The 57,671-nt window shown below is 35.1% G+C and carries 51 protein-coding genes and 2 tRNA genes (2 of these 53 cut by a window edge); 20 read left to right on the top strand and 33 right to left on the bottom strand.

What is annotated here, in order from left to right:
• Window positions 1-446, top strand: the 3' end of a protein-coding gene (rpoD, locus tag ABWU32_RS01885) for an RNA polymerase sigma factor RpoD (RefSeq protein WP_265027919.1). The gene continues 1,507 nt to the left of window position 1, outside the view; 446 of the gene's 1,953 nt are visible here — the last part of the coding sequence; its start codon lies beyond the left edge, outside the window; it ends in the stop codon at window positions 444-446.
• A 140-nt stretch (window positions 447-586) separates the two neighbouring features.
• The gene (locus tag ABWU32_RS01880) at window positions 587-1,567 is read left to right on the top strand and encodes an SGNH/GDSL hydrolase family protein (protein WP_010082050.1); all 981 of its coding nucleotides are present in this window, start codon (window positions 587-589) and stop codon (window positions 1,565-1,567) included.
• Between the two features lie 175 nt (window positions 1,568-1,742).
• On the opposite strand, the gene ABWU32_RS01875 is transcribed toward ABWU32_RS01880, so the two are convergent.
• The 5 genes from ABWU32_RS01875 to ABWU32_RS01855 form a co-directional block, all read right to left on the bottom strand.
• On the bottom strand, window positions 1,743-2,126 hold the full coding sequence (locus tag ABWU32_RS01875) for a hypothetical protein (RefSeq protein ID WP_227738574.1): 384 nt from the start codon (window positions 2,124-2,126) through the stop codon (window positions 1,743-1,745).
• Window positions 2,077-2,337 carry an IS110 family transposase gene (locus ABWU32_RS01870; RefSeq protein ID WP_010082049.1) on the bottom strand — a complete coding sequence of 87 codons (261 nt, stop codon included), beginning with the start codon at window positions 2,335-2,337 and terminating at the stop codon, window positions 2,077-2,079. Before ABWU32_RS01870 ends, ABWU32_RS01875 begins: the two co-directional genes overlap by 50 nt.
• Window positions 2,338-2,713: 376 nt before the next feature.
• Window positions 2,714-6,169: a carbamoyl-phosphate synthase large subunit gene (carB, locus tag ABWU32_RS01865; RefSeq protein ID WP_265027918.1), complete on the bottom strand. Its 3,456-nt coding sequence runs from the start codon at window positions 6,167-6,169 to the stop codon at window positions 2,714-2,716.
• Between the two features lie 444 nt (window positions 6,170-6,613).
• A complete protein-coding gene (locus ABWU32_RS01860; RefSeq protein ID WP_353278719.1) occupies window positions 6,614-7,369 on the bottom strand; it encodes an SDR family oxidoreductase in 756 nt (251 codons plus the stop codon).
• Entirely contained in the window at window positions 7,356-8,171 is an 816-nt protein-coding gene (locus ABWU32_RS01855; protein WP_015589493.1) for a YihY/virulence factor BrkB family protein, read from the bottom strand. Before ABWU32_RS01855 ends, ABWU32_RS01860 begins: the two co-directional genes overlap by 14 nt.
• 135 nt (window positions 8,172-8,306) lie before the next feature.
• Here ABWU32_RS01855 and ABWU32_RS01850 point away from each other — a divergent pair, with 135 nt between their 5' ends.
• From ABWU32_RS01850 to ABWU32_RS01840, 3 genes are all read left to right on the top strand, one after another.
• The gene (locus tag ABWU32_RS01850) at window positions 8,307-8,627 is read left to right on the top strand and encodes a TrbC/VirB2 family protein (RefSeq protein WP_015589492.1); all 321 of its coding nucleotides are present in this window, start codon (window positions 8,307-8,309) and stop codon (window positions 8,625-8,627) included.
• Window positions 8,628-8,647: 20 nt separating this feature from the next.
• The gene (locus tag ABWU32_RS01845; protein WP_015589491.1) at window positions 8,648-9,004 is read left to right on the top strand and encodes a TrbC/VirB2 family protein; all 357 of its coding nucleotides are present in this window, start codon (window positions 8,648-8,650) and stop codon (window positions 9,002-9,004) included.
• A 207-nt stretch (window positions 9,005-9,211) separates the two neighbouring features.
• On the top strand, window positions 9,212-9,532 hold the full coding sequence (locus ABWU32_RS01840) for a TrbC/VirB2 family protein (protein WP_012673416.1): 321 nt from the start codon (window positions 9,212-9,214) through the stop codon (window positions 9,530-9,532).
• A gap of 809 nt (window positions 9,533-10,341) precedes the next feature.
• On the opposite strand, the gene recF is transcribed toward ABWU32_RS01840, so the two are convergent.
• The 3 genes from recF to ABWU32_RS01825 form a co-directional block, all read right to left on the bottom strand.
• On the bottom strand, window positions 10,342-11,421 hold the full coding sequence (gene recF, locus ABWU32_RS01835) for a DNA replication/repair protein RecF (RefSeq protein ID WP_015589490.1): 1,080 nt from the start codon (window positions 11,419-11,421) through the stop codon (window positions 10,342-10,344).
• A gap of 16 nt (window positions 11,422-11,437) precedes the next feature.
• Window positions 11,438-11,905: a thioredoxin-dependent thiol peroxidase gene (bcp, locus tag ABWU32_RS01830; protein ID WP_015589489.1), complete on the bottom strand. Its 468-nt coding sequence runs from the start codon at window positions 11,903-11,905 to the stop codon at window positions 11,438-11,440.
• 184 nt (window positions 11,906-12,089) lie between these two features.
• Window positions 12,090-13,517 carry a sensor histidine kinase gene (locus tag ABWU32_RS01825; protein WP_015589488.1) on the bottom strand — a complete coding sequence of 476 codons (1,428 nt, stop codon included), beginning with the start codon at window positions 13,515-13,517 and terminating at the stop codon, window positions 12,090-12,092.
• A 66-nt stretch (window positions 13,518-13,583) separates the two neighbouring features.
• Between ABWU32_RS01825 and ABWU32_RS01820 the strand changes: the two genes are divergently transcribed.
• The 4 genes from ABWU32_RS01820 to ABWU32_RS01805 all read left to right on the top strand — a co-directional run bounded on the left by ABWU32_RS01820 (window position 13,584) and on the right by ABWU32_RS01805 (window position 16,617).
• Window positions 13,584-14,759 (top strand): aspartate aminotransferase family protein, encoded by a 1,176-nt coding sequence (locus ABWU32_RS01820; protein WP_015589487.1) that lies wholly within the window; start codon window positions 13,584-13,586, stop codon window positions 14,757-14,759.
• Between the two features lie 15 nt (window positions 14,760-14,774).
• Window positions 14,775-15,281, top strand: coding sequence for a ribosome maturation factor RimM (rimM, locus tag ABWU32_RS01815; protein WP_015589486.1), 507 nt, complete (start codon window positions 14,775-14,777; stop codon window positions 15,279-15,281).
• A gap of 62 nt (window positions 15,282-15,343) precedes the next feature.
• Window positions 15,344-15,910 (top strand): elongation factor P, encoded by a 567-nt coding sequence (gene efp, locus ABWU32_RS01810; protein WP_012673415.1) that lies wholly within the window; start codon window positions 15,344-15,346, stop codon window positions 15,908-15,910.
• An 8-nt stretch (window positions 15,911-15,918) separates the two neighbouring features.
• Entirely contained in the window at window positions 15,919-16,617 is a 699-nt protein-coding gene (locus ABWU32_RS01805) for an inositol monophosphatase family protein (RefSeq protein WP_015589485.1), read from the top strand.
• Here the strand turns inward: ABWU32_RS01805 and hemA are convergent.
• The 4 genes from hemA to ispH form a co-directional block, all read right to left on the bottom strand.
• A complete protein-coding gene (gene hemA, locus ABWU32_RS01800) occupies window positions 16,609-17,811 on the bottom strand; it encodes a 5-aminolevulinate synthase (RefSeq protein ID WP_174516755.1) in 1,203 nt (400 codons plus the stop codon). The two genes, ABWU32_RS01805 and hemA, sit on opposite strands and share 9 nt — an antisense overlap.
• 64 nt (window positions 17,812-17,875) lie before the next feature.
• A complete protein-coding gene (locus ABWU32_RS01795; RefSeq protein WP_353278717.1) occupies window positions 17,876-21,478 on the bottom strand; it encodes a hypothetical protein in 3,603 nt (1,200 codons plus the stop codon).
• Between the two features lie 38 nt (window positions 21,479-21,516).
• Entirely contained in the window at window positions 21,517-23,412 is a 1,896-nt protein-coding gene (gene htpG / locus ABWU32_RS01790; RefSeq protein ID WP_141456863.1) for a molecular chaperone HtpG, read from the bottom strand.
• Window positions 23,413-24,933: 1,521 nt separating this feature from the next.
• On the bottom strand, window positions 24,934-25,863 hold the full coding sequence (gene ispH / locus ABWU32_RS01780) for a 4-hydroxy-3-methylbut-2-enyl diphosphate reductase (RefSeq protein WP_015589482.1): 930 nt from the start codon (window positions 25,861-25,863) through the stop codon (window positions 24,934-24,936).
• Between the two features lie 20 nt (window positions 25,864-25,883).
• Between ispH and ABWU32_RS01775 the strand changes: the two genes are divergently transcribed.
• Window positions 25,884-27,719 (top strand): peptidoglycan D,D-transpeptidase FtsI family protein, encoded by a 1,836-nt coding sequence (locus ABWU32_RS01775; protein WP_141456705.1) that lies wholly within the window; start codon window positions 25,884-25,886, stop codon window positions 27,717-27,719.
• Window positions 27,720-27,721: 2 nt separating this feature from the next.
• On the opposite strand, the gene ABWU32_RS01770 is transcribed toward ABWU32_RS01775, so the two are convergent.
• Both ABWU32_RS01770 and elbB read right to left on the bottom strand, forming a co-directional pair.
• The gene (locus ABWU32_RS01770) at window positions 27,722-28,030 is read right to left on the bottom strand and encodes a hypothetical protein (RefSeq protein ID WP_039963709.1); all 309 of its coding nucleotides are present in this window, start codon (window positions 28,028-28,030) and stop codon (window positions 27,722-27,724) included.
• A 175-nt stretch (window positions 28,031-28,205) separates the two neighbouring features.
• Window positions 28,206-28,913 (bottom strand): isoprenoid biosynthesis glyoxalase ElbB, encoded by a 708-nt coding sequence (gene elbB / locus ABWU32_RS01765; RefSeq protein WP_022626165.1) that lies wholly within the window; start codon window positions 28,911-28,913, stop codon window positions 28,206-28,208.
• A gap of 136 nt (window positions 28,914-29,049) precedes the next feature.
• Between elbB and ABWU32_RS01760 the strand changes: the two genes are divergently transcribed.
• The gene (locus tag ABWU32_RS01760) at window positions 29,050-30,084 is read left to right on the top strand and encodes a hypothetical protein (protein WP_015589478.1); all 1,035 of its coding nucleotides are present in this window, start codon (window positions 29,050-29,052) and stop codon (window positions 30,082-30,084) included.
• 44 nt (window positions 30,085-30,128) lie between these two features.
• Here the strand turns inward: ABWU32_RS01760 and ABWU32_RS01755 are convergent, their stop codons facing one another.
• From ABWU32_RS01755 to ABWU32_RS01715, 9 genes are all read right to left on the bottom strand, one after another.
• Window positions 30,129-30,680 carry a 5-formyltetrahydrofolate cyclo-ligase gene (locus ABWU32_RS01755; protein WP_015589477.1) on the bottom strand — a complete coding sequence of 184 codons (552 nt, stop codon included), beginning with the start codon at window positions 30,678-30,680 and terminating at the stop codon, window positions 30,129-30,131.
• The gene (locus tag ABWU32_RS01750; protein WP_015589476.1) at window positions 30,664-31,284 is read right to left on the bottom strand and encodes a hypothetical protein; all 621 of its coding nucleotides are present in this window, start codon (window positions 31,282-31,284) and stop codon (window positions 30,664-30,666) included. Before ABWU32_RS01750 ends, ABWU32_RS01755 begins: the two co-directional genes overlap by 17 nt.
• A 103-nt stretch (window positions 31,285-31,387) precedes the next feature.
• Complete coding sequence (locus tag ABWU32_RS01745) at window positions 31,388-32,533, bottom strand: SurA N-terminal domain-containing protein (RefSeq protein WP_141456704.1); 1,146 nt, start codon at window positions 32,531-32,533, stop codon at window positions 31,388-31,390.
• A 176-nt stretch (window positions 32,534-32,709) separates the two neighbouring features.
• Window positions 32,710-32,800, bottom strand: a tRNA-Ser gene (locus tag ABWU32_RS01740).
• A gap of 389 nt (window positions 32,801-33,189) precedes the next feature.
• Window positions 33,190-33,705: an inorganic diphosphatase gene (gene ppa / locus ABWU32_RS01735; RefSeq protein ID WP_012673395.1), complete on the bottom strand. Its 516-nt coding sequence runs from the start codon at window positions 33,703-33,705 to the stop codon at window positions 33,190-33,192.
• A gap of 62 nt (window positions 33,706-33,767) precedes the next feature.
• On the bottom strand, window positions 33,768-34,991 hold the full coding sequence (locus tag ABWU32_RS01730; protein WP_015589474.1) for a hypothetical protein: 1,224 nt from the start codon (window positions 34,989-34,991) through the stop codon (window positions 33,768-33,770).
• An 883-nt stretch (window positions 34,992-35,874) separates the two neighbouring features.
• Window positions 35,875-36,978, bottom strand: coding sequence for a tRNA 2-thiouridine(34) synthase MnmA (gene mnmA, locus ABWU32_RS01725; protein ID WP_015589473.1), 1,104 nt, complete (start codon window positions 36,976-36,978; stop codon window positions 35,875-35,877).
• Between the two features lie 202 nt (window positions 36,979-37,180).
• On the bottom strand, window positions 37,181-38,257 hold the full coding sequence (locus ABWU32_RS01720; RefSeq protein ID WP_141456703.1) for a rod shape-determining protein: 1,077 nt from the start codon (window positions 38,255-38,257) through the stop codon (window positions 37,181-37,183).
• Between the two features lie 23 nt (window positions 38,258-38,280).
• Complete coding sequence (locus ABWU32_RS01715) at window positions 38,281-39,702, bottom strand: carboxypeptidase (RefSeq protein WP_265027915.1); 1,422 nt, start codon at window positions 39,700-39,702, stop codon at window positions 38,281-38,283.
• 275 nt (window positions 39,703-39,977) lie between these two features.
• Between ABWU32_RS01715 and ABWU32_RS01710 the strand changes: the two genes are divergently transcribed.
• The 4 genes from ABWU32_RS01710 to ABWU32_RS01695 all read left to right on the top strand — a co-directional run bounded on the left by ABWU32_RS01710 (window position 39,978) and on the right by ABWU32_RS01695 (window position 44,604).
• Window positions 39,978-40,457, top strand: coding sequence for an OmpA family protein (locus tag ABWU32_RS01710; protein ID WP_010081889.1), 480 nt, complete (start codon window positions 39,978-39,980; stop codon window positions 40,455-40,457).
• 177 nt (window positions 40,458-40,634) lie between these two features.
• The gene (gene tilS / locus ABWU32_RS01705) at window positions 40,635-41,930 is read left to right on the top strand and encodes a tRNA lysidine(34) synthetase TilS (RefSeq protein ID WP_015589470.1); all 1,296 of its coding nucleotides are present in this window, start codon (window positions 40,635-40,637) and stop codon (window positions 41,928-41,930) included.
• A 12-nt stretch (window positions 41,931-41,942) separates the two neighbouring features.
• Window positions 41,943-43,781: an ATP-dependent zinc metalloprotease FtsH gene (gene ftsH / locus ABWU32_RS01700; protein ID WP_012673393.1), complete on the top strand. Its 1,839-nt coding sequence runs from the start codon at window positions 41,943-41,945 to the stop codon at window positions 43,779-43,781.
• Window positions 43,782-43,935: 154 nt separating this feature from the next.
• Entirely contained in the window at window positions 43,936-44,604 is a 669-nt protein-coding gene (locus ABWU32_RS01695; protein WP_007548786.1) for a hypothetical protein, read from the top strand.
• Here ABWU32_RS01695 and tmk read toward each other — a convergent pair.
• Complete coding sequence (tmk, locus tag ABWU32_RS01690) at window positions 44,597-45,187, bottom strand: dTMP kinase (protein ID WP_015589469.1); 591 nt, start codon at window positions 45,185-45,187, stop codon at window positions 44,597-44,599. The genes ABWU32_RS01695 and tmk overlap by 8 nt on opposite strands.
• A gap of 108 nt (window positions 45,188-45,295) precedes the next feature.
• Between tmk and ABWU32_RS01685 the strand changes: the two genes are divergently transcribed.
• Together ABWU32_RS01685 and ABWU32_RS01680 are read left to right on the top strand one after the other, a co-directional pair.
• Window positions 45,296-45,868: a thioredoxin family protein gene (locus ABWU32_RS01685; protein WP_015589468.1), complete on the top strand. Its 573-nt coding sequence runs from the start codon at window positions 45,296-45,298 to the stop codon at window positions 45,866-45,868.
• Between the two features lie 5 nt (window positions 45,869-45,873).
• Window positions 45,874-47,592 carry a monovalent cation:proton antiporter-2 (CPA2) family protein gene (locus ABWU32_RS01680; RefSeq protein ID WP_141456699.1) on the top strand — a complete coding sequence of 573 codons (1,719 nt, stop codon included), beginning with the start codon at window positions 45,874-45,876 and terminating at the stop codon, window positions 47,590-47,592.
• Between the two features lie 30 nt (window positions 47,593-47,622).
• On the opposite strand, the gene ABWU32_RS01675 is transcribed toward ABWU32_RS01680, so the two are convergent.
• The 4 genes from ABWU32_RS01675 to ABWU32_RS01660 are packed head-to-tail and all read right to left on the bottom strand — an operon-like array spanning window position 47,623 to window position 49,901.
• Window positions 47,623-48,240, bottom strand: a complete 618-nt coding sequence (locus ABWU32_RS01675; RefSeq protein ID WP_015589466.1) for an SURF1 family protein — start codon at window positions 48,238-48,240, stop codon at window positions 47,623-47,625.
• Window position 48,241: 1 nt separating this feature from the next.
• The gene (gene bfr / locus ABWU32_RS01670; protein WP_007549093.1) at window positions 48,242-48,718 is read right to left on the bottom strand and encodes a bacterioferritin; all 477 of its coding nucleotides are present in this window, start codon (window positions 48,716-48,718) and stop codon (window positions 48,242-48,244) included.
• Between the two features lie 59 nt (window positions 48,719-48,777).
• On the bottom strand, window positions 48,778-49,263 hold the full coding sequence (locus tag ABWU32_RS01665; RefSeq protein WP_015589465.1) for an RDD family protein: 486 nt from the start codon (window positions 49,261-49,263) through the stop codon (window positions 48,778-48,780).
• Complete coding sequence (locus ABWU32_RS01660; RefSeq protein WP_015589464.1) at window positions 49,263-49,901, bottom strand: HAD family hydrolase; 639 nt, start codon at window positions 49,899-49,901, stop codon at window positions 49,263-49,265. Before ABWU32_RS01660 ends, ABWU32_RS01665 begins: the two co-directional genes overlap by 1 nt.
• A 151-nt stretch (window positions 49,902-50,052) precedes the next feature.
• Here ABWU32_RS01660 and ABWU32_RS01655 point away from each other — a divergent pair, with 151 nt between their 5' ends.
• The 3 genes from ABWU32_RS01655 to ABWU32_RS01645 all read left to right on the top strand — a co-directional run bounded on the left by ABWU32_RS01655 (window position 50,053) and on the right by ABWU32_RS01645 (window position 52,926).
• On the top strand, window positions 50,053-50,886 hold the full coding sequence (locus ABWU32_RS01655; RefSeq protein WP_015589463.1) for a hypothetical protein: 834 nt from the start codon (window positions 50,053-50,055) through the stop codon (window positions 50,884-50,886).
• A gap of 857 nt (window positions 50,887-51,743) precedes the next feature.
• Complete coding sequence (locus tag ABWU32_RS01650; RefSeq protein ID WP_015589462.1) at window positions 51,744-52,274, top strand: phospholipase D family protein; 531 nt, start codon at window positions 51,744-51,746, stop codon at window positions 52,272-52,274.
• A 109-nt stretch (window positions 52,275-52,383) separates the two neighbouring features.
• Window positions 52,384-52,926, top strand: coding sequence for a hypothetical protein (locus ABWU32_RS01645; RefSeq protein ID WP_006279913.1), 543 nt, complete (start codon window positions 52,384-52,386; stop codon window positions 52,924-52,926).
• Between the two features lie 338 nt (window positions 52,927-53,264).
• Here the strand turns inward: ABWU32_RS01645 and rnc are convergent, their stop codons facing one another.
• The 5 genes from rnc to ABWU32_RS01615 all read right to left on the bottom strand — a co-directional run.
• Window positions 53,265-53,963, bottom strand: a complete 699-nt coding sequence (rnc, locus tag ABWU32_RS01635; RefSeq protein WP_006279914.1) for a ribonuclease III — start codon at window positions 53,961-53,963, stop codon at window positions 53,265-53,267.
• 187 nt (window positions 53,964-54,150) lie between these two features.
• Window positions 54,151-55,227, bottom strand: a complete 1,077-nt coding sequence (locus ABWU32_RS01630; protein WP_015589461.1) for a quinone-dependent dihydroorotate dehydrogenase — start codon at window positions 55,225-55,227, stop codon at window positions 54,151-54,153.
• Between the two features lie 130 nt (window positions 55,228-55,357).
• Window positions 55,358-55,429: transfer RNA gene (locus ABWU32_RS01625), tRNA-Cys, on the bottom strand.
• A 5-nt stretch (window positions 55,430-55,434) separates the two neighbouring features.
• On the bottom strand, window positions 55,435-56,331 hold the full coding sequence (locus ABWU32_RS01620; protein ID WP_041573616.1) for a class I fructose-bisphosphate aldolase: 897 nt from the start codon (window positions 56,329-56,331) through the stop codon (window positions 55,435-55,437).
• Window positions 56,332-56,395: 64 nt separating this feature from the next.
• Window positions 56,396-57,671: the 3' portion of an AAA family ATPase gene (locus ABWU32_RS01615; RefSeq protein ID WP_265027914.1), read on the bottom strand. 1,031 nt of this gene lie beyond the right edge of the window; the window shows 1,276 of its 2,307 coding nt (coding positions 1,032-2,307); its start codon lies beyond the right edge, outside the window; its stop codon occupies window positions 56,396-56,398.

The following is a 57,671-nucleotide window of genomic DNA, read 5'->3' as shown; positions in this document are numbered from 1 at the left end:
GAGCATTAAGAAAGATGACTCATGAGATGGGAAGAGAGCCGACGTTAGAGGAATTGAGTGTAGAACTGACAATGCCACTGGAAAGAATACGCAAAGTTATGAAAATAGCAAGGGATCCAGTAAGTCTTGAAGCTCCAACAGGAAAAGATGATAGTAGTACCTTTGGTGATTGTATAGAAGACAAGCGAGTCTCCAGGCCAGAGGATGCTGCAATACTTGCTGACTTGCGTGGCATTACAACCAATGTTCTTGCAACTTTAACACCAAAGGAAGAAAGAATTTTAAGAATGCGTTTTGGCCTTGGTAAAGATGGGAAGGAACATACCTTAGAAGAAGTAGGAAAAATTTTTAATGTAACACGTGAGAGAATTAGGCAAATAGAGGCAAAAGCACTGCGCAAGTTGAAACATCCAAGCCGTGCTAGAAAACTTAGAGGGTTCTTTTAAGTATACGTGTCAAGTTAAGAAGAAGCTGATTTTGCCCGGAAAAAGTGGAGAGCAAGTTAGGCCAAAGTTGTATAATTTCACCGCTATTTTTCTTTTTCTATGAATCTAATGAAACAACATGCTAATCTACGGTAAATATTATGACAAACAAAAATGACAATTCTAATTCAAAGTATAGAAATTTTTATGTTCTGGGTGATAGCTTATCCGATAATGGCGCAATCATTGGAATTTTAAATAATTTATCCTTTGCAAAAAGCGTAAAATTTGATGATCCTTTTTATCAAGGAAGATCTTTTAGCAATGGCCCTACTGCTGTTGAATATATAGCAAAATATTTAGATTTAGATGAATTTAAACCTGGGTGGAGTTATTCATTTTTTGGGAGATGCCACGAACAGCAAGGTCAGAATTACGCAGTTTCATATGCAACAGCATCTGAAATTTTTGACCCTATTTTTTCTTATTTCTTCAATAAATTTCGTTTAGCTAACCAGCTAGATGCGGTAATTAAACATCATCCAGATATAGGTAAAGAAGATTTATTTTGCATCATAATCGGCGGAAATGATGTTATGGTTGCCACTGCTTATGACGATACTAAAGCGGAAGAAGTGTTGGAACAAGCAGTGAGTGAAATATGTAATGCACTTAAGGTTCTAAATGAACATGGTGTTAAGCATGTAGTTGTTGCAAATGCACCTGAAGTTGGCTCAATACCAGCTTTTAATAGAGATGAAGAAGCAAGGGAACTAGCTACAAAGCTCACGGAGAGTTTCAATGCAAAACTGGCTAAAGGCTTAGATTATATGAAGAAAAGTACAAATCTTGAAATAAAAGCATTTGATCTTAACTCTAAAATGAGAAGTATGTTTAGCGAATACAAGAGCAAAGGTTTAAATTGTCAAGATGCATGCACATCGAACATTGCAGACCAAGTTGGGAGATTTAAAGAAAATATAAAAATACTCTTAAAGTTGATATTTAAAGGGGAACTTGACGTTCACTATAACCCTGGGTGTAGCAAAGAAACACTAAAGGATTATTTCTTTTTTGATTATTTCCATCCAACTGCGGAACTTCATCATGAAGTTGGTAATGAAGTGTATGAGTTGATTTGACACAGTTTTTTTGAACATATCCTTTTAAATAGTAACCAGACTGCATTCTGTGATTTTTAGCAAAACACGATCTTTCATTTGAGCTTTCTTCAATTTAAAATAAATACAGAAAATTGCTGCCTATAGCTAAACTGACTTAGATTTACCGACAATTTGAAAAACCGTCATCCCGCTACTATATAGTTATTGATATATATTTTCTTTTAAGCTCTTGGTTTTGATCGATAAATGTAATCATTTCATCTTCTAAAGTTTTAATTTGATTACGTAAAATTGCAAGAAGTTCCTCTATTTGTTTGATTATAGATGTATCAGTTACCTGTTGGATTTGGGTTTTTTGTATTTTTGCTATTTCTACAAGTTGGTTTCTACGAGATAATTTTTGTTTCAAGCAATCAATATTACCATTACTAACTGTTAAAGGAGTAACACGCATATCTGTATTATTAATATAACGTGAGATGATACTGCAGTCTATTTTATCAGTTTTTGTAGTAATACCAAGGCTTTTAGCATAGTCTCTCCCACCTTGGTTGAATGACGTACACTTCAAAACCATTGCTTAGTAAAGTATAGGCACATAATTTTTCGTATCCACCAGTTGCCTCAAGACCAATTTTGGTTACATTATGCAAACGTAAAAAGTCCAGCATTTCATCAATGGATTGTACATTGTTTTCAAATATTTTATAATGCTCAAGTGGGTGAATGTGGAGATCTAATTTACTTTTGCTAACATCAATGCCAGCAATAATGTTTGATGAATTCATAATTCCTCCGTAATAATAACATATACTGCATTTTCCAGCCTTATATACGAGCCTAAAAGCTCAATCAGTTGTTCGGAACTTTCAGTATAATAAACCAGAGAAGAGAACCTTGCTGAACAACGATTCTTATAATCAAGGGGCGTGACGGTTCCTCTTCTCTGTGTGTCTTTAATATCACTACTTTGATATTTATAAAGACTTGTTCTTAACATATAAGGGAAGTGTCCTCTAGGTAAGATTGTGGAGTATTCGTTGTAGCATTTGGCTGTTCAATTACGCTAGTTGATTCTTTAGGTATACTATTTCCTTCAAAATTTCCATCTTTTTATTATGTTCTCTTTAGCATTTTGAGAGTGAATTATTCTAGTTTTAATATTTAACCGTTTTGTATCTGCTGTAATGATTTCACTTCCAATTTGCTATTCTTTACATATTGAATTGCAAGCACTAACGCTTTACTCCCAGAAGCTGTGGTACTGTAAGCTATATTTTGCAAAATAGCAGTTCTCCTGATATCTTTGCTATCTGAAACTGATTTCACACCTTTTGAGGTATTGATCACTAGATTTATTTTTCCATCTTTGAGCATATCAACTATGTGGGGTCTGCCTTCTCTTACTTTATTTACAGCTTGTGCAGCAATGCCGTTATTGTTCAGATACGAAGCTGTGCCTTTGGTGGCATATATTTCAAAACTCAGTTCTTTCAACATTCGTACAACAGGCAATATATACTCTTTATCATCATCTTTTACTGAAACCAGAGCTGCTCCTTCTGTTGGTAACTTGTATCCTGCAGCCATGTGCACTTTTGCAAGTGCAGCTTCGAAAGATGAGTCGATTCCCATCACTTCTCCTGTTGATTTCATTTCAGGACCAAGTAAAGTATCCACTCCTGCAAAGCGGGTAAATGGAAAAACAGCAGCTTTAACTGCAAAATGATTGAAAGGCTTGTTTTCCTGATTCAATTTTTTACCCAAAATAACCTGAGTGGCAAGCTTTGCAATAGGAATATTGATTACCTTGGAAATAAAAGGAACTGTGCGACTAGCCCTTAAATTCACTTCAAGTATGTATACATCACTAGACCTCTTGCATAACTCGATTTCTGAAGGCAATTTTGTCGTCAAAGCTTGTCTGCGCTCCTCAAATACATTCGAGTATTCTGTGGTGCTCATCTGCACTTTTCCTAAAGATTTCTCATCACAAACAGGTTCTGCAAGAGGTCTATTCTCTTGAACAGCAAACTGAATGTTTATCAGACCTTTCACTTTTAATGCTAATGCTATTCTTTCAGTTTGTAGCTTAATCTCTTTTATTACTTCGTCACTCAATGTATTTGTCGGTATTGAGCATGTTGAATCGCCAGAGTGGATACCAGCTTCTTCAATGTGCTCCATGACCGCTGCAATGAAAACTTTTTCCCCATCACATACAGCATCAACGTCAACCTCAACTGCATTGACTAAAAATTTATCAAGAAGCAGCGATCCGTGTTCAAAAATTTTGGTTTGATTCAAGACATACTCTTTGAAGCTCTGAGTATCGTGTCTAATCGACATAGACTGACCGCCGAGGACATATGATGGCCTGACTACTAGTGGAAACCCCACCTTTTCTGCGTTGGTTAACGCTTCTTCTACTGAATGGCAGATAGAATTTTCAGGTTGTTTTAAATTAAGTTGCAAAGCAAGATTTTTAAATCTCATGCGATCTTCTGCAAGGTCAATAGAATCAAACGAAGTTCCCAGAATTTTGAAACCTCTCTCGTTAAGCACTTTGGCTAACTTTAAAGGTGTTTGACCGCCTATTTGAACTATTACACCAACCAGTGTGCCATTTTCTTGCTCTTTACTTAGTATTTCAAGCACATCCTCTGCAATGAGTGGTGCAAAATATAAACGATCAGCGGTATCGTAGTCAGTTGAGACAGTTTCGGGATTACAGTTGATCATTATTGTTTCATACCCCATTTCTTTGGCGGCAGAAGCTGCATGTACGCATGCATAATCAAACTCAATACCTTGACCAATGCGATTTGGACCACTTCCTAAAATGACAACCTTTTCTCGGTCAGAAATATTCGCCTCACATTCCGTTTTATTTTCAACATCACCCTCATAGCAGCCATACATATAAGCAGTGCTCGATTCAAATTCAGCTGCACAGGTGTCTACGCGTTTATAAACTTGTTTAATGCCAAATTTTTTTCTTATTTCTTCGATTTGTTTTACTCGATCTCCAGCGTGTAACGCTGGCTGGATCCCAGTGTCACGCACTGGGATGACATTAGAGGGTACTGGAATGACAGAGGTAGGTCTATTACTTAACTTTGCTAATCTTGCATCTGAAAATCCCATTTTTTTCATCTCTAACATTTCATATGCAGTCTCAGGAAGGCCGTTTTCCTTGATTTTTTGTTCAGCCAAGATGATTTGCTGTATATTTTGCAGAAACCATAAGTCATATCCTGTAATCGAATTTATTTCTTCTATGCTAATTCCGTGGCGCATTGCGTCAGCAGCAATCAGTAATCTGTTTGGTAGCAATTTTGCTAATTGAGATTTTATGTGATCAATATCAATGTTCTCAGGAAATACTTCATCAAGTCCTGTAAAATCAGTTTCAAGTGAACGGAAAGCTTTCTGTAGTGACTCATTAAAAGTGCGGCCTATAGACATCACTTCTCCCACTGATTTCATGGAGGTTGATAATTCACAATTCTTCCCCTTAAATTTCTCAAACTCAAATCGAGGAATTTTAGTGACGATATAATCAATCACTGGTTCGAATGCTGCTGGTATTATTGGAGCGCAGTCGTTACGTATTTCATCGAGCGAATAGCCGATAGCAAGTTTGGTTACAACTTTTGCAATAGGATAGCCTGTTGCTTTCGAAGCAAGTGCAGAAGAGCGAGAAACCCTTGGATTCATTTCAATTACAACGAGGCTTCCATCTTCTTTAGGATTTACTGCAAACTGAACATTTGCACCGCCGGCACTAACATCAATTTCTCTCAGCACTGCTATAGATGCATTTCTCATTTGTTGATATTCAGCATCACGCAGAGTCAAAGCAGGAGCAACCGTAATACTATCTCCGGTGTGCACTCCCATCGGATCAACATTTTCTATCGAACAGACTATTATGCAGTTATCTTTACAATCGCGGATAACTTCCATTTCATACTCTTTCCAGCCGATAATTGATTCATCTATCTGAACTTCATTTATTGGCGAAATTTTGAGAGCACTTTCTGCGATATTGAAAAACTCCTCTTTATTATATGCTATGCCACTACCTGCACCACCAAGAGTGAATGATGAACGAATGATTGCTGGTAATCCAACGTAATCCAAAGCCTTTTTTATTTGTTCTTGATTTTTTATAATGATACTTTTGGGGTATTTCAGTCCTATTTTATCCATGGATTGGCGGAATAACTCTCTATCCTCTGCTTTTTTTATTGCTTCTCTATTTACCCCTATTAATTCTACGTTGTATTTGTCTAACACTCCATCATCTGCAAGTTTTATTGCACAATTGAGCGCTGTTTGCCCGCCCATTGTTGGCAATATTGCGTCTGGCCTCTCCTTAATTATAATTTTCTCTATGATTTCAGGCAGTACCGGCTCAATATACGTCGCATCAGAAAACTCAGGATCTGTCATTATAGTTGCGGGGTTGGAGTTAACCAAAATGACTTTATAACCTTCGCTTTTTAATACTTTACAGCTTTGCGTTCCGGAATAATCAAACTCGCATGCCTGACCTATAACTATTGGGCCTGCTCCTATTACTAATATAGATTCTATATCTGTGCGTTTCGGCATAATTACAATAACGGTCTCTATTCAAGTAATGTTACCAATCTTTCCTGTATATGTGAATTTTTATTAAACCTATTAGCTAATTACTTTTAGGCTTGACGCATAACTGTACGAACATTGCAATTTGCGTGGCAGATTCCAGTGCTTGACACACAGCTGTACAAACATTCATTTTTGAAGGTAAATTGCACAGCAAATGATGTCATTCAAGTAGCTGACACTGGTTCCTTTATGACGGCAGTGCCCAGAGGTGTCATCCCAGTCTGGGATCCAGAAAACTTAACTTTAAATAAGTGGCTGCATAATAAAGACTAGATTCCAGTGTCAAGCACTGGAATGACACCATAGAGGCACTGGGATGACATCCTTCCTAGTGGAGATTACTCTCAAATCACAATGTTCATACAGTTGTGGGCTTAACGGTATCTTTGCAGATACTATGGTAATTTATTTGGGAGATTTGCTAAGCGGTAAGATTTTTCCTGATATGCCGCAGTCTTCAGAAGCTAATTCCACAAATTTATCTGTTAGTTTATCAGGTGACACCAATTCAGATCCAGGAAATGCCTGCTCACTACCCACAGGTCCTTCCGTGTATACAGCATTTACACATAATTTTGTATGTTTTGTCTCAGATGCATATATCTGCACCATTATTTCTAGTGCAACTTTACTTGCAGCATACGGCATCCAATATGGATAAGAGGAAGGAGAAAGTGTCACTTCTGAGGTCATGAATATCGCTCTTCCAGCATTAGACTTTTTTAGCATTGGATCTAAGTTTTTTAGTAAGTACCAATTGGCAGTAAAATTTGTATTCATTACGTTCTGTAGCTCTTCAATCTCACAGTCATGAATGGGGTTCAGTTTGCCTAAAATTCCAGCACACACAACTAATATATCAAGTGCTCCAGATTCTGATAATTTCAGGCTTTCTATCATGTTTGTCAGTATCTTTACATTCTCAAAGTCTAAAAGATCAAGCTGAATTAGTTTCACAGAGCCTTCTTTAAATTCTTCAAGCTCTTCAATTTCATTATATAGTGGCTTGAGATTATCAAGAGATCTTGAAATCAGAATCACACATGCACCTTCTCTTATAAACCTTTTTGCAACAGCAGAGCCTATTCCACCTGAAGCTCCGGTGATTAAAGCTACTTTACCTTCTAACTTACCCATTTCTTTCTCCTTAGCGAGATCCATTGAAATATTTTAGCTGAAAATTGAATTTTGCTCCATATATAAAAATCAAACTTAGCATATAAAAAAATAGTAATGACACTACCACACCACCTAAACTTCCATATATCAAATCCAGTTGGTCAAAGGAAGCTTTTAAGTATTGCTTAAAAGCTGAAGCAGAAATCGTCCAAAGAATAACAGCTACACAAGATCCAGGAAATACGTCTGATAAATTTTGTTTTATGTTTGGTAACATAAAATATAGCCAAGAGACTACTGTGAAAAGTACAAATTCAATAAGTAAATACCTAGTATAACTTAGCACCTGATAGGAAAAATCAATTAGCATTGGTACTAGTGTAGAAAACACTATAGTTAGAGTTATAATAAGCGTGATTACTAAAAATTGTAATATACTTAGTACTCTTCTTAATATATAAGGCGGCGAAACCGGAACTTTATAGGCCTTATTGAGTATTGTTCTAAGCCCTTCAATTGTCGATGAAGCGGTCCAAACAGCACCTACAATTGCTAAAGTTAGTAAGCTTTGCGGCGGGCCTGATATTATCTCCCTAATACGCGGCATCAAAGATGATAAAATATCCTGTGGCATGTTATCAATGATAAATACCCAGCCAATGTTGTACTGGTCTAAAAAATTTGCGAATGTTGACGCCACAGCCATTAAAACGATGAGAAAAGGAAATATTGATAACAGAATTAAAAATGATAAATACCCTGCATGCTCCACTCCATCATTATGAATTGTGTCAATCAAAGCACGATAAAGGCAATAAACGATGCTGTAAAATTTCTGTAGCACTGTAATATAGACGAACCAAGAAAAGTATTCTAAATGAAATAAAGGATACTTTTAAGCAAAAAATCCTCACCATTTACTTAAATTTAATCAAAGTGAAGGATAATCCAGCATTAAATAGAAATTATCGGAGGCGTAATGAAAAATTTTCTTCTACTTGTGGCTTTAATTCTCTCCTTTGCATTTGATGCAAATGCTGCAAATACTTTTGTTGATAAAAATGATACAACATCATCGGTGATATGCAAGATAATAGGCTATACTCACGGCATAGGCGGACCGATGATCACAATAGTGATAATTGGTGCAGCTTTGCTTGCGATATTCGGCAGAATGCCATGGCCAGCGCTTTTTGCACTCGGTGCGTTCACTGCTGTGTTTTTTGGCGCTCCTGTAGTCGTTTCAAAAATAACACCAGGAGGTGTGATTTGTAAAGACGGTGCAGTAGCGGATAAGTAATAGAAATTATTGGAGGCATAATGAAAAATTTTCTTTTACTTGTGGCTTTAGTTATCTCCTTTGCATTTGATAATGTTTTTGCTAGCAGTGTTACTGATGACGCAACGTCAAACACAATATGCAAAATAGTAGGCTATACTCACGGCATAGGTGGACCGATGATCACAATAGTAATAATTGGTGCAGCATTGCTTGCAATATTTGGCAGAATGCCGTGGCCAGCGCTTTTTGCACTCGGTGCATTTACTGCTGTGTTTTTTGGTGCACCTGTAGTTGTTTCAAAAATAGTACCAGGCGGTGTGATTTGTAAAAATGGTGCAACTGCTTGCCCTGATGGTACCAACTGGGATACAAGTACAGGAGCGTGTAAAAAATAGGCGCTGCAGATTTAGAAAAGCATTAGCTAAACGGTGCTTCTTAAAGGAGCACCATTATTCCACAATTGTATAAATGTTGTCCAAGTGAATAACACTGAGATCCGGGAATTTTTATAAACTGATAGGATGACAAATTTACTAGAACCCTTACCATTTACTCAAATTGCAGAATAATCTAACTTAGGACAGAAATGATTGGAGGGTATAATGAAAAATTTTCTTCTACTTGCGGTTTTAATTTTCTCCTTTGCGTTTGATGCAAATGCTGCAGATGCTTTTGTTGATACAAGTGATACAACATCATCAGTGATATGCAAGATAATAGGCTATACTCATGGCATAGGTGGACCAATGATCACAATAGTGATAATTGGTGCAGCGTTGCTTGCAATATTCGGTAGAATGCCGTGGCCAGCGCTTTTTGCACTCGGTGCATTCACTGCTGTGTTTTTTGGCGCTCCTGTAGTCGTTTCAAAAATAACACCAGGAGGTGTGATTTGTAAAGACGGTGCAGTAGCGGATAAGTAATAGAAATTATTGGAGGCACAAACGTAGTTTTCTTTACTTGAAAGTGGTCAAGCTGACCACTTTCAGTGTCTATGAATACCTAATAAATTCTCTTTCTGTAATCATATCAGTTAAAGTTTAGATTCCAGCGTCACGCGCTGGAATGACAAGGCTTATCGTCATGCCGCCGCATACCGTCATACCGCGATTCATTCGCGGTATCTCATCAGCTAACAAGCAGCGGAATAACGGTTGTCGTTTAGCTATGAATATTAAGAAATTTACCAAATGAAAAAAAAGGCAAAAGAAGCCCCGTGGTTGGCTAATTACTTACATTATACTTTCAAGTATGGCGTTTTTTTATTCTAAACGCTTAATAACCGCGATTCAGCTGCTTTTAAGCCGCAACTAATCTAAATTATAAACATTAAGAAATTTACTGAGCGAAAAAAAAGGCAAAGAAACCCTAGGGTGGCTAGCATTCAAATTCTCCCTTGTCAATTTGACGTTTTTTGCTATCTTAAACGCTTTGTAAGCGCGTTTCAGCTTATATAGGTAGAAACCTAGAAGTTTTATAAAGACATGAGGTGCACATAGTGCAAAAATTCAGCATAATTTACGCCAAATACATTAAGTTTTTTATCATTAATCCACTGCAGAGATTGCGAAGATAAATAAATAGCTTCAGTTTCATGATAAGGGGACTGGCGAAGTTTGTAAAGTAACTTTTGCATTTAATTTAAAGTAAAAAAAACAGAAATGTTTTGGTTTGAGGTTTAATTGCCGGAATTTACAATTGGGAGTTGCCTGTATGAGCTTTGAAAGAGGTACTATTCATTTGATAATTCAAAAAACTTGAAAGAATAAAGATAGCTATTGAAATTATCTTGATTTACATCAGTTATCCAAGTTTGACATTGAATACTTAACACTTCCTCCATTAACGCCTTTCTGTAATGTTTATCCAGATGAGACATTATATCATCAAGTAGAAGAAGTGGTGCCTTATTGTAATGAATACACCTTGCTTTTACACTGGATAAAATAATAGAAAGCAGTAATAACTTTTGTTCTCCAGTGGAGCACAGATTTATTGGTACGTTTCTTTTTTGACAAAAAACCCGGAAATTATCGTTATGCACACCAAGGGTTACTCTACCAGTCAATGAATCTTTTTCTCTGTTTTCCTTTAGACGATTCTGAAAATATTCTGCAGTATCGTCCAAAGTTAGCTGGCTGCTGAATTTCAAACTTGCCTTCGGAAAAAGCTTACTGGAATGGTTATCAATTGTATCTTGTAATATTTTTAAAACAGACGATCGCATATGTAAAATACTAACTGCATTAACGGCCATTATGTTTTCAAGACTAGAGAACCAGTTTTTGTTCAAAATGTTCTCCCTCAATAGTTTACTTCGCTCATGTTTAGCTTTTCTATATTTCATGTAGCAGCAAGTGTAATTTTCTTCAAACAGTGAAACTATACGGTCTAAAAATTTTAATCTGTCACTTGGAGAATTAAGAAGAACATAGTCCATTTGTGGAATCAGCCATATTACATTGGATATCTTATACAGAGATGAATAACTTGATTGCGTTTTTCCATCAATTTGTATTAGTTTCTTATCAAAACTCTTTGCGATACCAATTGAATTAAAATCCGTTCCATTAAAAAAATCATAGTGCACTACCCAATCTTCATTACTGAATCTATTTTGTATCTCACTGGCTTTTGCTTTTTTCATTCCATTGCTTTTAGCAAGCAACGAGATTGCTTCAAGTATATTAGTTTTACCAATACCATTTTCGCCAGTTATTACAACTGAGCTATCATCTGAATCCAGTTCAAAGTTTGAGTGGCTACGAAAATTATGTAATTTCAGCTTTTTTATGTAGCAATGGGTAGCCATTAACCTATTCTTTAGTTTATATTCTCTTTACTTCTTCCAGAACCTCATCAACATGTCCACTAACTTTTACATTTTTCCAGATCTTCACTATTTTACCTTTTTTATCTATTAAAAAAGTAGTGCGTTCTATTCCCATATACTTTTTGCCAAACATACTTTTCTCTACCCAAACACCATATTTTCCCAACATTTCAGCATTCTCATCAGAAACTAAAGAAAACGGCAGAGAGTATTTTGCTTTGAAGTTAGTGTGGCACTTAACACTATCTTTTGATACACCAATTATCACTGTGTCAAGGGAAGAAAAATCATCTATTTTATCTCTAAAGCCTTTTGCTTCCATCGTACAACCCGGAGTATCGTCTTTAGGATAAAAATAAAGAGCTACATTTTTTTTATCAAAAAATTCACTCAGTGATAAATTTTCACCAGAATCTGTTGGTAAACTAAAATCAGGTGCATTATTTCCTACTACTAACTCCATACCTTGCTCCATTAATAACGCTTCTATCTATAGTAGTATATTGTAGTCAGAGTATCAAATTTTATATATAGCTAACACAGATAAGATTCTTGATAGGGGGCTTATTGATAACTGCCTTCTCGGCTTGCCGCTTTTGATAAAGTGTGGTTTTCGTCTGATGTAAGGCCATATCAAATAGATCCTATTAAAAATCAATCGAATCTTCACATGTTTGTTCTTCATAAAAGAAGTTCAATGTTATCGTAGTACCAAGTTTCGCTTCACTTTTAATGTCAAAAGTTCCACCCATTAACTCTACTAATTTCTTGCTTAGCGGTAATCCGATGCCCGTACCTTCGTTTCTATATCCCGAATCTGCTTGGCCAAAAACAGACATAACTTTATATATATCCTGCTGCATTATTCCTATTCCATTGTCATGAAACTCAATGGTTAATAAGTTTTTTTCTATATTTTCTTTTATCACCATTCTTATTAAACCATCTTTAGGAGTAAACTTGATTGAGTTTGATAATAAATTTATTATAACTTGTTTCATTCTCTTGGAATCTGCAATGACTAATAATTGTTTATTAGTCATCTCTTTTTTTAAATTAATCCCTGCTTCTTTTAATTTAGGTAATAGCATATTTACGCATGAATCTATTATTTTGTTCAGGTTAAACTTCACTTTTTCTACTGTTAAACTACTTGATTCAGCTTTAGAAAAATCGAGCACATCATTAATTAAGGCAAGTAAGTGTGTCCCTGCATTATATATATCGTCTGCATACTCCTTGTATTGAGAGTTATCCATTGAACCTAAAGTTTCATTTTTGATCAACTCTGCAAATCCAATAATAGCATTAAGAGGTGTGCGTAATTCATGTGTAACGCTTGCAAAAAACTTTAGCTTGTTTGCATTTTCTTGCTCTAATGCCTCTTTTATCTGCTGTAATTCAATGTTAGTTTTATGTTGCTTGGCCAGCATTTTGGTATTAGAAAAGTGCAAATAGAACATTATTAATATTAAAATTATTAATAATAAGCCTAAAAATATTAAAAATAGGCCATATGCTATAACATAAGAATTATTGTAGCTTCGAAGAATCTTCAAAAAAAACGACGGCTTAGCGCTATTTTCATGGAATATAGGGAAAATAGAAGTTAATGTATTTCCTGTAGTATAAAGTATTTCTTGGTTACTTAATAATTTATCAATTTCATCGTTTGTAAGTAACTGTTCATAATCATAATCTTGAGTGTTAAAATTACTGAATATTATTCTGCCGTTTTGATCATACAGTATTAAGCTGAAATCCTTTACTTTGCTCACTGATTGTAATAATTCAGCACGCAGTTTTACTAGTTGGTTTATGTAGTCAAAATTTTTGTATTTAATGTGATGCTTTTCTATTAGTAAATAATGGTATTTTTTTATTATACCATTTTCTAATACACTTTTTAAGTTTACACTTGAATCACGGTAAGAAGAAAGGAAATTACTCCTTAGTAAATAATTACAATATATCACACTGAATAAAATCATAAAAATTGATGAGAATAATGCGATAACTTTTGTGTATTTGTTTTTTCCCAGTGCAGAAAACATTAATTTACCTATCTTATACATATCCTTACTCATTGCGAAACAACGGCTTTTATGTTATTAATAATAAAATTTAGCATATAATATTTTATGACAATTTCTCCTATTTTGCCAGTTTATTCTCCTATTAACATAAATTTTTCTTATGGTAAAGATATTTACTTGTATGATATTGACGGTAAGCGCTACGTAGATTTTCACTCCGGAATAGCCGTTAGTAGCTTAGGTCACACTAATTCGCGATTAATTAGTGCTCTTAAATTGCAAGGAGAAAAATTATGGCATATATCAAATACCTATAATATACCTGCTGCCAATAATTTTGCAGAAAAATTAATAAACAATAGTTTCGCTGACACTGTATTTTTCTCAAATTCTGGATCAGAGGCAGTAGAATGTGGGCTTAAGATTGCTAGGGTCTATCAAAACGGAAAAGGCAATAAAAACCGTCACAGAATTTTAACATTCCATGGTGCATTTCATGGAAGAACCTTCCTAACTTGTGCTGCAAACGATAAACAGAAATTTTCTGAATTACTGAGTCCCTGTATTGATTGGTGTGATAATATCGAGCCCAATATTGAGAGTGTAAAGAAAGCAATTTCAAGTGATATAGGCGTTATATTAATAGAACCAATACAAGGGCAAGGTGGTATCAAAGTAATGAATGAAGTCTTTATGAAAGAACTAAGAAAGCTGTGTGATGAAAATGACATATTGTTATTTTTTGATTGCGTGCAATGCGGTGCTGGTAGGACAGGAAAATTATTTGCATACGAACATATAGGAGTGGAACCTGATATATGTGCTCTTGCAAAGGGAATAGGCGGCGGGTTTCCGCTAGGGGCTTGTCTTGCGACTGAAAATGCTGCTAAATACATGGCAGTTGGTATGCACGGTTCCACTTTTGGTGGCAATCCGCTTGCAACCTCAGTAGGTAATGCTGTGTTCGAAGAATTGCTCAGTCCTGGCTTTTTGAAAAATGTTGAAATTAGAGGTAAGTATTTAAAAAATAAATTAGAAGACTTAGCAAGTAAATTTCCAATAATAGAAGAAGTGAGAGGGAAAGGGTTAATGCTTGGAATAAAAGTGAAAGCAGACAATCAAAAATTTGCAGAAGAGTTAAGTCATCGTGGTTTACTCACTGTTGGAGTAACATCAGATAACGTTGTGAGAATTTTACCTCCACTAATTATCACTGAAAAAGAGATTGATGAAGGAATTGAGATTCTGGCTCAATATTTATCTGAGAAATCTTCTGATTAGATGCTTGATATTAATATGAACGACAATCTGGTATGCTTAGGAATTATTACCTCTCCTCACGGAATTAAAGGAGCTGTTAAATTAAAAACTTTCACCGAAAAGCCCAAAAATATCTCCTTATATGGTGAGCTAATAAGTGGTGATGAGAATTATAAAATAGACTCAGTATCCATCATAGGTGATAATTTAGTAATAGCTACAATAAGTGGAGTAAATTCCCGTAATGAAGCAGAGCTTTTGAGGAATAAGAAGCTATATATAGAAAGAAGCAAGTTACCAGAGCTAAATGATGAGGATGAATTTTATCAAAGTGACCTTGTAGATATGGAAGTAAGGCTGGAAAGTAATGAATTATATGGCAATGTAAAATCTGTGTATAATTTTGGCTCAGGGGATATATTAGAAATTTTAGTTATCAGCACAAAAAAACGTATTATGCTGTCTTTCACTAAAGAGATATTTCCACATATAAATATAAAGGGGAGGTATATAGTATTAAATATACCAGAATTTATTGACTAATAAAGACTTTGATATTTATATAAAGCTATTTATAATTATAAGATCAAATTGAAAATGTAATTATGGCAGAAAGAGCTAACGATATCAGACCAGGTCAGGTGTTGGAACATAACGGCGGATTATTTTTGGTTGTAGGTATTATGCATACTCAACCTGGTAAAGGTGGTGCATACATACAAGCCGAAATGAAAAACATCAAAACCGGAGCAAAACACTATGAAAGATTTCGTTCTGATGCAACAATCAGAAGGGCAATTTTAGATGAAGAGGAATATGTTTACCTTTTCACTGAAGGAAACATTGTAAATCTTATGCATCCAAGTAATTACGAGCAAATCACTATAAATTTGGACTTATTGGGAGAAAAAAAAATTTATTTACAGGATAACATGAAAATTAAAGTTGTAGCTTATCAAGACAAAATAATTTCTGCGCATGTGCCTGATTATGTTACACTTGCTGTGAAAGAAACAGAGTCTGTTATTAAAGGACAAACTGCTACTGCTTCTTATAAGCCTGCAATTTTGGAAAACGGAATGCGCGTTAACGTGCCTCAGTTTATAAAAGAAGAGGATAAAATTGTAGTATATACTCCAGATGACAGCTATTATGAAAGAGTGAAAGAGTAAAAAGAAGAATGTCCATCTCATCACCACGAATTAATGTGATGCTTGATTCTGTGCGTAGTGCTTCCAGGCAGCTTATGCGCGATTTTAATGAATTACAAATCTCTAATGTTAAATCAGCAGACTTTATCAATAAAACTTATTCAAAATCCAAGCAAACCATATACGATTGCTTGCACGACTACAAACGAGACTATGGGTTTATTTCCGAAGATGATACTGATCAAGAAGTAAAAGATGACACTTATACCTGGTTTATTATGCCTATAGAGGGCAGGGAGAACTTTTCCAGTTGTATGGTTTATTTTGCAGTATCAGTCTGTCTCATTCATAAAAATAAAGTTGTGGCGGCTGTAATTGATGCTCCGGCTCTTAGAGAAACTTTTTGGGCAGAAGAAAAGAAAGGTGCTTTTCTTGAGGACTTTAGATCTCGTCATATAAAAATGCGGGTGAAAAGCCGTGAAGGGGGTCTAATAGATGTAAGTGGTAATTTGTTAAATAAATTGCTGCCTGGCAATAGTAGTGTACGCTCCATCGGTTCAACAATTTTAGGCTTTGCATACCTTGCGGCAGGAAGGCACAGAGGAATAGTTTACTCTAGAGTTAACAAATATAAAACCTTGCTCGGTAGACTTTTTCTACAAGAAAGCGGTGGAAGGCTAACGGAAGACAACGGATTGATTATTGCTGGCGATATTAAATTAGGATAAACAAGCTACAGAGATAGACAACTTTTCGAGAACTTTTACAAGAGATTCTGTCAAATGTTCTATCATTTCATCGGTATGATAAGGTGTAGGGGTAATACGGAAACGCTCAGTTCCTCTTGGAACTGTCGGGTAATTTATATGTTGAACGTATATTCCATACTCATCAAATAATAATTTTGATGCTTTTTTGGATAACTCTGGGTCGCCAATTATTATTGGAATTATATGAGTTTCTGTTAAAATGAAGTTAATTCCTGCATTTCTCAGTGAGTTTTTTACTTTTTCAACGACTTGCTTTTGCTTTTCCCTTTCAATGTTGCTTGATTTTAGGTGTTCAACGCTTGCCTTTGCTGCCGCTGCTAAAACAGGCGACATAGCAGTGGTAAAAATAAATCCTGGAGCGGAACTTCTTATTACATCTACCAAGCTCTTTGAAGACGCGATATACCCACCCATCACTCCAAAAGCCTTCGATAGTGTACCTTGAATAACGGTTATTCTATCCATCAGGCCTTCTCTTTCTGCAATTCCACCACCATGTGAACCATACATACCAACTGCGTGCACCTCATCCAAATAGGTAATTGCATTATGTTGATCTGCCAGGTCGCATATTTCTTTAAGCGGAGCTACATCACCATCCATTGAATATACGGATTCAAGTACTATGATTTTTGGTGTCTTTTTGTCTATAGACTTAAGTAGCTGCTCTAGATGATTAACATCATTGTGTTTAAATATATGTTTTGGCCTTTTTCCTGATTTTATGCCTTCTATCATCGAAGAATGGTTCTTCTCGTCTGAAAAAATTACTACGCCCGGAATAACAGACGATAAAGTGCTAAGTGTTGTCTGGTTAGCGAGGTAGCCACAAGCAAAAGTTAAAGCAGCCTCTTTTTTATGCAAACAAGCTAAGGATTTTTCAAGTTCGACAACCTCTTTTGTTGTACCAGATATATTTCTTGTTCCTCCAGCACCAACAGATGAATTTTGGATAGCGGCAATTACACTCTCATTTTGTGACATTCCCAAATAGTTATTACTGCACCAGACGATTACTTCCCTATTTCTTTCATAGTCCATAATGTGGGGGAGCCTACCTGGCAATGACGCAAAGTGCGTAAATTCACGGTAGCGCCCCTCATCTTTTATATCTTTTATTTTATTCAAGAATATTTCTTCGTAGTTTACCAAGTCCTTATTTACCGATAATTAACATAATTATAATAAATTATTAAATGGTAAACTACAATATTTATTATACAGATACGGTAGTAGATGCTTCCTTCGTGTTGAAAGGTTTGTCAACCTTGTTGTTTTCAACTTGGCTTTTAGGTGTACAGCAGTATATAACTGCAGCAGCAACCAGACAACAAGCTCCAACTGCTATTCCTACCGCTAACATTTCCAAGTAAACTGCAACAGCCACCCCTGAAATAATACCAGCTATTGCAAGTGCAGAAGCAGCTATAACAGGCAGCTTACTACTTTTTGTATTTTGTGGAATAGCATTATTTTTGCCTGAATTATTAGGCAACCCGCCATTGGTTTGAGTATCATTCACCTGCTCAGATTTGTTGTTAGCTACTGAAGGCACTGGTTCTGGTGTTGGCACTGGATTCGGTGTTGGTGTTAGATTCGGTGTTGGCACCAGCGTAGGTGTTAGAATTGGATCTTGTGTTAGATCCGGTGTCAGTCCTGGCGTTGGCGCCGGCGTAGGTGTTGGAATTGGATTCGGTGTTGGTGTTAGGTTCGGCGTTGGCACCGGTGTAGGTGTTGGAATTGGATTCGGTTCTTGCTGCCTGGTGGTAGTTTGAGTACCATCTTCTTGTCCAGGGATTTCGTTAGTTGATGTAGGTACTGGATCTCCTAGAGGACTATTGCCATCATCACTTGAAAAATCTATTAAATCTTTTTCTAGTGCATCATCTTGGTGCTCTTTAGACACGATTTTATCATGCTCACCATCACTCACAAGACTACGTGCTTCTTCAGGCGTAGTTACTGCTGCATTAGCAGAGGCTTCTGTACCTTCAACATCACCACTCGCAGAACTCTGTGGTGAAAGTGGTGGTGAACCTTGTTGATCACCTTTACTTTCAGACTCTACCGGTTGAACAGGAGTTTGTTTATCCTCACCATCAATTGATAACACGGTAGCACTTTTACTTTGAAGAACAAGAGCGTCCTGTGTACTTAAACTTTCAATATCATCCGTTTGTTCTGGAACTGGAGTCTCAGAAACTTTTTGTTGCTCTTGAGTATTAGAAGGCTGTGCCTTAAGTTTTGCACTTTCTTCTGGTACATGTTCAGCAGGTTGAGCATGAGCTTGTTTTTTCTCATCATCAATATTAACAGGAGCTTCGTGACTACTTGTAGTAGCGCTAACATCAGTTACTGATGATACAGCAGCCTTAGCATCAGTTCCAATGCTTTTGATCTTTTTTTCAAGAAAATCTCTAGTTTTTAAGAGTGTGTTTCTCTGATCAATGCATCTTTGCTTCTTAGTAGGACCTGGATTGATAATGTTCTTCTCCTCCTCCTTCTTCTTTTGAATTTCAGCATTTACTTTGTCTATGATACTCTTCAAAATAGGTTCATCTTTTATATTATTCATTTTTAAGTAACTCTCCATCGTCTTAGGAATGTAGATAGCATTCAACAATTTCTGCTCTGTGCTGTTTTTATTTCTAGACATTTTCTGCTTTGTACTTTTTTTATCTTTAGACATTTTACCCCCCCTATAATCATTATCTATAGCTTCTTCTATTGAAGCCTCTTCATTGTTCATAATATTTTCTCGTCTGTCCACATTTTCTTGTGGTTGTTGACTGCCAGTACTTTCAAGTCCTGGATTTTCTGATAGAATGTCACTTGTTATAACTGGAATTTCTAATTCATCTGCAACGTTATTACTTCTTTTTCGTATTATAAAAGTTCCAGGAGTTTGGCACATTTCATCCCACAAATCTTGACGTTCATGACAGGAATATTTTTGCACATCAATAGAAAATTGCAGAATATTTCTAATTTGCATTAAACTGAATATTAGATCAATATTCTTTTGACGTTTATTGTCTTTTGGATCTTTAGTGTATTCATCATACACTATGCAAGCAGTCTGAACTAATCCATTTACAATACCTGGAAGACGGCTGTTATATTCACGTAAAGCTTCAGATTGCAATAATTTGTTTTCCTTTTCCAGATCTTCTATGCGCTTTTCTATGCTAGATTTAAAAATCTTACACTCCTCTCGAAAAATTATGTTAATTGCATCAATTTCTGTGCATAAGTAACATACTTCCTTGACTAAGGAGTAATCTTCTTGGCCTATTGAGTAGTGTGTTGCATTTTTCAGTATATTCTGTATGACCGGCCTAATCACTTGCTCATTATGTGATACGTTTTGATGGATTTCTTTAGTGTAAAAAAGCACCTCGACTATAACGTCTGTGTTTGTGTATTCAACATTAGACAATGCAATGAGGATTGATTCGTGTATGTTATCAAATTCGTTATTTTTAAATTTTTGATTGAGATAGCCGATAACATCATTGCTGCATTTAGCACATTTTTCACACAAGTGCTCGATAAATGCAATATTACCAGCATCCAATGCAGTTTTCAGAATTAAATCATAAATTTCTTTTCTGCCACGAGCTCCTATGTTTTTCAGGATTTGTTGCCTTAGTATTGTAATAACTTTATCATCTGTAAATGCTTGTTTATATACATCGTAAATGGCATGATCTGCACTATTAGTGTATCGTTTGCACAAGTATTCAATGACAGATATGTGTTCTTGACTTATCGCAGTTTCTAACAAGGTAGCAAAGCTCTTTTTTAATAACTCTTCTGTTGAGGCTTTTTTAGTTAGCTCATTAATATATCTTTCAAATGCATCCAGCACTATCGTGATGAATTCTTCATTTTTGATCAGAGACGCTGTTTCAAGCACACCATACAAAGGATCAGGTTTACTTGTTTTTAACACCTGTCCAAAATCTCTTAAAACGTATTCGACAAAAACTGCATTTAATAATTCTTGCTCTTTTCTTAATGCTGTAGCTGAGAAGAAGTCAATCTTATTAGGTTCGACAAGTTGTATAGCTTGACCTTTTAATCTTCCGTAAACTCCATCGTTACCATGGAATTTTTCTATAAAAGCTTCAATATATTTTTGATTACCAACAAGGAGAGGTAAAAGACTTAAGTTTTCTTCAGCAAAAAGAAAATCCTGATATTGCTCTACTAGCTTGTCATTAGCTGCAATTGCCAATAGTACCAATTCTTTTACTGAATAATCATACTTGAAACCCTCTTGATCAAATTTATATTGTGATAGTACATTTGAATATATATGTTGATGGTTGCTTCTGTTTTGTAACTCCAAATTAAGTTGATTTGAACAGAAATCTTTGAGATTTTCATTATCCAGCGTAATAGACCTGCCTTCATAATCTTCAATATTTTGTACAACCTTGTCTAATTCTTCACAATTATCTTCTTGTATAGCTTGATTTAAGATATTTATAATCTCAGCAAAAGTTAAGTTTTTAGGAATGATACCATATGAATCTTCATCTTTTAACTCTACAGTAAACGACCTATCACAACCATCAGGAAAGTTTGCAAGTATTGCATTCTCTAAACTTAGATCTTCAGGGGATGTACTACATGGAGTAGCTGGTATCTCTTGACTTTCGCTATCTAAAACTTCAAACTCTTCTTCAATACCTGAATCTTCAGAATCTGGTTTTTCAAAACCATGCCAACTTTTGATTAATCTTTCAGAATTTGATTGGCCCTGTGAAGTTGTATCTTGTGATACAAAGTCTCTAAAATTGGAACCAAACATGTTTTACCTCCTAACTAGCAGCTAAGCTAAGTATAGCATTAAACAGAAATCTTGCCAAGCAAATTATTCAGTCTCTTAGCAAAGCTGCTCGCGTCATCCATCTCTTCGCCTTCCACGATGCAAGCTTGGTAAAACAATAAGTGAACCATGTCCTCCAATGTTGGGTTTTCACCACTTTCAGCATAAGATTTCATTATACTCTTTATTACAGGATGCTTAGTGTTAATTTCAAGCACCTTTGGCGTGCGGTAATTTAGCTGCTTTTGTTCACGCAAAAAACGCTCCATGCGAAGATCCATAGCACCTTCATCAACCGCTAGGCATACGGGACTATCAGTCAATTTTTTGGAAATTTTTACGCTTTTTACTGAATCTCCAAGCACTGTGGTAAAATATTGCAGTATAGTTTCCTCAGTTTTTTCTCCATTTGATTTATTTTCTTCATCTGTCTTATCTTCTTCTGAAGAGAATTTTTCCAAATCAACATCTGCACGGGTTACAGACTTGATTTTCTGATCTTTGTATTCATGAATTACACTAGTCCAAAAGTCATCAACTGGATCAACAAATAGGAGCACTTCTAGTCCTTTACTGACGAATCCCTCAAGTTGCGGACTGTTTTTCACTGAATCGAGGCTATTTCCGGTGAGATAATAGATATGTTCCTGCTCAGGCTTCATTCTGCTTATATAATCATCAATGCTGATCAACTTCTCATCACCGGTGCTATTAAATCTGCAAATTGAGAGCAGCGCTTCTCTCTCATCAGTTGGCATAGCTTCGCAAAGACCTTCCTTTAAAACTGCACCAAAATTGGTCCAGAATTTTGTGTACTCCTCTAAATTCTCTTTTGCCTTTTTACCGAGCTCTGATATCGCGCGTTTAGTGAGGGATTTCCTGATTTGCTCAACAACACGATTATTCTGCAACGTTTCTCTGCTGATATTAAGAGGTAAGTCCGGTGAATCAACAATACCTTTCAAGAAACGTAAATACTGCGGTATGATCTGTACATTATCTTCAGTGATAAATACTTTATTTACATATAACTTAACAGAGCAACGTCTATCTGGATGGAATAAATCAAAAGGTTTTATAGAAGGAACATAAAGCAAATTTGTATATTCTATTGCACCTTCATTTTTATTATGCAATATCATCCAGGGCTCCCCGCCAACGTGGGCAACACTGCGGAAAAAATCGTTGTGCTCCTCTTGAGTAACGTCATTTTTTGGCTTAGTCCAAATTGCAGCCTTACTGTTTAACTTTTCACTTTTTCCTTCTTCGTCTATAAATTCAACAGGAAAATTTATGTGATCAGAGTAAGTAGTGACAATATTTTCAACACGAAATTTATCTAAAAACTCGTTTTCTTCAGGATGCATAATGAGCGTAATTTTGGTTCCGCGAGGGACTTGATTATCTGACTTGCTGATTGAATATTCCCCATCTCCTTTGGATTGCCAGATCCAAGACTCCTCTTCTCCAGCTTTTCTCGATTCTACTATTACTTCTGATGCAACCATAAAGCTTGAGTAAAAACCAACACCAAACTTCCCAATCAGCTCCACAGTTTGGCTTGAATCCTTGCTATTCTTAATCGCATCCAAGAACTTTTGCGTACCAGAGCTTGCAATTGTACCAAGATTGTCTATTAAATCCTGTCTATTCATTCCAATGCCATTATCAGTGATATATAGCTCGTTCTTATCTTTATTGGAGCTGATAGTGATTTTTAATTCGTCACTCAAATCTAGCAAATTAGGGTTTAGTTGAGATTCATAGCGCAACTTATCACATGCATCTGATGCATTTGATATTAATTCACGCAGAAAAATGTCTTTATTGGTGTAAAGTGAATGAATCACTATATTCAGTACTTTCCCTACCTCAGCGTCAAATTTTAAATTTTCAGTTTCTTGTACATTATGCATTTTGAGCTCCATTATTTGCCTACTACCCTAATAATTTAAGTATTGAATCACGATCTTTCAAGGTCACGTACACCAAAATTAATGTGGGTGTAGTTATTATGACACCCAATTTATGGGATCTCTTGCATAACAAACTTTTGGCAGCGCATTGGATGAAACGAAAAACTTCCTTGACACCCTTCGCCAGCCCCCTTATCATGAAACTGAAGCTATTTATTTATCTTCGCAATCTCTGCAGTGGATTAATGACAAAAAAACTTAATGTATTTGGCGTAAATCATGCTTAATTTTTTGCACTATGTGCACCTCATGTCTTTATCAAATTTCTAGCTACACAAGCTGAAATACGCTATTTAAAACATCAAAAAACGCCAACTTAAAAAATGGATAGTGAATAATTAGCTACCCTAGGGTTTCTTTGCCTTTTTTTCTGCTTAGTAAATTTCTTAACGTTTATAATTTAGATTAGTTGCGGCTTAAAAGCGGCTGAGTCACGGTTATTAAGCGTTTAGAATAAAAAAACGCCATACTTGAAAGTATAATGTAAGTAACTAGCCAACCATCGGGCTTTTTTTGCCTTTTTTTTCGTTTGGTAAATTTTTTAATACTTAGATTAGTTGCAATTTAAGAGACCAGAAATGGTCAGTGCTTGGCACTGGAATAACGTCCTCCTTTGTTATCCCAGTGCCCAGACACTGGGATCCAGGAAACTTAATTGCAAGTAATGCATTAGATTTGGTGAGTATGGGTTTTATGTTATAGAATGAAACACTTTTGGTGAATTTGTAAAGAAAACTGGATCCCAGTGTTTGGGCACTGGGATGACAGCAGTCCTACGTCATACCGCCGCGAACCGTCATACCGCGATTCATTCGCGGTATCTCTAGATCCCGCTAACAAGCAGCGGGATGACGATTGTCGTTTAGCCATAAACATTAAGAAATTTACCAAACGAAAAAAAAGGCAAAAGAAGCCCTGGGGTTATTATCTGCTTTAAAATATTGGCGTTTTTTATGTTTTAAACGCTTGACAAGCGAAATTCAGCTGCTTTTAATTGCAACTAACTTACGCTGCAAATGTTTAAGAAGTTTACTAAGCAGAAAAAAAGACAAAGAATCCCCGAGTTAGCTAGTCTTTTACTATCTCTGTCGAGTATTAGCATTTTTTGATGTCTTGTAACGCTTTATAAGCGCGTTCAGCTTATTTAGATAAAAATCTAGATGTAGATGAAGTTTTGTAAAGACATACAGTATCTATATACTGCAAAAAATTGAACATAAGACGCCGATACATTAAGTAATCCTTACCTTTTAATCTGCAGATTGGCGAAAGCAAATACAATAGCTTCACTATCATGATAAGTGGGCTGGCGGAGTTTGTCAAGGAAGTTTTTTTGTTTCTATTCCCAATAAAAGTTTGTTATATGGTTATGCAAGAAGTCTAATGAATCGCGGCATGACGTCTTAGCTATAGATGCTGGTCTGTGTGATTTCAAGAGAAGCTTAGTAGATAAGTTGTGTTTTAAACCAGATTCGGTATTTTAAACTGAACATTTTCAATAATACCACCTGGCATAACTGAAATTTTTACACTCAGGTTTACTTTTAGGTAGTCCATTAATTCATCAACTAATATGTCAGGAGCGGAAGCACCTGCAGTGATTCCTATCTTTTCTACGCCCTGGAACCAGCTTTTATTTACACATCTGTAATTATCAATCAAGTAGGCTCTTTTTTCTCTAGCAGTGCACAGATCTAATAAGCGGTTTGAATTTGAGCTATTTTTACTTCCTACAACTAATACCATGTCTACAATTTCAGCTAGCTTTTTAACAGCATTTTGTCTGTTTTGCGTTGCATAGCATATGTCCTTTAAATCTGGACCTGTTATGCTTGGAAACCTGAGCTTCAGGGCAACAATAATTTCATGGGTATCGTCGATGCTTAACGTGGTTTGTGTAACATAAGACAAATTATCTGGATCTTTAACCTTTAAATCATATACATCCTGCAAAGTTTGCACTAAAGTGATAGGATTGTTTACTCTTCCCCTAATTCCCTTAACTTCTGGATGGTTTTCATGCCCAATGAGAATTAATTCTTTACCACTGTTTTCATACCTTTTTGCTTCTTTATGCACTTTGCTAACTAAAGGACATGTTGCATCAATCACTTGAATACCCTTTCTTTTTGCCTCATCTTCTATATTTTTTGATACTCCGTGCGCGCTGAAGATCAGTATTCCTTCATTATCTTCAATTTCCTCGATACTGCTTACAAAAACCACTCCTTGTTTCTTAAAGTCCTCTACTATATATTTATTGTGAACAATTTCGTGTAGCACATAAACTTGGCGCTCGTTTTTATATTTTTCTAAAGTAATAGCTAATATGTCCACAGCTCTTTTTACCCCGGCACAAAAACCTCGTGGTTCAGCTAAGATGATTTCCATTTTTGTCAAATCAAGTAAATATGCAAGCATTACTTAAAAATAAGCTCCGCTCACTGTGTTTCATAGTACCATTATTTATATTTTATATAATAATTATTTTTCGCATATTCTCTTTAACATTTGATCAACCTACTACTTCAGAAAATTTTAGAAAAGATAATATAGTACATAAACAACCTGATATTTTAGATAGAAATGGAGTGGTAATAGCAACAAATGTGCCCACAACATCACTATATATAGATGCAACCAAAGTAAAGAATCCGGACAGTATAGCAGCACAACTGTGTTCTACTTTGCATGACCTCGAATACAAGAACTTATATAGAGTACTTACTTCAGAAAAGAAATTTGCTTGGATAAAGCGGCACTTGACTCCAAAAGAATTACTAGCGATCAAAAACGCTGGTGTACCAGGAGTAAATTTTTATGACGACATAAAGCGTATATATCCTCACAGTAATTTATTTTCACACGTGCTTGGTTACACTGACATAGATGGCAATGGTATTGCAGGAGTTGAGGCGTATATAAGTAAAAACAAACAACATTCTGTTATCCAAGTACCTGATATACAGTTGTATGAATGTTGCAACTTGAAAGCAATTCCTGCACAGCAATTCCCCACACAACAGATCCAGTGCGTGACACTGGGATCCAGATATAAAAATACTGACAAATTACGTGATGAACAACGGATTCCAGAAACATATGTCAAAAACAATGTTTGTGATGAAATTGCGCATAAAACTGGATTCCAGTGTCAGTGCACTGGAATGACACCAGACCAAGCTTCTGCACAATCTTCTGTCATCCGACAGGGATGGTCACGCTCTGCTGATCAATATGTTCAACTATCCTTAGATACACGAGTGCAAAGCATAGTGCATGAAGAGCTAACTAAAGCTGTAAGCAGATATCAGGCACTTGGCGGAGTAGGAATTGTTTTAAATGTGAGAAATAGTGAAGTTATCTCGATGGTCAGCCTACCTGATTTTAATCCCAACTTACAGAATAAGGCAGAAGACGTACAAAAGTTTAATCGCGCCAGTCTTGGGGTATATGAGATGGGGTCGGTATTAAAATACTTTACAATAGCCGCAGCGCTTGATGCGAACGCTACAAAAACTAGCGATTTATATGACGTATCAACACCAATCACCATTGGAAAGTATAAAATTCAGGATTTTCATAAATCTAAAATTCCAAAAATTACTGTGCAAGATATATTTGTAAAATCATCCAACATTGGTGCAGCAAAAATTGCAGTCAAACTAGGTATTGAAAAACAGGTAGAATACTTTAAAGCTATGAAGCTATTTTCTCCTTTGAAAATAGAAATACCAGAAAAATCCACACCGATAATCCCGGATAAATGGAGTGAAAACACTTTAATAACAGCATCTTATGGTTATGGCATAGCTGTAACTCCTATACATCTTGCACAAACTGCAGCAGCATTAATCAACAATGGGATATTTCATAACGCAACCTTGATGTTGAATAAAAGAAGTATAGGAGAGCAAATTATCTCAAGAAGAACTTCCAGGGAAATGAGAAAATTATTACGTGCAGCAGTAACAGATGGCACTGGCAGAAAAGCAAAAATAAAGGCATATTCAATAGGAGGAAAAACTGGATCGGCGGAAAAAGTTGTAGATGGTAAATATAGCAAAGATGCAAACATAGCATCATTTATAGGAGTGCTAACTATGCTTGACCCAAGGTACATAGTGCTAATTGCTATTGATGAGCCTCAAGGGATGCACCATACCGGGGGAGTAATTGCTGCGCCTATAGTAAGAAACATTATAAATAGAGTAGCACCTATACTAAATGTTACACCTGAGATGTAAAATTATGATTGCTTTACTATAATTTCAAATTTATCATTACCAAAATCCTTATTAATATACCAAGAACCATCATCTTTAGTTACAAATTCAAGACCTTTAAGGTCTTTTTTTATTGTCTTTCCATTTTGACCATCAATAGCGATATTAATATCGAATGTAATAATGTCTAGATTTATCATAGCTTCTTTCCCGCTGCACGAATTTAGACTGAACTTGCCTAACATGACATCATTAAAACTCACTTCCCCTGTATAGACATCACACTGACCGTCCACACAACACGTAGTTTCAATATAGAAAAGATCTGACATACAAAATACCTTAAAAAAAAGAACTAAACATATATGGCCACTACACCACACCGCTAACAAGTAGTAAAGCGTCGATAAACCTAAGTTACTTTAGCTACGTAGCCATAATACAGCTAGAAATGTAAAATTCAACAGTTAATTGTGTGATTAATAGAGAAGTCTTATTTAGTACACCTTATAGGAATGGCTGTTTAGTTTTTTTGTTAATCTTTTTTACCATGCTGTCAATCATATGCTTTATCCCTTGATATACAGAGTATGTACTTTCGTCGCTACGCATATAAGCAGAACAGGAAAATACATTATGTTCTTCGTCTTCTATTGATAACTCTGTATCGCATTTTATGTGCTCGCCGCCAAGCCTTTCTATCAACTGTTCTCTGTCATCTCCTATAGTTACCTTAACCTTACTTTCTTCTTTACCTATCTTGCTACTTAAAATTGAAACAATGATGGCTGGAGATATGCATATCGCTCCTATTGGCTTTTTTGTAACAAAAAATTCTGAAACTAATCTTTCAAATTCAGGCATTACTGTCACCATGTCTTTACTTTCAGCTAAGTCAGATAAATTTTTCGCAACCCCGTATCCACCAGGTACAACTAGCATGTCAAAATTTTCAGCTTTGGCTTCTTTTAAGTCATATATTTCGCCTCTTGCGATTCTTGCTGCTTCTACAAGTACATTCCTTTTTTCTTTTGTTGCCTCTTTTGTTCTATGATTCATAACTTGTGTGATATTGATATCAGGTGCAAAGCATTTAACATCCACTTCCTGCTGATCAAGCACAAGCAAACTTAAAACCGCTTCTCTTACCTCTGCACCGTCAAGGTGACCACACCCTGATAAGACCACAGCAGCTTTTAATTTTTTTTCACCCATAAAGTACCTTGATTTCATATAATCTAGATATTTTAATACAAATTCTATATTTGGAAAGGGGTATGTTATATCAATTATAATATAATTAATGATTAGTATGTATAATTAGGCATATTTATAATCAACAAAGCTGAATATGGAATCTAGCAATAGTATGTTTTTTGACACTGACTATCCAGAACTAAGAAAAGCTATTTCAGATATAATAGAAAGTATTGCACAATCCTCACAAGAGGGGAAAAAAGAGTTATTTACAACCCTATCAGAACAAGTTAAAGGGATGAACCTCAAAGATTTAGGTTTAGCAATTAATGACCAAGGCTTGCAAAAGGAGGTAAATAAAGAATTATTTATAAAACTCATTGAAGAAGCACTTAAAGATTTAACTTCTGAAAATGTTAACTCAAAAATAATAGAAGAGGCGTTAAAATCTGTTAATCAGCAAGCAATAAGTAATGTTATAAATAATAATAAAGGTCCACTGGACAATCTAGTCAATTATTTTAAATCAGCCTCTGCAAATGAAAAAATAGGAATAGCTTCTGCTGGAATGGTATTAGGAGTAGCATTTTCTCCGCTTATTGTGCTTGCTACATTAATAGCGCTTGTAGCTATTGGAGCACGTTATGTAGGAATAGGTATAGGAAAGGCAGGGGAAAAAATAAAAGAAGGTGCGATTGACGCAGGAAAAGCAGTGAAAAGTTTATCTAAAAATTTAGGGGATAAATTGCCTGAGGTTGGGCCAAAAAAAGATAACTTTAGTAAATTATACAACAGTTTGGCTCAAGAGATTATAGGCTATAATATGTCCGAAGAAGGTGAAAAAATAAAAAACGCCCAGAGTAAAGCAAAGGTCATAGGCATGCTTCAAAATGAAGGGCAGCGATCTGCTATACAAGAGTTAGTAAAGAATGGAACTATTCAAAATTTTTCAGAAGATGACATGAAAAAGCTTAGAGAAAAAGGTACTAGTACTTATGAAAGTGATAAGGAAGCACTTGAGGAACTTATGGAGAAATTTCAATCTAAAATTATGGCCATTGGTGAGGGTAAAATAGAGGAGGTAGAAAAAATTGTTGATGAGAAAGTTGCAGCAATGAAGCCATCTTCTCACTTAGGTATTTCAAGTGCTGCACGAGTTAGTGAAGGAGGAATCACAGGACCAAGTTGATGCATTTTTTTACGCAAAAATTACTATCAGAAAGTGGGGTTACGCTACTCCTTTTTATCCACTTTTTTGAGCAATCCACTTCCACATCTAACACACATCTCAGTGATTATAATATCCAATTTTTGATCATGTTTTTCTACAGGTAAATCTTTACAATATTGTTTCTCATAGGCTACACCTATAAATATTTTTCCAAGTGGCCGCAGTTTTTCTATCATTGTATCATACCAACCACCGCCAAAACCCAATCTATTAAAATGATCATCAAAAGCAATAACAGGAGTAATGATTGTGTCGGGAATTACATCTTCATTTGTTTTGTTCCATTCCTCAAATTTTAGTAACTTATTTTTATTAGGAATTGCTACTTTATAATCTAAATCGAGTAAACTATGCATCAAAGGTACAACATTTATTTCCCCGTCCATTGGAATGTAAGCTGCTATTGTTTTGCCTTTAACGTAGCTTAAGTTCTGATTAAAGAGATTAATAAGGGAATTTGCTGCATAACTGGAATAACTTTCATCAATATCTTTTCTTATAGCTCTATATTGCTCTCTTATTTCCTTTTTGTGCTGTTTAATATCTTTGAACATGATCTATCCATTTTGCAGTAAGTTTTTCTTGTAAACTATTTTGCTTCAAGCGCTCACTTAAAAAGTCAAAGTCAATAAACTCCATATCCTGGTCTTGATTACTGCAGCTATAAACAAAACTTCTTTCTCCTGTTTCCTTATTTATATGTTGCTGAACACATTGAGCACAGATTTCTTTCATCATACACTGCATAGGAGAATTAACTGACGATATTGCTATATGACTTGACTTCAGATATGGCTTTAAAATTGTTTTTCTAGCTTCATTCACAGCTTTCATCATTTTATCAGAACCAATAGTGATAATTTTATCTATAACGTTCAAATTAATACCTAATCTTCCTTGTTGATAAGAGACTATTGCATCAACTATATTACCATGAAAGGATTTATCTTGATCTCTGCTTGTTTCTATCAATCCTTCTTCACATGCCCAAACTACTGCATTTGATGCACGCTCTATCAGTGCTCGTTTAAATACATCACTTAACTTCTTATAGCCAGCGAAGTACAAAACCTTGTTATTATTTTCAAGACATGCCTTCCCTATCGAAAATAACACTGCATTTCCAACTCCACCACCAATTAGCATTATATTCTTCATGTGCTATTTTAACTACATTTGTTCAAATTTTTTGAAATTTTATAGAACAAAGTAATTTATATAGTTCTATACACAAAGACAGAGACAAGGACACTCTCTGACTTCAACTATACCGATAACTGATAGCTGCATTTTTACGCATATCATCTAATAACAAGTTGCTTTGTATCATAATCTTTTGTTGGTACATTTTCTGTTTGATTGCTTCTATACCCGCTACATTACTCTTGATATCACACAACATCATCAACTTTGCAGTGCCATTTTCTCTCAATTCTACTATTTCATTCACACTTGTTTTACTAAATAAAATCTGTAAATCAGGATTTAAATCTCGCATTTTTATTTCAAATTCTTTTGCGTTTGGCAGCTTAAAATTATCTGCTAATTTATCAAAATTTAAACAATTAACTTTTTGCTCCTTGAGATTATCTAATAAACTTTCTGAACCTTCAACCACAATCTGTTTTAATTTTAAAGTGCTTTCCAGCAGTGCATGATTAAGTTGTACTTTATCTATTACTTTTATAACAGAGTAACCTTCACTAAAACTGAATGGACCTGCTATGTCGCTGGTTTCTAATCCTTCTAAAACGTTCTTGAGTTTTCCTTTTAGCTGACTTAAATTAACTGTTGCTTTACGCATCTTTATTGGAGATTCTGGGTTATTACTGTTGCGTAATTTTTTTACTAAATCTTCAGCTATACCATAAACGTCCTTGTCTTTTTGATCAGGAATTATAAACTCTTGGAACGTGATAAGATAATCCGGCTTTTCTGTTTGCCTTTTTACATCATTTACTTCTTTATCGCTTATATTAATAAATGGCACAATTCTTACTTCAATAATTTTGCTCCACAGTAACTGACATTTTATTTGTTTTCTTAAAATACCAAGATCTATATTATGCTTCTCTATGTATTGATCAACTTCATTAGCCTTAAGTTTAAAACTTTGGGTTAAAAATAACATGATAGCATTATCTAACTCCTCGTTGCTCAATTTTATATTCAGCCTCTGCGCTTCATTGATAATGATAATTTCGTCTATTAGCTCCCTAAGAATTTGAGGCTTTGCTCCTTTTTGATCAACACTTTGAGTGCCAAACAATGAATTTATAAAGTTGATGCGTTTTTCGATATCTAAATTTGAAATTGGCTCACCATTTACATCTGCAACAATTTCAATCTCGATTGCAAGCAACCTAAGTGGCAACACTATTAACAGTAAAATTAGTATTTTATGCATATAAGTAAGGTTAATAACCAATTCTATAATAAATACTGAGTCAATGCTAGCCAACTTTTTAATAGTGATCTCAGTGACAATGGAAATAAAAACCATTGCAACAAAATCAGGTACGCTGGTAAATAGGCTAAAAACATGCTAATATAGCGAATTTAGACCGTGCTCAAAACAGTATACGGAAGGAGAGGGATTCGAACCCTCGATACGACTTTTGGGTCGTATAACGGTTTAGCAAACCGCCGCCTTCAGCCGCTCGGCCACCCTTCCAAGTTTAGAACCTAAAGATTATATAATACCAAGACCTCTACCACCTGTCTAATGCTTTTAATTGCAATATTTGTATCTGTTCAGATGCATGGCTAATGCTGAAACAAAAATTCCAGTGCTCCCTTTCTTGTCATCCCAGTGCGTGACACTGGGATCCAGGATTTTGATTAGCACTAAGTTGGTGAGCATATAAGTGTTATGTTAAAATATAACGTTTTTACGGAAAGTCTGGATCCCAGTGTCACGCACTGGGATGACATCGTTTACTATGTGCCATATTGCAATGTTCGTACGGTTGTGCGCGGTATAGATTCCGCTAACGAGTAGCGGAATGACGAATTTGTTATTTTTCAAATCGTAGAGCCACTTTAGCTATAAATCAACAAAAACTAATTTCCGCTTTTAATAGAGCTTGCAACAATTTGTTTTGCTTCTTCTACACCAACCCATTCTCCAACTGCTACCGTTTTTCCCTTTTCTAGATCTTTATAATGAGAAAAGAAATGAGTAATTTTATCTAGTAGGCTTTTAGATAAGTCAGAATAGTCCTTTATATTGTCATAATAGCTATCAACACTGGAAACAGGCACAGCTAATATTTTCTCATCTTCTCCTTTTTCATCTTTAGTGAGTAATGCGCCTATTGGACGCACCGATATTAAAACACTAGATGCTAAGGGAAATTGAGTTAGCACCAAAACATCCACAGGATCACCATCACCTGCGCAGGTATTTGGTATAAACCCATAATTGCAAGGATAAGTCATTGAGGTAGACAAAAATCTGTCAACTTGTAACAACCCAAACTCTTTATTAAATTCATACTTTACAGGCTCAGCATTCGCACTTATTTCAATTACCACATTCACCGCATTTGGTCCCGCTGTTATTTTACTTAAATCCATAAATTACCTCTTAACTTAAGATTATACAATATGTACTTTTAAGTTGCTACATTTATGTAGTTCTAAGCTTGTTTTGCATGGAGCGGTCCTAAATTTTCATTCATCATCTTATTGACTGTTGAAAGTGGTGGTTCCTGTGGTGGTTTCAATAATTGAAATAAGGCATATACTATTACAATAGTAAGCACCGCACCAATTATCAGGTTAGTAAGGTTGTCTTGTGGCAAAACATTTTTTATTGAGTTGAGCAATTTTTGCTCCATAAGGAAATAATCAGCAACAGATAACCCAACAGACAATATAAACATACCTAAAATAAGTTTACAGACTGTGTTTTTATAGTCTTTTTCTTTTTTCTTGCTGGTGATAAGATTTGGCCTATATTCATTCTCTTCTGGCAACACTGAGTAGTATATATTCTCAGGGCTCATTACTAATTGTTCAAATTCATCACTATTTTGGTTTTTTAACAGTTGCTCTAGGGTGTTTTTTGTATTTATAGGACATGTTAATCCATCCATTTTCAATGCTTTCTCTTGCCGATCCACATTCTCATGGTCGATTGTATATTTATCTCTACTTGATAATCCGATCATGTGTAGTTTGCTAGCTAAGTGCACTATATAGTTCTCTATTAACTGATTCTCACATATCTCTAGTACTTCTCTTCTTACTGTTTTGTTAGATGGTGAAAGTTCTTTATAGTAACTACCTATGGAAAACAACAATGCAATATCTTTATCTACTTTTATATTATGAATAGAGTAGTAACAGCCAATAACGCACTTATTTAATGCAAATTCTCTGTCATATTTGTTTAATGTATTTCCTTCACTTAGTAACTTTCTAAGACCAATGAGTACTTTATTTTCAAAATCTTCTTCTGTTTTAAATATTGGTTCTCTCTTTGGATTTGCTAAGATGTTAAGTAAATCTAATTTTCTTCCATCTACTACTTCATTTATATATTCATTTAACTCAGATCCTTTAATAACTTCATATATTTTATCTATGACATCTTTAGTATTCAGGTTATTGTTTTCACTTAGAATTTGATAAGCTTGAGCATAAATTAAAAACAGCCCTTGTAGACTAAATTTTAAGTTAAAATATTTATCTAATGGTTCCTCTTTTTTTCTAATGAATTCAGACAAACCAAAATGATTTCTGTGATCCATAAAACGACCTAAGTCAGCATGTTGAAAGCTACCTAAAAAAATAAATAACGTCTCTAATAAATTACCCTTACCAACAATTTTTATTAGTTCTTCAATTTCTTTTATCATTGCTGAAACCTATAATGTTCTACTTTATAGTATAAGGGATACATGGCAAAATAGCAATAAATGTTATTAGACTTCTTGCATAACCTAAACTAAGTAGAAAAAGGTATAGCTATACCGCCGCGGCACTAACAAGAGATCCCGCTAACACGCAGCGGGATGACGAGACTTATCTTTATGCCGCCGCGAACCGTCATACCGCGATTCATTCGCGGTATCTCTCAACATAGATCCCGCTAACACGTAGCGGGATGACGAATTACTTAACCATCATTACACCGTCATACCGCGATTCATTCGCGGTATCTCTTAGCCGCTAACAAGCAGCGGGATGACGGTTGTCGTTTAGCTACAAACATTAAGAAATTTACCAAATGAAAAAAAAGGCAAAAGAAGCCCCGTGGTTGGCTAATTACTTACATTATACTTTCAAGTATGGCGTTTTTTTATTCTAAACACTTAATAACCGCGATTTAGCTGCTTTTAAGCCGCAACTAATCTAAATTATAAACGTTAAGAAATTTACTAAACAGAAAAAAAGGCAAAAGAAACCCTAGGGTAGCTAGTTATTCACTATCCATTTTTTAAGTTGGCGTTTTTTAATGTTTTAAATGCTTTATAAGCGTATTTCAGCTTGTGTAGGTAAAAACCCAGAAATTTGATAAAGACATAGAGTGCACATAGTGCAAAAAATTAAACATGAGACGCCAGATACGTGAGTTTTTTTGTCATTTAATCTGTACAGAGAAGATAAATAAATAGCTTCAGTTTCATGATAAGGGGGCTGGCGGAGTTTGTCAAGCAAGTTTTTTTGTTTCTATTCCCAATGTTATATGGTTATGCAAGAAGTCTATTGTATGTTTACACTCTGCATTAAAGCTTTTAGTTAAGAGCATATCCATCCACCGCCGATAACTTGCTCATCTTTATACGCTACACAGGCTTGACCTGGACTGATGCCAAAGTAATCGTCGTTTAAAATGACACAGGCTTTATTTTTTTCGTCAGTTGAATGTATTGTTGCTAAACTTCCCGCATGTGATGATCTCAGCTTCACAGTTACTTCCATACCTTCCTTTGGTTGTTCTAACCAATTTAACTCCTTGATCAATATTTTTTTTTGCATTAATACGTTGATCGGACCTACTATAACCTCATTATTTTCTGTATTAATTTTTATCACATAAAGAGGTTCATTGTGTGCGATACCCAAGCCCTTTCTTTGCCCCACTGTAAAATTTACTATGCCACTGTGCTCGCCTAGCACTTTTCCATTAACATCCACTATTTTACCTTTCTGTACAGATTGTGGAGCTAATTTAGCTATTGTTTTACTATAGCTTTCGGAAACAAAGCATATATCTTGACTGTCCGGCTTTTCAGAAATTTGTAAGCCAAAATACTTTGCTAATTTTCTTATATCACTTTTATAGAACCCACCTAGTGGAAATCGCAAAAGCTTCAATTGCTCTTGAGTTGTAGCAAACAAAAAATAACTTTGATCTTTACTTTTATCAATGCTTCTACACAACTTTACCTCACCATTTTTTTCTAACCTTCTCACGTAATGTCCTGTTACGAGCACATCCGCACCAAGATTTTTTGTAACTTGCAATAGATCACGAAATTTTACCGTTTGGTTACATCTCACGCATGGTATGGGAGTTTCCCCACGCATATAGGTACTCGCAAAATCCTCTATTACTTCCTTTTTGAATATTTCCTCATAGTTTAAAATATAGTGAGGAAAGCCAACACTTTCAGCCACACGCTTAGCGTCATAAATATCTTGTCCAGCGCAGCATGCGCCCTTTCTTGCACCATCGGTGCCATAGAGTTGAAGAGTTACACCTATCACCTGGTACCCAAAGTTATATAGCAGTGCTGCAGCAACGGAGCTATCAACTCCCCCGGACATTGCAACAACAGCCTTGGTCTGGTGCGGAGCTTTATCTTTTAGCAGAGGTTCAATTTCAAATTCTTTTAGCATAATCGCCTTAATTTATAAACACAAACTTGGTGTCATGCAAGTAGCTGACACTGGAATCTAGTTTCTATTACACAATTTCATCGAAACAGCATACTTGTTTATAGTCAATTTTTCTGGATCCCAGTGTTGGCTACTTGGATGACATCTTTATGCTTGAGGTAAAATTTGCTATAAAATTCGATGAACTACCTTTAAAAATAATTTAATCCTGCTTAAATAAAACATGGCCAAAATAATCCATGTTTTCAAGCACTTTTCCGCTACCCAGAGCAACACAACAAAGTGGGTCATCTGCAACACGAACTGGTAGTTTTGTTGTTTCACTGATAACTTTGCCCAAGTTACGCAATAATCCGCCGCCACCGGATAAAATTATTCCTTTATCGACTATATCAGAAGAAAGTTCAGGTGGAGTGCTCTCCAGTGCAGTCCTAATAGCAGAAATTATCTGATGTACAGGCTCTATTAAACTCTCTGCAACTTGGTATTCTGATAAAAGCATTTCTTTTGGCATGCCACTCACTAAATCCCTGCCTTTAATTATCATTCCCTCTTTGTTATTTTCACCTGGCAAATTGGCTGAACCTATGCTTTTCTTAATTTTCTCAGCGGTTGTTTCACCGATTAATAATTTATGATTTTCACGAATATATGATTTTATTGCTTCATCCATAATATCGCCACCTACTCTGGCAGAACGTGAATAAACAATTCCACCTAAAGAAATAATTGCAACTTCAGTTGTACCGCCTCCTATATCAACGATCATAGAACCCTCAGGTTCAGTAACCGGGAGCCCAGCTCCGATTGCTGCAGCCATTGGTTCTTCAATTAAAAATACTTCATTTGCACCAGCACTTTCTGCTGCATCTTGTATAGCACGCCTTTCAACTGGCGTGGATCCAGATGGAACGCATATGATAATATTAGGTTTATTAACAGTGAATTTTGTGTTTGCACTGCGTATGAAATATTTTAGCATTTCTTCCGCACTTTTAAAATCAGCAATGACTCCATCTTTTAAGGGCCTTATCGCCTCTATTTCTCCAGGCGTTTTTCCAAGCATCATTTTAGCTTTTTTACCAAAAGCATAAGGAACGTAGCTTCCTTTTTCTTTTATTCTTGCTACAACTGAAGGCTCATCAAGCACTATTCCCTGATTTTTCTGATAAACTAAAGTGTTTGCAGTGCCAAGATCTATAGCAATATCGCTAGCAAATAAACCTTTGAAAGTGAAAAGACTACAAAACTTTTCGGTTAATTTTCGAACAAAATTCATACGCAACTCAAGAAAATCATTTATTAAGACAAATTATACTTTCCAGATAAGTAGCTAATGCAGCACTCAACGTCTAAACCCTTACCTGTTACTTTTTTTAGCAGTTCCAGGCCACACTTTGCACTGTATATATTTTGAGATAACCAACTGATAAGTAAACTAAAATCTCCTTTTATTATAGCACTTAATGATTCGTAATGATTCTTTTTAACGCAAGAGAAAATCTGCACAGCAGCAATTAAAGCAATAATTTTTATAGGAAAGTAGCCCATAACACCGCTTGCCCAATATTCATCTTGAAAATAAGTGTTTAGCTCATTTTCAGCTTTTACTGGAATTTTATAGTGCTTCATACCTTCCAGCCACGCATCATGCAGTTCTTTGACTTCCAATGTACCATTTATTATATCTTGTTCTAACCTAGTTCTCAACATAATATGAGCTAACAGACTAAATTCATCTGCATTTTTTAAAAAAGAAGAAAGGTTTATTTCATTGAAAATCAAGTACAAATTTTCAACACTGCTAACTTTCTCGTTAGTTTTGCCTTTTATAGCAAATTTCTCTTTTATGTGTGGTTGAATGAACTCAATAAATTCTCTGGATGTTCCAATCATCCTTTCCATGAATAACCCTTGAGTTTCATACATAACATGTCTCGTAATTGGGCTACTTATAGAATTTTGCGCTAAACATTTTTGATAAATTGCATAACCACTATGCCGTAAAAGAGAAAATAAACCATAACAAAAGTCAGATTCATCATAATCTATAGGGTAGTAATAAGAAGTACGAACCTCATGCAGTGCGACACCCATTTGCTGTAAACATGACGAGCCAAGTTCAATCTGCTTCTGAGTAGCAACTTTTTGTATATTAGTAACCTTATCCTTTTTCTGCTTTTCAATTATTTTATCTACATTTCCACTAAAGAATTTGCCTACCTTGGGGAATACTTCCCTTATATTCTTTTCTGTGATATCAGAGTCATAGTCAGCAAGCAGTGAGTCGTATTTTGAGCATTTTAATTGCTGCGATTTTATAGAAGCTACTTCGCGAATGAGTGTGATTAAATCAGTAAAACGTTCTTTTAGTTTTTCCAAGTTACTGGCTTCAGAATTGTTTAGCCTCCATAAACTTTGGCATTCAACTTTAGCTTTGGACAAAGATTTTACTAAATCAATAGGAACAGCACTGTTGCTCTTATGTATTCTCTCTATTAACTTTAGCTGCCAAGCATCTGCACTCTTTTTGTTGTCAAGAGCATCTGCTAATGATTCCTTTATTACGTCATGAGAGATAATTTCATGTCTGATTTCTTCTAGAAGACTCATTTGTTCAACTTTGTCCTCTGCATTCAATTGGCTTTGGTTTAGTACTTTTAGCGTATTTTCGATATTCTTTACCCTATATAATACTTCCTCTAAAAACTTATAAGATTTCATATTTGTTCATTATTTTAGAAAACATCTGTTTAACATCGTGATAGATTAATAATAAAGTTAAAAGCATATTTGCTTAAAGTACAATAAAAAATTGTACTTTTTATTCTTTTATTGGATTTTTCTACTCAGAGTCCAGCATATTATAGGAAAATTAATTGTAAGGTTGTAGAAAAAGTATTTAGTATTTTATTTCTCTTGACTATATTACAATATGGAGAGATATTAGCTACTGAAATTAAAGTTACGCACTATTTAAAATTTATGGAGGTTTAGTAATGTGGAGTAGACTGGTTATAATGTGCTGTTTTTGTTTATTACTTACTGGTGTAAGTTCTTGCCCAAAAAAAGGAGCAAATACAACAAATAAAATAAATTCTGTTGTTAAGCAGATAGGTGATAAAAGAGTTTTCTTTGGTTATGATGAATCTAGTATTGCTGAAGTAAGTGCAGATGCATTACTTGACGTAATGGAGGTGTTACAAGATAACCCTGACGCGAAGGTTACTTTAACTGGTCACACTGACAACCGTGGTTCTCATGAATATAATCTTGCGCTAGGCGCTAGAAGGGCAGATGCAGCTAAAAAATTTATGGTTAGTTGTACACCCTACATAGAAAACAGAATAAAAACTGCTTCTAAAGGTGAAACTGAGCCTTTGGTTAATGTAAAAGATGATTCTAGAAATTCTAAATATGAAAAAGAGCATGCTAAAAATCGTAGAGTGGAATTTTCATTTTCTGGAATAAAGAAATAGTTTCTTGCATTAAAACCTGGATCCCAGTGTCAAGCACTGGGATGACATAAAGAAAGGGCACTGGGGTAGACAAAAAAGGACAAACTTGTCATATTTCGTTGCTTGTTAGCGGGATCTATATATACCACAAATAAGTCGCTGTATGACGTAGAGACTATCTGGCCATCAAGAGGCATAATGGAATTAGAGTTATTATTTCAAAATGTGGTTAATAGTTTTGCTTTCTATAATAATCAAGTTGCAGTTGCAGTATCAGGTGGTGTAGATAGTATAATCTTACTGCACTTAATGAATAACTGGGCAAAAAAAAACAAGCTTCCACTTCCTATAGCATTAACAGTAAATCATGGGTTACGTTCAGAGTCTCAAAAAGAAGCTGATTTTGTTGTAAGTTATGCAAAGGAACTTGGAGCAAAGGAATCGTTCATATTAAATTGGGAGAAGCAAAATATTAAAGGCAATATTCAGTTACAGGCACGAAAAGCACGGTATAAGTTACTAGCAGAGTGGTGTAAAAATAATAATGTTAAATATTTACTTGTTGCTCATCACAAAGATGATCAAGCAGAAACGTTCTTGTTAAGATTAGAGCGAGGTAGTGGCGTAGATGGATTATCATCAATGGACTACAAGTCTTTCCTAAATGGTATTTATATATTTAGGCCATTGTTAAATTTTAGTCGTAGTGAAATAGAAAAGTACGCTAAGCTTCATCGGTTAAAATGGATCGAAGATAGAAGCAACTATGACTTAAAATACAGGCGAACTTTATACCGTAACTTACTTAAAGCAAGTGATAATCAAGAGATTTTAACAGAGCGAATATGCCTCACAGCCCTTCATATGAAAAGAGCTGCAAAAGCGTTGATGCACTACACACGCCTTGCGTTTAATGACTGCGTTAATGTGCATGATCTTGGTTATATTGAAATTAAACTAAGTGAGTTTTATCAATTGCCAGAGGAAATAGCCTTGAGGCTTCTTCTTTACTCCATAATGGCAATTGCCAGTAAACATTATAAACCAAGGTACAACAGCCTTATCGTAATATTTAATAAAATATTGCAAAAGGATAGTAATGTTAATTGTACACTTTCTGGGTGTAAAATAAGAAAACATGGAGAAAATATCTTGATAATTAGAGAATCGTCAAAGATACAAGAAATTACCTTAAACCTACCTTTAAATGAACCTACTCAATGGGATAACAGATTTAGCTGCACAATACTCGGAAATCAAGAGTGTTCAGTTATCATCGCTCCATTAAAAAAAACACAAAAAGTTCCTGAATTTCTGAAGGATTACAACTGCTGCCCTGAAGTTTTCTATTCTTTGCCTGTAGTGCTAAAAGATGGAAAGGTGCTTGCTTATCCTGATGTAAATTATAACGGAAAAAATACCAATGACGATAAGGTTCAATGCATTATTAATAGCACGATAAAACAAAATTTGGTAAGCTTGATTAGTATTTAGTTAGAAATAGAAATGAAAAAATTTTTAGAAGGCTTATTGATCTGGTTAGTAATTATTGTTCTTATTTCAGTTGCTTATATTCAGTTCAGCGGAAATGTAGGTAAAAGTAAAACAATTATACCTTTTTCGGAATTTTTAACTAGACTAGAAGACAATGATGTAGAAAATATTGTCATAAAAAACCAGAGCATTGAAGGCAAGTTCAGGGACGGTTCAAGTTTCAATTCAAGCGGTGTCATATATAGCGACCTAATAAAAAATTTACATGATAGAAAAGTGAGATTCTCCTTTTCAACTGGAGATTCTGCCATGAACGTAATTGGTGGATTACTTATCTCATGGGTCCCAACATTTATCTTTATTGGCTTCTTGCTATTCTTTCTTAAACAAACACAAGCGGGGGGCAACAGAACTATAAGCTTTGGCAAGTCAAGGGCTAGACTCATGACTAGTGGAAAAAAAGTAACATTTGATGATGTTGCCGGAATTGATGAAGCAAAAGAAGAGCTAGTAGAGATCGTTGATTTTCTTAAACAAAGGCAAAAATTTCAAATATTAGGTGGAAAAATACCAAAAGGGTGCCTTTTGATTGGCTCTCCTGGAACTGGTAAAACTTTACTTGCTCGTGCAATTGCAGGAGAAGCTAATGTGCCATTCTTTAGTATTTCTGGATCTGATTTTGTTGAAATGTTTGTGGGTGTTGGTGCAAGTCGTGTTCGTGATATGTTTGATCAAGGCAAGAAAAATGCTCCTTGTATAATTTTTATAGATGAAATAGATGCGGTGGGTAGACATCGTGGCATTGGTCTTGGTGGCGGCAATGATGAAAGAGAACAAACATTAAATCAGTTATTAGTTGAGATGGATGGCTTTGAGTCTAATGAAGGTGTAATAATAATTGCTGCGACTAACCGTCCGGATGTCTTAGATCCAGCACTGCTTAGACCTGGTCGTTTTGACCGACAGATTACTATTTCTTTACCCGATATAAATGGGCGTGAAAAGATATTAAATACTCATATAAAGAAAATATCAATAGCACCAGATGTAAACGTGAAAACAGTTGCAAGAGGAACACCAGGTTTTTCAGGGGCTGATCTAGCAAATTTGGTGAATGAATCTGCACTTATCGCTGCAAGAAGAAACAAGAAGATTGTTACCATGGATGATTTCGAATATGCACGTGATAAAGTGATGATGGGCGTAGAAAGGCGATCTCTCATTATGACAGAAGAGGAAAAGAGACTGACTGCATACCATGAAGCTGGTCATGCGATGATTGCTGTTAATATGCCTGCTTCTGATCCTATACACAAGGCAACAATTATTCCACGCGGTAGGGCACTCGGTTTAGTTATGAGACTACCAGAAACAGATAGAGTGTCCCTCACAAGAGAAAAGATGCTAGCAGATATAACTGTTGCAATGGGTGGAAGAGTGGCAGAAGAGCTAATTTTTGGCTACGATAAAGTCACAAGCGGTGCATCTTCGGATATAAAACAAGCATCTGATTTATCACGCGCTATGGTAACAAAATGGGGAATGAGTGACAAAATAGGCCCGATCTATCACAATCGCGAACAAACCATACATGGTTCTGAGATAATTTCTGAAGATACGTTAAAACTTATAGATGAAGAAGTGAAGAAAGTTGTATCTTCTTGCTATGAAAAAGCAAAAGACATTTTGACCAAGCATAAGAAAGGCTTAGATCTCATTGCCGAAAATCTACTGGAGTTTGAAACTTTAACAGGAGATGAAATAAAGGACATATTAAATGGAAAAAAAATTGTTAGAGAGGAAAATGAGAAGAATGAGAAAATAAAAAAATCCTCTCTCTATGAGAGTTGACCTCATCTTAAAAATGCTAATCAGCTAACGCTGCAATAAAACATTCAGAATTGTAACTGTCAATATAAATTGTATTAAAATATTCATAATATTGCATTTTCATCACAATAATGCTATCATTCAGTTAGTATTAATGTTTAATGAGGTGTGAGTAATGATTGATATAGCTTCTATTGGTGTAAGTACAGTTATTGATCAGAATTATAGAAGAAAAGCACAATTATGTTTATCAGGATTATTTGTAACTGTGTCAATAGCAACTGTTACCTGGTTTATTTTCCCTGCGTCACAAAATGTATTAGCTCCGTTTTTACTTCCGGCTATGTTCTTGCTCTTCACTTTATCGATGGGTTATTACATGTTCATATTTAGTTGTGAAGAAAAATCTTTGGTAAAGAATGTTCTTGGTATGGTTGAACCGGCTGAATCGGTAAAGAGAGTGCATTGCCAAGAAAATATTAAGTCCTTATTAGCAGAAGTGAGAAGTACTACGAAAGATAGGTTTCGTAACGTGCTTGTTAATCTTTGTTTTGAAGATCGTAGTAAAGCACACAAACTTGCATTATATGTGAAAGAAATTGACAATATTGTGTCTTCAATAAAAAATAAAGACCTCTTAGACCATTTTGATCAATTTTTTACTATTACTGAAGTAAGCAATAAAAAAAATAGAAGTGAATTAATGAACCTCGCAAGGGCATATAAGATGATAAGTGAAGAAGATCCAGACAAAATACAGGATTTTTTAGCTACTCAAACAAAAAGTTATTCATATGAAATAATGTTACCTGAAATTGATAATTTTCTATCACAAGCTAGGTGATTTTATCAATAATTTCATTGTGTACGTGATTATCATTTTTTGTTTCAATTCCAGTGATAACACTGCACCTAACGGGCTCTTTTATGGCTATTTCCTGAAATCCTTTTCTGACCTTATTGTAAAAATTAACATCCATTTCTTCATATTTATTCTTGTCTTTTGCTCTATTTAACCCAACTTTAACATCAATATCTAGAATAAATGTAATATCTGGACATTTAATTTCTACTAACTTATGTAAGTCCCTTATTAGCCCTAAATCAACACTAAGCCCATATCCTTGGTATGCAATAGTTGAATCAATAAACCGATCACAAATCACTATTTTTCCTTCTGCAAGAGCTGGTAATATTAATTTTTTCATATGTTCGCGCCTCATCGAAATAAGTAGCAAGAGTTCAGAAATAGGATCAATATTATTCGTTAACAACACTCCTCTTATCTTTTCTGCAAAGTTAGTGCCACCTGGTTCTCGAGTCAATACCACATTATTTTCGCCGTGAATTTGCTTAAAATGATTTGCAAGTAGCTTAGATTGTGTTGTTTTACCAGAGCCGTCTATTCCTTCGAAAGTTATGAACATAAGTTTTATAATTATAATACTAAAAAAGAATATGCAAACAGTATACATAGAAACCGTTTGACATTTAAATAATAAGACCGTAAATTACATGTGGTATAATAATAGTCTATGGTTGCTCTGAATACTCCTAAAGTCGATTTTAGTTTTACTGCAAAAGATTTTAATCTTTTGGGAGTAGACAATAAATACTATACATTAAGTGACTGTTGTGGAAAAAATGGTCTTATTGTAATGTTTATATGCAATCACTGTCCTTACGTTCAGTCAATTATTAGTAATCTGGTAAGCGATGTTGATCAATTGAAAAAAGATTATCAGGTAAACACCATTGCAATAATGCCAAATGATGTAAATGAATATCCAGAAGATTCCTTTGAAAATATGATTAATTTTGCCAAGGAAAATAAGTTTACATTTCCATATTTAATTGATAGTACACAGAAAATAGCTAAAGAATACGGGGCTGTTTGCACTCCTGACTTTTTCGGCTTTAATTCCAATTTAAACCTTTGCTATCGTGGACGTTTTAACAACGCAAAAAAAGAAAAGGTTCAAAGCTATGAAGTAGGAAGTAGTGACTTATTTCAAGCTATGAAATTTATTGCAGAAACTGGTAATTCTCCAATTGACCAAAAATCAAGTATTGGCTGCTCAATTAAATGGTCTAATTCTACAGGTTAAATATCATGCACAGTGGCTCTCAGCATTTGTTTGATATTATAATTTTGCTTTCTGCTGCTGTGTTTATAGTCATAGCATTTTGGAAAATGAATATTAGTCCAGTGCTTGGTTACTTCGTTGCAGGTGCAGTTATTGGTTCTCACGGATTTAATCTGATACACTCAGCTGAAGCAATGGATAATCTTGCAGAATTTGGTGTAGTTTTTCTATTATTCATTATAGGCCTTGAATTGACATTTGAACGCCTGATCGCTATGCGTATTCATGTATTTGGGTTCGGTTCTCTTCAAGTTATAGTTACCATGGTAGCAATATGGTGCATCGCTCTTGCTTTCGGAGTGAATACGAATATAGCAACAGTTATTGGTGGTGGGCTTGCGCTATCCTCAACAGCAATAGTGTTGCAGGTTCTGCAAGAAAAAGGTTCTCAAGCAAGTCAGGTTGGTAGATTGTCGATAGCAGTGCTATTAATGCAAGATTTTGCAGTGGTACCATTAATAGTATTGGTACCTTTACTTACTGGCAATTCTGAGCACAGCCTGATAAGCTCATTGGCAGGTTCATTGGTGCAAGCAGCTATTGCATTAGTGCTGATATTTATAACTGGTAGATTATTGCTTAGACCTTTATTTTCGGTTATTGCTAAAATGGAAAGTAATGAGATCTTTATATCAACAACGCTTTTAATAGTATTAGGAGCAGCATTTATTACTGAGCAATTCCATTTATCGTTAGCATTAGGTGCATTTGTTGCTGGATTGTTAGTTGCAGAAACAGAATATAGACACTCAGTAGAACACGCAGTATTGCCATTTAAAGATTTGTTTCTTGGCTTATTTTTCATGACTGTTGGTATGTCCATCAATACCGAACTTTTACTCAATAAGTTACCACTAATTACTTTATTATCGATTATCCTTATCGTTTTAAAAACATCTATTATATATATATTGTGTAGATTTTTTGGGTTTAAGAGTGCACCTGCTATACAAGCTGGGTTACTGCTTTCACAAGGCGGTGAATTTGCGTTTATTTTATTTCGCTTAGCAGATGAGCTAAATGTGCTACCAAGTGAAATCGCTCAAGTACTTATGATGGTAACTACAGTAACCATGGCTTTCACTCCTCTTTTATCAGGGCTTGGAGATTGGATAGCAAACTCATTTAGCACTGAGAAAACAATATTAGATGATGAAGCTGTTGAAACAGATACACAAGATCTTTATAACCATGTGATAGTTGCTGGATTTGGTAGAGTGGGATATATGGTAACAAAAATGCTTACGGCAGAGCATTTAAGTTACGTTGTTGTAGATATTCAATCGAAAATAGTCAAAGAAGGAAAAAGTGATAGTTTTCCTATATATCTTGGAGATGTTACAAGATGTGAAATTTTAAAATCGGTAGGAATAGAAAGAGCTCAAGCTCTCGTTATTTCAATAAAGAATGAAGTTACTATAAAAAAAGTTGTTTCTTTAGTTGCAGCAAATTTTCCGCATGTAAATATTGTAATACGCTTACCAGATCTGAGTAATGTGGAGGTTTATAGAGATCTAGGAGCTAGTAAAATTATTCCTGAAACATCTGAGATAGGATTGCAGCTAGGTGGAGCTGCACTGAGCCTTAGTGGTATTAGCGAAAGTGGAGTTATGTCTTTAAAAAGTAGATTCAGAAAAGGCAATTACAGTATGTTAAAAGACCTTGGTAGTGATAAAGATGAATAACTACTTCTCTAATTTTATGTACAGAAAGCTTCAAGCTTTATTGAGGTTTTGCCTATAGTAAATTACGCACATAATCAACCAAATTAAGGAAAGTGCAAACCAAGTGATTGCATATTCCAAATGCTTCATTGGCTGTATAGCTACTTTGCTGCCAAAATTGTTCGGCCACAATATACACTTCTCTAGCTTAATACCTAACTCATTGGAAATTTCTTCTGTACTCAGGGTAAACCATGTATTCGAAGTAGTATCGTTCTTGATAAACCAATTTTTGCTTTTACTGCTATTGCAATATAAAACTCCACCTGCAGCTACTTTTTCAATTTTTGCTCTTTCCTCTTTTTTTTCTTTAACTATTCCTTTGTTCACTAGCATATAATTTCCAGTAGTAAGTAGCATAGGAGATAACACATGATATCCATATTGCCCTGCAAAAACATATAGTTCTATGTCACTTAGAATCCCATCGATCTTGACATGCCTATAGTTAAATTTTTCAAGGTCGTTATTGGGCAATAGATGAACAACTGGAAGACTCATATTTTTGATAATATTATTCTTCCAGTTCAATCTGAATACTTGCCATAATCCTAATAAAAAAAGGAGCAAGCAAGGTACAATTAAAATAAATACTATTTTTTTTAACACTCTATATTTGTGTTCTTAAATAGTTTTCAACACCCATTAGTTCAATAAGGTCAATCTGTTTCTCAATCCAATGGAAGTGCTCTTCTTCATTTTTTAACATCTCTTCTAATAACATTACACTAACAAAATCTTTTTCTTTCTCAGCGATAGAAATCGTTTCTTTGATATCCTTAATACCTTTTCCCTCTAATTTCAAATTAGCTTCTAAGATTTTCCGTATTGTGTCTTTTGTAAACTTTCCATCATGCTTTGATATTTCGTTTGTATCCTGAAAATTTGGAACTCCTTTAAATAACAAAATTCTTTCTGCCAACTTGTTTGCATGTTCAAGTTCTTCGTTAAGCTCATTTTTTACCTTTTCTGCAAGTCTATTAATTCCATTATTTTTGAGAATCGCAAAATGCAAAAGATACTGGCGTACAGAAGTCAGCTCATTGGTCAATAATTTATTCAAATGTTTTACTATCTCTTCATTCATAATCTTCCCTTAGTTCAATTCATCAGCATAATTTATATGATAACGATAGTTATAGCAACTCATTTAATAGTTCCTTTGATAACAACCGTATTAAATAGCATGTCGTGGTATGTCTGTTTCTTTTTAGAAAAACAAGCAACTAGATACCAGCAGAGAGTGAGCAGCACTATCATTACTTTCAATGCACTCAAGACATTCACTAATACTTCCTGATCTTGCAAAAATTCAGTAAGGATAACTGCTACACTGTTTAACAAAGGAAGAAAAAACTGGGAAGTGCTTCTGTCAAACGCTAAATTCAAGTCTATTTTAGAATTATCTAAATTGATAGTATATATATTCAGTAACTGTTGGCCGGGAGTTGCTTGGGCCTTTGAAGATATAAAATATGTGAAGTAACTACAATTTACACACATGTATGATAGATGTAAGATCAACGGAGAATCCTCTAATAGCAGTATAATTAATAAAGTTGGAATTAATAAAATTGCTACATCTATTAAATACGCGCAAAAGCGCCTTTTTATGCTGGCAATCTCTGTCATTACCTATCTTCTAAATACTTTATTACAAAATCTGTAAGTTTATCAAAATGTTGAAAACATAACAAATCTTCATAACCGCTTATTGATTGACCGTATATAATAGGTAAACAATTGGCATTTTGTGCACACAGAACATCTGTGATGCTATCACCAACGAAAAACACATTTTCTCTATTTATAGGCAACGTACTCTCTTCTAGTGCAAATAGCAGTGGGGTTGCAGATGGTTTATCTTCCGCGGTATCGCATGACCCAACCACTCTTTCAAAGTAAGAATCCAGTTTAAAATAGGTAACTTCTTCACGTAAATTAGTATTTTTCTTATTACTTACTATTGCTAGATAAACATTGTGGCTTTTCAGTGTCTGCAACATTTCCTCTACTCCTTGATTCAGAGCAATGTTTTGTAATAGCGCATTATCTAAGTATTGTTGATATATCTGATTCGCTTTTTTCCACTGATCGCCAAATAAATTGACCATATAGCTCTTTCTCGACTCATGGGAATTTCTATCAGCAGCTTTATTACTATACCCCATTGAGTTTATGGTATGCTTAATAGCATTAAAAATATTATCTTGAGTGTCAACTAAGGTATTATCCCAATCGAATACTACTGCTAATGGGCTGTTTTTCATTTCTATATTGTTATATATTTTAAGTTAATAAATAAATAGCATTTTAATGAAAAAGATATAAATAGGACGCTCTACCACAAGTTATGTTAACTGTTTTTTATATAATTAGCTAATATACTGGTTATATGATATGTTTTAATAGGTAATAGGTATGGCCCAGACATCTCAAGAAAGTGTTGAAAAAAAGTTTAAAGACGTCTTTGAACGTTCTCCAGGTGCTTTTCCAGAAGGTACTTCATTAGAAGAGAAGGTTAATTATATCGCAAAAGGAACAAAGGCTCTAAAAGCTGTGAAAAGTAAGGAGCTTGAGAACAAAATGAAAAACGTTGCAGAATTGAATCAGAAACTTGAAAGTCAAGAAGGACGTGCAGATGAAAAAGCACGTCAAGATTTTGAAAGAATTGCTGAGCTTGACCAACAATATAAAGGGAAGGGCATCTTCACAAGTGAAAAAGTTGCAGAATTAAAAAATGACAAAAAATTTCAAGAAGCAGCTAACACTCTTAGAGAAACTACAACAGAAGGTAAAAGTGTTGAACAGAGTGGACAAAAAAAGACTTCTGAGGCTTCTGTACAAACAGATACACAGCCATCAGAGCACATCGTTAGTCCCTCAGTGAGCAAGAGTTCTGTAAAAGAGAAGCTCAACACTGAGCCGGACAAAAAAGATACCACGCCTCAACCACAAGAAAATCAAAAAGAAGAAGGGTTTTTGAGTCTTCTGAAGCGCTTTGTTAAGAAAATATTAGAAAAACTTTTGGGTGAGGATGAAAAGAGTGTGGAGAATACTCATGACATGAGAGAAGATGCTCAAAGAGATACGTCAAATAACGAAGAGCAACAAAAGAGTAAGCAGCTTGATGAAATTTTAAAGGACAAAAGTGTAAGCGAGGGTTTGAAGCAGGCAACAAAGCTTGAGAACCCGGCAATAACGCCTGTTAATACTCCTAAAGTGAATGAAGTAAACACGGGTCGTGAAAGGTGATCCGCTTTCAAGCTTCATTATACCGCCACGAACCGTCATACCGCCGCGGTATCTCATCCGCTAACAAGTAGCGGGATGACGATTGTCAGGGTGTCATCCCAGTGTCCCTATGATGTCATCCCAGTGCCCTGACTACTTGGATCTAGCAAGCTTTGCTTGCAAATAAGTCTAATACGCGTCGCGTTTTATGCCAAAACACAATTGGAGTTACATGCAAAATAGATCCCAGTGTCAGCTACTCGGATGACAAAAAAAGGAGCACTGGGATGACACCATTTGTTGTATTTAACAAAGTTCGTACTTAGCTTCATGTTAGCTATAAACATTAAGAAATTTACCAAGCGAAAAAAAAGGCAAAAGAAGCCCCAGCTAATATCTATTTTAGAACATTGGCGTTTTTTAAGTCTTAAACACTGCAATTTAGCTGCTTTTAAATGCAACTCACCTTAGTTTAAATGTTTAAGAAATTTACTAAGCAGAAAAAAAGGCAAAAGAAACCCCGTGTTAGCTAGTTGTCACTCCCTAATCCTGCAAATTGGCGTACTATACTGTCTTAAACGACTTATAAGCGCGTTTCAGCTTGTGTAGGTAAAAACCTAGAAATATTGTGAAGACATAAGGTGCACATAGTGCAAAAAATTAAAAATAAGACGCCAACTACGTTGTTTTCTTGCTGTTTAATCTGCACAGATGAAGATAACTGAATACCTTCAGTTTCATGATAAGGGGGCTGGCGGAGTTTGTCAAGTAAGTTTTTTCGTTTCTAACGGTTGTTGCCAAAAACTATGCAAGAAGTCTATTGACAGGTGATTAAATTATAATGTAGCCTATCGCCGTATATCCGGGGGTGGGTTGTTGTGAGGCTTTTTCACTTTTTATTCTTGTTAATGTGTTTTTCTCTGTATTACTATGCGGGTTTTATATTTTCGCCCTGCCCAAAAGCTACGGTTTGCTTTTCACCTGGAGAAGATTGTGCTGTACCGATAATCAACGTAATAGATCAGTCTAAAAAATCTATCTTAGTTCAAGAATATACATTTACTCTTGGAACAGTTGCAAAATCTTTGATTAATGCTAAAGAACGCGGTGTTGATGTTAAAGTCATCTTAGATAAATCGCAACTCTACTCAAAATATAGTGTTATAAATGAATTATTTTCAGGTGGAGTACCAATTTGGATCGATGATAAGCCAAAGATTGCTCATAATAAGATAATGATTGTTGACAATCAAAAAGTCATCACAGGGTCATTTAACCTTAGTAAGACAGCTAAAAAAGGAAATGCTGAAAATTTATTAATTATTACAGATTATCCTGAATTGATTCAGCAGTATGTGAAAAACTGGGAGGCACGAATGTCACAATCTTACAAATACGCTCCCAACTAATCGAGAGCGCTTGCTCAAAATCAGTTTTAAAAACAGCAAGGGAGAGCTTTTTTGATTGATTGGCATAATGATTATGATATAATGAACTAAAAATTTAAGGAATAAAGTAATGGATTATATAAATGATGCTGCCGGTAGCTACACTGCTATTCATGATTTTTTTCAAAACAACGGTGTTGGAGATTACAAAGTTCAATGCAATTATGGTGGGGTGCCGTATGCTACTGATGAGTACGTGCATTCTGGCGATAAATTTTGGAGTAATAATTTCATAGACTCACATTTTGGCAGGGAAATAAAAATGTATCCTCAAAGTGAACTTTTAGCTAAAGAATATGCTGGAAATACGTTGCCAGTTTCAATATCACTAGATAAGGATTTAATAAAAATGAAGGAATGTCAGAAAAAAACGAAATTTGTGGAACTAGAAAGGGAGTCAGGTGATTTAGTGCATGATAAGCAAAAGTATGTAAAGTGTTACACAACAAAGCTATCATATGATGATGTACATATTTACAATAACGATAAAGTTTCAACATTTAGCATAAAATACGACGTGCCAAATGATCCGAAATACAGTTTAAATATAACATTTACAAAGGTTAATGATAATAAACCAGGATTTTGGCAGAAATTTAAAAATATGTTTTAACGTGACCATTCACTGGTTTTTACTCAATCAACCAACAACAGTTAATATCAAATTTTTATAATTAAAAAATATGCTATTTTTTAAAACTTTCATTCTCCTTGACTCTGTCAACTTCACAAAACAACTCTTGGACCAAATGTATCTGGCATAACACCTTTTGGTAACTTGCTACTTCTTTTTTTCCGCATCTCCGACAACAGCCATTGATATTCCACTACATAAGGCTTGATTTTTGGTAGATCAACTTTTTTATGAATAATACTATGCTTCTCCTTAAATTGACCATTTACCCTAAACGCTATTAGCTTCCTTAAAATTTACATTAATGCCTATTTTGCCTAAACTGAAGCGTCTTTTCCAATTTTTTCTAGCATCAACTCAGCAGCTTTTTGTTCAGCAATCTTTTTACTAGAAGCGCATGCAGAAACTTTACCATAATCTTCTATGCAAACTGATATAGTAAATTCAGGATTGTGCGCTGGTCCAGTTTGTTTTACAAGCTCATACTCTGGTAAAGGCAATTTGTTTTTCTGAGTCCACTCTTGCAGTGAGGTTTTAGGATCTTGAGGGGGGTCAAGCATGCCTTTAGCTAGCTTTTCCCAATATTGGATAATAAATTTTTCAACATTTTCAAGCCCGCCATCAATATAAATTGCACCTATTAGTGCTTCAAGCGAGTTTTCTAAATTTTTTAAGTTACATCTCCCTCCATTGCAGCGTTCACTATTATTCATGATGATAAAGCTGCCTAATTTTATTTCTTTAGCAACATTAGCAATGGTGTTGCCACAAACTAAATCCGTCTTTCTTTTTGCCAATGCTCCTTCTTTTTCTTCAGGAAATAGTTTAAACAGTGTGGCAGATACAACCATATTCAAAACACTATCGCCCAAAAACTCTAGTCTTTCGTAGCTTACAATCTGGTTTTTGCTATTCCTTTTATTTACGCTTGGGTGAGTTAGTGCCTCTTCTAATATTGCATAATTTGTAAATTTATAATCAATGATCTTAGATATTGCATCATTCAAACTCTTCATACCCATTATTTAAAAGAATAACACTTCCTACCACACCTTTATACCAAAGAATTAGTTTTGTTTTATTAAAATAATACCAACAACTTCCAAAATATACAGTTTAATAGACTTCTTGCATAACCATTATTTGAATAATGATTCATCGATGTTATTCCAGTGTCGGCTACTTAGGTGACAGAGAAGATGTTTAATGTATACAACCCACCACCTCACTAATGTTACTAAATCCATCTCTCCTTATTAGTTCTGCAAGTTCTAGATTAATTTTGTTTACAACTTGAGGTCCGTGGTATATGAGAGCAGTGTACAACTGCACCAAAGAAGCTCCTGCCTTTATTTTTTTATATGCATCAGCACCACTTGAGATTCCTCCGCATCCTACCAACAATATTTTGCCCTTAGTAAGTTTGTACATATCGCTCAATAACTCGGTTGAAAGTTTAAACAGCGGTTTGCCACTCAACCCACCACTCTCGTTGTGGTGGGAATGTAAGTTATTCCGACTGATCGTAGTGTTGCTCACTGTTAATCCGTCAATCTTATATTCCAACGCAAGCTCAGCGATATTTTCTTTCGTTTGCTGATCTATATCTGGTGAGATTTTTAATATTATTGGTATGGATTTAGAATTATCAATTGATTTCCGGGTTAGAGTTACGGATTTCAACAATTCCAATAATTCTTGCTTATTGTGCAGATTGCGTAAATTAGGCGTGTTTGGGGATGAGATGTTCAGCACTATATAATTGCTTTTTCCATATACTATCTTTATTAAGTCAACATAATCGCTGATTTGGTCCTTTGATGTACTGTTTTTTCCTATGTTGATGCCAAAAATGCAATCATCAAGCTTGGTTTTATCTATTTGTTTAAGAAAGTAGTCTATTCCTTTATTGTTAAATCCCAATCTGTTAATTACCCCTTGATCTTTAATTAACCGAAAAATTCTTGGTTTTTTGTTTCCATATTGTGGATTACGAGTTACAGTACCAGTTTCAATAAATCCAAAACCAAATGAAAGCATAGGCCTTATAACTTCTGCATTCTTGTCAAAACCTGCAGCCAGACCCACGGGGCTTCTGAGCTTATTACCAAAAAAATTCACACTCAAAGATTCTGGTAGCTCTATAGGATTCTTATAAGGTATTTTCTTTAATGCCATAATTGCCAAAGAGTGAGCAACTTCGGGCGGCAGTAAAAACAATAAATCACGTAATATCATTTTGTAAAACACTTTGCTTATTTTTAGTTTATTTTTTACCATGAAACGCTATAAGAGTATAACCATAACTTGAAAAGAAATTGATTTTACTTATGAATAATTTTCTCTATAGGTTACACACTTAAAGCTACTGTTGAATTGAGCAACTTTTACAAGATATAGAAAATGAAAGAGGCCGGGACCGGAATTGAACCGGTATAAAAGGATTTGCAGTCCTCTGCATAAGCCATTCTGCCACCCAGCCGTTTTTTATGTGTAGATATCCATTATATCTTTTAGCATAGATAAAGCTTCCTCCCTTTTGCGTTGGAAAGTGTTACGTCCAATGATTGAACCATTACCACCACCCTGCTTAATTTCTTTCGCTTCATTGCATATGTCATTCACCGATTTCGACTCGCCACCAGAAAAAATTACTATTCTTTTTCCTGCAAAACAAGATCTTTTAACATATTCAATTCTTTTAGGTAATGATTCAATATTTTCTGTTTCTATTTTCTCCCTTTCCAAATATTTAGTTGGAAGTTTTACTTTTATTATATTAGCGCCAAGCAAAGCTGCCATGTGTGCAGCATAGGCAATAACATCAACCGCTGTTTCACCTTCTTTGGAAATTCCTTCACCGCGTGGATAAGACCATAGCACTACTGCAAGCCCATAAGATTTGGCTTCAGCTATGATTCCACGGGCTTCTTCCATCATATCGAAACACTTAGCAGAACCAGGATATATAGTAAATCCGACAGCTAAGCAGCCCAAACGCAGCGCATCTTTCACAGAAGAGGTTATTGCCTGATCAGAGGTTAGATCCTTTGAATGTAAAGAGTTGGAACTATTAAGTTTCAAAATAAGTGGGAGCATTCCAGCATAAGTTGCAGCACCAGCTTCAATCATACCAAGTGGAGCAGCATATGCACTTACTCCCGAATCAACCGCAAGCTGAAAATGATAATGTGGGTCATAAGCATCAGGGTTAACTTCAAAACTTTTAATTGGACCATGCTCAAATCCTTGATCTACTGGCAGAATCACTAACTTGCCAGTACCGCCAAGCTTTCCATGCATGAGAATACGAGTAAGATTTGCTTTTACCCCAGGGTTTTCACTTTCGTAGTAGCTTAGGACTTGTTTTACTTTATCACTTATCACTATAATTCAAATTGAATTTAAGTTATAGATTGTAACAAAGATGAAGTTCAATACAAGGATTTTAAACTATATCAAAAGCAATTTTATTTTCTACTTTATTCATATAGATTCTTAATTTCTTTCCTTTTATTAATTTACGATTCAGTATTTCTTCCGCTAAGTAACTTTTTATCTCTTTTTCAATAAGTCTCTCTATCGGACGTGCTCCCATTTCCTTACTATAACCCATTTGTACAAGATAAGATTTCACTTCATCCTCTACCAAGCAGTTTATGCCTTTTTGTGTCAGTTGCTTTTTCAGTTCTAGGACAAATTTATCCACAATATGCAAAATCACATCCGTACTTAAGTCGGAAAAAGAAATAATCGCATCAAGACGATTACGAAATTCAGGGCTAAAAACCTGTTCTATCGCTTTTTCACTATCACCAATGTTAAAATTTTTATGCCCAAAGCCAACAAAACTTTTGCTGCGTTCAACTGCTCCTGCATTAGTTGTCATAATTAAAATTATATTGGAAAAGTTAACTTTACGTCCGTAAGTGTCTGTAACGCAGCCATAATCCATAATTTGTAGCAATATATTATAGATATCGCTATGAGCCTTTTCAATTTCATCAAGCAGCACAACACTATATTGATTGTTAGATACAGACTCTGTGAGTAATCCACCTTGATCATAACCTACATATCCAGGAGGAGAACCAATCATCCTTGATATCGTATGAGATTCAATATATTCGGACATATCAAAGCGTATAAGATTCATGCCCATGCTTTCTGCTAATTGTTTTGCTAGCTCGGTTTTACCAACACCGGTTGGTCCTGCAAAAAGATAATTTGCTAAAGGCTTATTGTAATTTCTCAACCCAGATTTAGCAATTTTAATAGAACTAACAAGAGATTCTATTGCCTGCTCTTGGCCAAAAATCACCTTCTCTAGATTAGCTTTTAAAGATTTTACTTTCTGCAAATCATCAGATTCAGATCCACAAGGCACATTTGTAATTCTAGTAATGGTATTCTTAATATCTCTACTATTTACAATTTTACCCCTGTTTCTTAGCAATTTACAATATGCCCCTGCCTCATCAATAACATCAACCGCTTTATCAGGTAATATTCGCCCAGTAATATACTTATGCGAAAGTTCAGCCGCAGACCTAATGGCATTCTTTGTATAATATACTCCATGATACCCTTCATAGTAGTGCTTTATGCCATCTAGTATCTTTATCGTTTCATTAACAGAAGATTCTTTAACATTAATTTTTTGAAACCTTCTCGCTAGTGCTTTATCTTTTTCAAAACTAGCGCTGTATTCTCTATATGTAGTT

Origin of the sequence: Wolbachia endosymbiont (group A) of Udea olivalis (genome assembly GCF_964028365.1) — a bacterium.
Classification (GTDB): Bacteria; Pseudomonadota; Alphaproteobacteria; order Rickettsiales; family Anaplasmataceae; genus Wolbachia; species Wolbachia pipientis.
This window is presented reverse-complemented; position numbering and strand designations above follow the sequence as displayed.

What these genes read in the sequence shown, in the direction of transcription:
- ABWU32_RS01715 (WP_265027915.1), bottom strand. Translation starts at nt 39,702, where the DNA reads ATGAAATCTTATAAGTTTTTAGAGGAAGTATTATATAGGGTAAAGAAT.
- tilS (WP_015589470.1), top strand. Translation starts at nt 40,635, where the DNA reads ATGGAATTAGAGTTATTATTTCAAAATGTGGTTAATAGTTTTGCTTTC.
- bcp (WP_015589489.1), bottom strand. Translation starts at nt 11,905, where the DNA reads ATGGAGTTAGTAGTAGGAAATAATGCACCTGATTTTAGTTTACCAACA.
- ispH (WP_015589482.1), bottom strand. Translation starts at nt 25,863, where the DNA reads ATGGAAATCATCTTAGCTGAACCACGAGGTTTTTGTGCCGGGGTAAAA.
- rnc (WP_006279914.1), bottom strand. Translation starts at nt 53,963, where the DNA reads ATGAAGAGTTTGAATGATGCAATATCTAAGATCATTGATTATAAATTT.
- ABWU32_RS01770 (WP_039963709.1), bottom strand. Translation starts at nt 28,030, where the DNA reads ATGTCAGATCTTTTCTATATTGAAACTACGTGTTGTGTGGACGGTCAG.
- ABWU32_RS01680 (WP_141456699.1), top strand. Translation starts at nt 45,874, where the DNA reads ATGCACAGTGGCTCTCAGCATTTGTTTGATATTATAATTTTGCTTTCT.
- ABWU32_RS01695 (WP_007548786.1), top strand. Translation starts at nt 43,936, where the DNA reads ATGATTGATATAGCTTCTATTGGTGTAAGTACAGTTATTGATCAGAAT.
- bfr (WP_007549093.1), bottom strand. Translation starts at nt 48,718, where the DNA reads ATGAATGAAGAGATAGTAAAACATTTGAATAAATTATTGACCAATGAG.
- ABWU32_RS01850 (WP_015589492.1), top strand. Translation starts at nt 8,307, where the DNA reads ATGAAAAATTTTCTTCTACTTGTGGCTTTAATTCTCTCCTTTGCATTT.
- ABWU32_RS01720 (WP_141456703.1), bottom strand. Translation starts at nt 38,257, where the DNA reads ATGAATTTTGTTCGAAAATTAACCGAAAAGTTTTGTAGTCTTTTCACT.
- ppa (WP_012673395.1), bottom strand. Translation starts at nt 33,705, where the DNA reads ATGGATTTAAGTAAAATAACAGCGGGACCAAATGCGGTGAATGTGGTA.
- recF (WP_015589490.1), bottom strand. Translation starts at nt 11,421, where the DNA reads ATGGCTACCCATTGCTACATAAAAAAGCTGAAATTACATAATTTTCGT.
- ABWU32_RS01875 (WP_227738574.1), bottom strand. Translation starts at nt 2,126, where the DNA reads ATGGTTTTGAAGTGTACGTCATTCAACCAAGGTGGGAGAGACTATGCT.
- ABWU32_RS01755 (WP_015589477.1), bottom strand. Translation starts at nt 30,680, where the DNA reads ATGTTCAAAGATATTAAACAGCACAAAAAGGAAATAAGAGAGCAATAT.
- ABWU32_RS01760 (WP_015589478.1), top strand. Translation starts at nt 29,050, where the DNA reads ATGGAATCTAGCAATAGTATGTTTTTTGACACTGACTATCCAGAACTA.
- ABWU32_RS01750 (WP_015589476.1), bottom strand. Translation starts at nt 31,284, where the DNA reads ATGAAGAATATAATGCTAATTGGTGGTGGAGTTGGAAATGCAGTGTTA.
- ABWU32_RS01845 (WP_015589491.1), top strand. Translation starts at nt 8,648, where the DNA reads ATGAAAAATTTTCTTTTACTTGTGGCTTTAGTTATCTCCTTTGCATTT.
- htpG (WP_141456863.1), bottom strand. Translation starts at nt 23,412, where the DNA reads ATGCATAATGTACAAGAAACTGAAAATTTAAAATTTGACGCTGAGGTA.
- ABWU32_RS01825 (WP_015589488.1), bottom strand. Translation starts at nt 13,517, where the DNA reads ATGTATAAGATAGGTAAATTAATGTTTTCTGCACTGGGAAAAAACAAA.
- ABWU32_RS01630 (WP_015589461.1), bottom strand. Translation starts at nt 55,227, where the DNA reads ATGGTAAAAAATAAACTAAAAATAAGCAAAGTGTTTTACAAAATGATA.
- rimM (WP_015589486.1), top strand. Translation starts at nt 14,775, where the DNA reads ATGAACGACAATCTGGTATGCTTAGGAATTATTACCTCTCCTCACGGA.
- efp (WP_012673415.1), top strand. Translation starts at nt 15,344, where the DNA reads ATGGCAGAAAGAGCTAACGATATCAGACCAGGTCAGGTGTTGGAACAT.
- mnmA (WP_015589473.1), bottom strand. Translation starts at nt 36,978, where the DNA reads ATGCTAAAAGAATTTGAAATTGAACCTCTGCTAAAAGATAAAGCTCCG.
- elbB (WP_022626165.1), bottom strand. Translation starts at nt 28,913, where the DNA reads ATGGGTGAAAAAAAATTAAAAGCTGCTGTGGTCTTATCAGGGTGTGGT.
- ABWU32_RS01860 (WP_353278719.1), bottom strand. Translation starts at nt 7,369, where the DNA reads ATGGATCTCGCTAAGGAGAAAGAAATGGGTAAGTTAGAAGGTAAAGTA.
- ABWU32_RS01870 (WP_010082049.1), bottom strand. Translation starts at nt 2,337, where the DNA reads ATGAATTCATCAAACATTATTGCTGGCATTGATGTTAGCAAAAGTAAA.
- tmk (WP_015589469.1), bottom strand. Translation starts at nt 45,187, where the DNA reads ATGTTCATAACTTTCGAAGGAATAGACGGCTCTGGTAAAACAACACAA.
- ABWU32_RS01805 (WP_015589485.1), top strand. Translation starts at nt 15,919, where the DNA reads ATGTCCATCTCATCACCACGAATTAATGTGATGCTTGATTCTGTGCGT.
- ftsH (WP_012673393.1), top strand. Translation starts at nt 41,943, where the DNA reads ATGAAAAAATTTTTAGAAGGCTTATTGATCTGGTTAGTAATTATTGTT.
- ABWU32_RS01645 (WP_006279913.1), top strand. Translation starts at nt 52,384, where the DNA reads ATGGATTATATAAATGATGCTGCCGGTAGCTACACTGCTATTCATGAT.
- ABWU32_RS01685 (WP_015589468.1), top strand. Translation starts at nt 45,296, where the DNA reads ATGGTTGCTCTGAATACTCCTAAAGTCGATTTTAGTTTTACTGCAAAA.
- ABWU32_RS01820 (WP_015589487.1), top strand. Translation starts at nt 13,584, where the DNA reads ATGACAATTTCTCCTATTTTGCCAGTTTATTCTCCTATTAACATAAAT.
- ABWU32_RS01710 (WP_010081889.1), top strand. Translation starts at nt 39,978, where the DNA reads ATGTGGAGTAGACTGGTTATAATGTGCTGTTTTTGTTTATTACTTACT.
- ABWU32_RS01730 (WP_015589474.1), bottom strand. Translation starts at nt 34,991, where the DNA reads ATGATAAAAGAAATTGAAGAACTAATAAAAATTGTTGGTAAGGGTAAT.
- ABWU32_RS01665 (WP_015589465.1), bottom strand. Translation starts at nt 49,263, where the DNA reads ATGACAGAGATTGCCAGCATAAAAAGGCGCTTTTGCGCGTATTTAATA.
- ABWU32_RS01660 (WP_015589464.1), bottom strand. Translation starts at nt 49,901, where the DNA reads ATGAAAAACAGCCCATTAGCAGTAGTATTCGATTGGGATAATACCTTA.
- ABWU32_RS01775 (WP_141456705.1), top strand. Translation starts at nt 25,884, where the DNA reads ATGCAAGCATTACTTAAAAATAAGCTCCGCTCACTGTGTTTCATAGTA.
- ABWU32_RS01655 (WP_015589463.1), top strand. Translation starts at nt 50,053, where the DNA reads ATGGCCCAGACATCTCAAGAAAGTGTTGAAAAAAAGTTTAAAGACGTC.
- ABWU32_RS01880 (WP_010082050.1), top strand. Translation starts at nt 587, where the DNA reads ATGACAAACAAAAATGACAATTCTAATTCAAAGTATAGAAATTTTTAT.
- ABWU32_RS01795 (WP_353278717.1), bottom strand. Translation starts at nt 21,478, where the DNA reads ATGTTTGGTTCCAATTTTAGAGACTTTGTATCACAAGATACAACTTCA.
- carB (WP_265027918.1), bottom strand. Translation starts at nt 6,169, where the DNA reads ATGCCGAAACGCACAGATATAGAATCTATATTAGTAATAGGAGCAGGC.
- ABWU32_RS01745 (WP_141456704.1), bottom strand. Translation starts at nt 32,533, where the DNA reads ATGCATAAAATACTAATTTTACTGTTAATAGTGTTGCCACTTAGGTTG.
- ABWU32_RS01840 (WP_012673416.1), top strand. Translation starts at nt 9,212, where the DNA reads ATGAAAAATTTTCTTCTACTTGCGGTTTTAATTTTCTCCTTTGCGTTT.